The sequence below is a fragment of the Conexibacter sp. S30A1 genome (genome assembly GCF_023330665.1).
In the GTDB taxonomy this organism is placed as follows: domain Bacteria; phylum Actinomycetota; class Thermoleophilia; order Solirubrobacterales; family Solirubrobacteraceae; genus Palsa-465.
In genome coordinates this window covers 2,316,479-2,374,149 of record NZ_CP097127.1, presented here as the reverse complement: position 1 = coordinate 2,374,149, position 57,671 = coordinate 2,316,479, and the positions used below count along the sequence as shown (strand labels likewise).

Sequence of the window (57,671 nt, the reverse complement as noted above, 5' to 3'; positions counted from 1 at the left end):
TCGGAGCGCTCGTAGGCGCGGGCGTTGTCGATCGCCGTGGCGGCCACGTCGGCCAGCAGCGTGACCGCCTGCTGGTCCTCGTCGGTGAACTCCTGTGCCCCCTGCTTGTCTGCCAGGTAGAGGTTTCCCCAGACCTCCCCGCGGATCTGTATCGGCACACCCAGGAAGCTGTCCATGCGCGGGTGGCCGACGGGGAAGCCGTAGCTCTGCGGGTGTGCGGCAACGTGCGCGAGGCGCAGCGGCTCCGGGTGCTCGATCAATACTCCCAGTACGCCGCGGCCACGCGGCAGCCCACCGATGGTCTGCTGCTGCTTGGCCTCAACACCCAGGGACAGGAAGCGCGCAAGCTCGGTGCGCTGCTCGTTGAGCACGCCGAGCGCCACATACTGGGCGCCGGTCAGCTCGCGCGCCTCGGCCATGATCCGCTCGAGCACGGCGTCCGCGTCGCGCTCGCTGACCAATGTGCGGCCGATCTCAAAAAGCCGCCGCAGAATGTCGCTCTCGCTGTTCATCGGCTCTCGGATTGCGAAGCCTAATTGAAAACTTATGTGGTGGGCCGCTCCATGGGTGCCCAGCGGACCTGAATCGGTAATTCTGCGCATGCGCCGCCGCTCACAGGAGTGTGCGGGCCTGGCGCGCCATCTCCAGGTCCTCGCGGGCGGCCACCACCAACACGCGGGCATCGCCGATCAGCGCCTCGAGCCCGGCGAGCGCCCCCTCGCGGATCTCGTGCGAGCTCTCGCCGACCCCGCCGGTGAAGGCGATCACGTCCACGCCCGCGAGCGCGGCGAGCATCGAGCCGATGGCGGCGCGCAGCCGGTGCAGGTAGACGTCGATCGCGAGCTTTGCCGCCGGGTCGCCCGCGGCCCGGGAGGCCAGCACCGTGCGCATGTCCGCGCTTGCGGCCAGGCCGCGCAGCCCTGACTGGTGCTCCAGCCCGTCTGCCACCTCCGCGGTGCTCAGCCCGCCCTGCTCGAGCAGCCACAGGATCAGGCCCGGGTCGACGCTGCCTGAGCGTGTTGCCATCACGAGGCCGTCGAGCGGCGTGAAGCCCATCGTCGTGTCAACCGAGTGGCCGTCCGCGATCGCGCACAGCGACGCGCCGGCCCCGAGGTGGCAGCTGATCAGCCGCAGCCCCGGCCCCAACCGCGCGGCGACCTCTCGCGCAACGTGCGCGTGCGAAAGTCCGTGGAAGCCGTAGCGGCGAAGCCTGAAGCGCTCGCGCCACGCGGCCGGCAGCGCGAAGGTGCTGGCGGCCTGCGGCAGCGTCGAGTGAAAGGCGGTATCGAAGCAGGCCACAGCCGGCAGCCCTGGCAGCACCTTGGTTGTGGCGTCGAGTATCGCCAGCGCCAGCGGCTGGTGCAGCGGCGCGAGCGCTGCCAGCTGCTCGAGCTCGGCCCGGACCTCCGCGTCGATGAGTGCCGCCGTGCGGAAGCGCTCGCCGCCGTGGACGATGCGGTGCGCGACGCAGTCGGCGCCTGAAAGCTCGCCGGCGAGCACTTCGCCAAGCTGCGCCAGGCTGCCGCCGGCTGCCGGCGCGGGCAGCTCCCGCGCGGCCAGCGGCTGCTCAGAACCCTCTGCCAGCAGCGCGAGCTTGAGCGAGGTCGACCCCACGTTTACGGTCAGGACGCGGGCCACGTCCACTCACGCACGTCGGTCGGGTCGTCGCCGTGCTCGCGCGTGTAGGCGCGGTGTGCCAGACGCTGGTCGGCCATCTCCTGGCGCAGCAGTGCGGCCCGCTCGCCGAGCCCGGGCACGCGGTCGATCACGTCCATCACCAGGTGGAAGCGGTCCAGGTCGTTGAGCATCACCATGTCAAACGGCGTCGTGGTGGTGCCCTCCTCCTTGTATCCGCGCACATGGATCGAGCCGTGGTTGGTGCGCCGGTAGGTGAGCCGGTGGATCAGCCACGGGTAGCCGTGGTAGGCGAAGATCACCGGACGGGAGGTGGTGAACAGCGCGTCGAACTCGCTGTCTGAGAGACCGTGTGGGTGCTCCTGCTCCGGTTGCAGACGCATCAGGTCGACGACGTTGATGACCCGCACCTTCAGCTCGGGCAGGCGCTCACGCAGGATCGCCGCCGCGGCGACGGTCTCGAGCGTCGGGATGTCACCGGCGCAGGCCAGCACGACATCGGGCTCCGAGCCGGTCTCGTTGGAAGCCCACTCCCAGATCCCGAGCCCGCGGGTGCAGTGCGCCACGGCCGCGTCCATGTCGAGGTAGTCGAGCGCCGGCTGCTTGCCCGCCACGATCACGTTGACGTAGTCGCGGCTGCGCAGGCAGTGGTCGGCGACCGACAGCAGGCAGTTGGCGTCCGGCGGCAGGTAGACGCGCACGACCTCCGCCTTCTTGTTGACGACACGATCGATGAAGCCCGGATCCTGGTGCGAGAAGCCGTTGTGATCCTGGCGCCAGACGTGGCTTGAGAGGAGGTAGTTCAGTGAAGGCAGCGGCTCGCGCCAGGAGATCCCGCGGGTCACCTTCAGCCACTTGGCGTGCTGGTTGAACATCGAGTCGACGATGTGGATGAACGCCTCGTAGCAGTTGAAGAGGCCGTGGCGACCGGTCAGCAGGTAGCCCTCGAGCCAGCCTTCGCAGAGGTGCTCGGAGAGCACCTCCATCACCTGGCCGTGGGGGGCCAGGTGATCGTCGCCGGGCTGGATCGAGGCCGACCACTGGCGCTCGGTCGCCTCAAAGACCGCGTTCAGGCGGTTTGACATCGTCTCGTCCGGCCCGAAGACGCGGAAGTTCTCGGGGTTTTGGGCGATCACGTCCCGCAGCCAGGTGCCGAGCACGCGTGTGGCCTCGCTGGTGCTGCGCGCGGGGCTCTGCACTGCCACGGCGTAGTTGCGGAAGTCGGGCAGCTCGAGTGGTCTTGTCAGCGCACCACCGTTGGCGTGCGGGTTGGCGCTCATCCGGCGCTCGCCCTGCGGGGCGAGCGCCGTGATGTCATCGTGGACGCGGCCAGACTCGTCGAAGAGCTCCTCGGGCGCGTAGCTGTGCAGCCACTGCTCAAGCGCCGCCAGGTGCTCGGGGTTTGTGCGCACCTCGGCAAGCGGCACCTGGTGGGCGCGGAACGTGCCCTCCACCGGCAGGCCGTCCACGGTCTTGGGGCCGGTCCAGCCCTTTGGGGTGCGCAGCACGATCATCGGCCAGGCCGGGCGCTCCGCCAGCCCGCCGCCACGCGCCTGGGCCTGGATCGCAGCGATCCGGTCGAGCACCTGATCGAGGGTGGCGGCCATCAGCTGGTGCATCGTCGTGGGCTCGTCGCCCGAGACGAAGTGGGCGGCGTAGCCGTAGCCCTCGAGCAACGCTTTCAGCTCCCGCTCGGGAATCCTCGCCAGCACGGTCGGGTTTGCGATCTTGTACCCGTTCAGGTGCAGGATCGGCAGCACCGCCCCATCGTGTGCCGCGTTCAGGAACTTGTTGGAATGCCAGCTGGCGGCCAGGGGTCCGGTCTCGGCTTCGCCGTCACCAACCACGCACACCGCCAGCAGCGAGGGGTTGTCAAAGACCGCCCCATAGGCATGCAGCAGGCTGTAGCCGAGCTCGCCGCCCTCGTTAATCGATCCGGGTGTCTCCGGCGCAACGTGGCTCGGGATTCCCCCCGGGAAGGAGAACTGGCGAAACAGCCGCGCAAGGCCGGCCTCGTCGCGTGATATCCGAGGGTAGGTATCGCTGTAGGTGCCGTCCAGATAGGCGCTTGCGACCATTGCTGGCCCGCCGTGGCCGGGGCCGGCGATATAGATCGCGTCCAGCTCCCGAGCGTTGATCGCACGGTTCATGTGGGCGTAGATGAAGTTGAGGCCCGGGGTTGTGCCCCAGTGGCCGAGCAGCCTCGGTTTGATGTGCTCGGCGCTAAGCGGCTCGTGCAGCAGCGGGTTGTCAAGCAGATAGATCTGTCCCACGGAGAGGTAGTTGGCGGCACGCCACCAGCGGTCGAGCTGCTCAAGCTCGGCGTGGTCAAGCGGGGGGTGTGTGGTCGGGTTGGTCACCCTGCCGATTACACAGCCGCGCCCGCCCGCTCGCACCCGCTCGCTGCCGCAGGCGTGGCTGCGGATAACTACGTGTCAGCCTGGGCGGATGCCCGGCTGCTCGCACCGTGCCCGGCGCCTACGCTCGTGGTTGATGCTTGAGGACGTGCGCAAACGGGTGTTCGGGCTGGACCTGGTGCTTTTGCACGCACCCTCGGTCTGGGACTTCCGCGACGAGGTGATCCTCGAGGGTCCGCTTGCGGACGTGATCCCATCGACGATCCAGTTTGAGATGTACCCGATCGGCCTGACCAGCATCGCCTCCTACCTGGAGGCCAACAACTACAACACGCGGATCGTCAACATCGCCTACCGGATGTTGCGCAGCCGGCGCTTTGACCCGGCCCGGCACCTGGCCAAGATCGACGCGCCCGTGTTCGGCATCGATCTGCACTGGCTGCCGCACGTCCACGGCGCGCTCGGGCTGGCCGGGCTGGTCAAGCGTGTGCACCCAGAGGCCAAGGTTCTGCTGGGCGGGCTTTCGGCGAGCTACTTCCACGAGCAGCTGATCGCCTACCCGTTCATCGACTTCGTGTTGCGCGGCGACTCGACCGAGGAGCCTGCCCGCCAGCTGCTGGCGGCGCTGCGTGACGGCACGCCGCTCGAGCGGGTCGAGAACCTCACCTGGAAGCGCCCGGATGGCCAGGCTGTCGTCAATGAGCTGTCGTTCGTCCCGGCCGACCTGGACTGGATCGACGTGCCCGCCTATGACTTCATGACCCACGCCGTCTTCAAGTACCGCAGCGTCGCGGACTTCCTGCCCTACCTCGAGTGGTTGCGCTACCCGTCGACGATGCTCCTGAACTCCCGCGGCTGCCCCTACGACTGTGCGATCTGCGGCGGTTCGCGCACCGGCTACAGGGTTGTGGCCAACCGCTGCGGACCAGCTTTGCGCTCGCCGGAGAAGCTCGTTGCCGACGCGAAGCTGATCTCGTCCTTCTCCAAAGCGCCGATCTTCATGGTGCACGACCCGCGCGTCGGGGGCGTGGCGCGGGCACGGCGCTTCTTTGAGCTCTACCGCGCCGCCGAGATCCCCAACGAGCTGGTGATCGAGCTCTTCTATCCGGCGCCGGCCGAGTTTCTGGAGCTGGTGCGCGAGAGCACCCACGGCTGGAGCCTGCAGATCACGATCGAGTCCGCCGACCCCGAGATCCGCCGCGTCAACGGCAAGTTCCCGGTCGCAAACGCGGTGGTGGAGGAGACGCTTGAGCGTGCGCTGGACGCGGGCGCGGACAAGCTCGACCTGTTCTTCATGGTCGGGCTCTCCGGCCAGACGCCGGAGTCCGCGCGCGGCACGATCGACTACTGCCGCCACCTGGTGGAGCGCTTTGGGGCCGATCCGCGTCTGCAGTTCTACGTCGCACCGCTCGGTCCCTTCCTCGATCCCGGCAGCCGCGCCTTTGAGCGGCCCGAGCTTGGCTACCACCGCCGGATCACGACGCTCGAGGAGCACCGCCAGGCGCTGCTCGGCCCGACCTGGCGGGAGATGCTCTCCTACGAGACCGAGTGGATGAACCGCGACCAGATCGTCGAGACCACGTATGAGGTGGGCGGCGCGCTCAACGATCTCAAGTTCGAGGCCGGGCTGATCGACGCGAACACCCACGCCACGGTGGCGCGTCACTTCCAGATCGCGCGGGCGACGCTGCCGCGGATCGACGCGATCAAGACGCTGCCACAGGCGAAGCAGCGCGCGGCGCTGGCCGAGCTGGCGGCCGAGGTGGCGGAGGCAAACCGCGCCAGCCTGGTCGCAGACGACGAGCTCAAGTGGCGCGCCTCAACCGGCTTTCACGTCACCCGCCTGCTCGCCCGCCACGTCGCCGGCGCGCTGCCCCGTGAGCTGGCCCGCTCGGGTGAGCGTCTGCGCGGTCGTTACGACACGGCGGTGACGAGCGCTCGCTGAGCGCGTCCGCCGGCTGGGGCGGCACGGTGAGCCGCCCCAGCCGCCACAGGCCTCCGGCGGCCCCTACCGCAGGATGGCGTCGGCGTGCTGCTCGAGCGCCTGGCGCGCGGCCAGCCGTCCCGCCTCCCGGGCGCTGTCAAGCTGGTGAAACTCGAGGAAGCCGACGCCGTTGTTACGCGGGCGGATGATCAGGTCGGCTCCCTCGTGCTCCTCGGCGCCGGTCAGCTTGCTGCCGTAGAACATGACGCGCATCAGCGTCTCTGTCACGGGCGGCAGGCGCTCGCGCCTGCCCGCCAGTCTGGCCGGCCCCGCCGCGGATTCCGAGCCTCCGGCCTTGATGTCCACGGCGATGATCGGCCCCTCGGCGAGTGCTGCCATCGGTCCGACCGGCAGGTTGTCGATCAGTGATCCGTCCACCTGCAGGCCACCCTGCAACCGCCGTGGCGGCAAGAGCACGGGGATCGAGACGCTGGCCGCGACCGCCTCAAACAGCGAGCCGCTGCGGTGCAGGATCCGTTCTCCGGTGCGCAGGTTCGCGGTCAGGCAGAAGAACGAGAGCGGCAGCTCCTCGATCGCGAGCGAGCCGAACATGCGCCGGAGCATCGCCTCGCCGCGTTGACCGCGCAGCAGCGCGTGGCGTGGCAGCGTGTAGTCACCGAGCGGCCTGCGCCTGACGAGCTCCTCGAAGCAGATGGCGTCGATCTCAGCCGTGGTCCTGCCCGCCGCCAGCAGGCCGCCGACCAAGGCACCGAAGCTGACTGCACTGACCCGGTCGATCACGACGCCCGCCGCCGCCAGTTCCTCGATGACGCCGAGATGGGCAAGCGCCCGCGCGCCGCCGCCGCCGAGCACGAGCCCGACCGAACGCCCGGTGAGGCGTCGGGCGCTGCGCGCCAGGTCGTGCTCGAGCTCGGGTCCGGGACGCCAGGCGTGCGTCTCGCGTGGCTCGAGCGCTTGCGCCCAGGCGGACATGCGTCCCGATCCGGGCGTCACCTCCCAGGCGACGAGGTCACAGCCGGTGAGGTCCGGCGGGGCAGCGGCCGGCGGCGGTGTGAGCCCCGAGCCGATCGCCAGGATGCGGTCCGCCTGCTGCAGGCAGAACCGCGACCATGGCTCGTCCTCGCGGCGGTGGGCGACCGGCAGCAGGACCAGGTCGTTGGCCGCCACGGCTGCGTCCAGCACCGGCCCGTAGGCGGCGGCGGCCTCATCCGGGACGGGCGCACTGGGGGCCGCGTGCGGCTGCAGGACGACGGCGTGCGCGTGGACACCGAGCGCTGCCAGCAGGCCGTCTGAGAGCTCCGCAAGCGGGACGCGCTCGTCGAGTGCCAGCAGCGCGACCGTCGTCGGGAGTGCCCGTGGCGCGGTGTCGGCGGAGCGCCGGGCGCGCAGCGCGCCCGCGAACTGGCGCATCAGCGTGTGGGCGATCGTCGCGTCCTCTCGCAGGACCCTGTCGAAGTCGGTGTGCGCGATCGCGATCAGGTCGCAGGCGCGGGTTGCGCGCACCGACGCCGAGCGCGGCTCGGCGGTCACCAGCGCGTACTCGCCGACGACACCGCCGCGGCTGACGACTGCGATCGGTGGCTGCCTTGAGCCTGCGGCCAGCACCGCCAGGCGCCCGCCGGTCACGACATACAGCGCATCGCCCTCATCGCCCTCGCGAAAGAGCCACTCGCCGGGCTTGAGCGTGACCATCCTCGCCGCCGCCGCGAGGTGCCTGAGCGCGTCTGCCTCAAGCTGCGCGAACATCGGCACGCCGGCCAGGAAATCGGCGACGGTCTGTGGTTTGGCCGGGTTTGCCACCAGCCGGCGGGTTGGGAGCGTCGTGGCTGGTGGCGATGTCCGCGGGGAGCCGCCGCCCGCAGCTGGCGCGCCGGGGCTTGCCAGCTGCGGGCCCGTGACGCGTTCGGGTGTGACCACTCGGCCCACCGCCACCGCCAACAGGCCGGCGGCCGCGAGCGCAAAGACGCTGAAGCTCCAGGCGTGGTGAAACGCGCCCTCCAGGCCGCTCGCCGAAGGGACGCCGATGATCGCCGCCACGATTGCCACGCCGAGCGCCCCGCCCGCCTGGCGGGCGACCGTGTTCAGGCTGCTGGCCGTGGCGTAGGCCTGTTCGTCGGCCTCGGACACGGCCACGCCCGACATCATCGGGAAGAAGACCCCAGCGCCGATGCCGGCGAGCACCATGCCGGGCAGCCAGTGGCTCAGGTACTGCGCCCGCAGTCCGGTCTCGGTCACAAACCAGAACACGCCCCCGGCCCAGAACAGGCCGCCCAGCAGCAGCACCAGCCGCGTGCCCAGGCGCTCTGCCACGCGCTCCGCGGGCCGAGCGACGGCGACGGCCACGAACGGCCCGGGGGTGATCCCGAGCCCCGCGTCGAGGATCGAGTAGTGCCAGACGCCCGTCAAAAACAGCACGTTGACGAGCGTGTAGCCGTAGAAGCCGGCGGCCGCGAGCGTCGTGGCCGCGGCGGCCACCGAGACGCTGCGACGGCGCATCAGCGCGAGGTCGAACATCGGCACCGGGTGCCTGCGTGCGCGCAGCGTCGCAAACCAGCCGAGACCGAGCGCGACCAGCACCGCCGCGAGCGTGGGGACGCTGAGCCACCCCCACGAGCGGCCCTCGACGATCGCCGCCACCAGGGCCGCGACGGCGCCGGCGAACACGAGGCTGCCGAGCAGATCCGGGAGTCGTCGGCGCCCCGGCGCGCGGCTCTCAAGCACGACTGTGCGCACCAGTGCCAGGGCGATCAGCCCGACCGGCACGTTGAGCAGGAACACGATCCGCCAGTCAGACAGCGTGACCAGGGCGCCCCCCAGGGCCGGTCCGATGCCTGCGGCGAGCGCCGAGACGGCCACGAACACGGTCACCGCGGAGGTCCGGCGCGCCGTCGGGAATGCGTCGAGCACCACCGCCAGCGCGGTGGGTACGAGCATCGCTGCGCCGAGCGCCTGCAGCGTCCGGAACGCGATGAGCGTGGACAACGACGGCGCCAGCGAGCACATCGCCGAGGAGAGCACGAACACGGTGACGCCGACGGTCAGCAGGCGGCGGCGCCCAAACACGTCGGCGATGCGTCCGGCCGCCACCAGGAAGGCGGCGAAGACGATGTTGTAGGCGTCGAGCACCCAGGAGACCGCCGCCACGGAGTGGCCGGGGAAGGAGTGTTCGATGCTTGGGAACGCGATGTTGACGACGGTCGAGTCGATGAACGCCATCGCCGCGCACAGGGAGGTGACCGCTAGGACTGCGCCGGCGCCGGGCGTCCGCCGCAGGCTCACAGCTGGGGTGCCGATGAGCCCAGCCCCCTCCTCGAGATCGAGCATCGCACCAAAATACAGGCCCGGAATGGGCTCGTGGGTGTCATGTTTGCTGCCAACCGCCTCGCGCCCCCAACGCTGTCAGCCAACCGCCTCCAGCCCCCAAAGCTGCTCGCGGTTGGGAGTTTTGTGCAGTCTGTGCACTCCCATCGCCCCAGATGCACAAAGCTCGCTCTGTGGCGGAGGTTTGGGGGCTGGAGGTGGTTGGCCGGAGGCCTGAGGTGGCCAGGTTGAGCTACCGGACGATGGTGACCCAGCCGGCCAGGGCAAGCAGGGTTACGGCGAGGACCGGGGTGGTGAGGATGACGCCTTGGTGGAAGTACTGCCCCCAGCTGATCCTGATGCCTTTGCTGTCGAGCACGTGCAACCACAGCAGGGTGGCGAGTGAGCCGATGGGGGTGAACTTCGGGCCGAGGTCCGCGCCGACGACATCCGCAAAGACCAAGGCGCGATGGGCGGCACCGCTCACATGCGCCCCGTGGACCGCGAGCGCCGCGACAAGCGTGGTCGGCATGTTGTTCATCACCGCGGAAAGCCCTGCAGTGGCAAACCCGCCGACGAACGTGGCCGGGACCACCCCCGCTGTCGCGGCTGATCGCATCACGTCCGAGAGGTAGACGGTGAGGCCGGCATTGAACAGGCCGTAGACAACCAGGTACATCCCGACGGAGAACACCACGATCCTCCACGGTGCTTCACGCAGCACCGTGGTGCTCGACAGGGCGTCTGAGCGGGATGCGAGGGCCAGGAACGCCGCGGCTGCGATCGAGGCGGGGATCGAGACCGGAAAGTGCAACGGCTCGGAGAGCAGGTAGCCGCCGAGCAGCACGCCGAGCACGACCCAGCCGGCCCGGAACAGCCTCAGATCGCGGATCGCGCGCTGCGGTGCGGCCAGCTGCCCGGTCTCGTAGCGGGCGGGTATTGAGCGGCGGTAGAAGAGGAAGAGCACGGCCACGCTGGCGGCCAACGAGACAAGATCGACGGGGGTCATGGTCGTCGCGTAGGTGACGAAGCCGATGTGGAAGAAGTTGGCGCTCACGATGTTCACCAGGTTCGACACCACCAGCGGCAGGCTGGTGGTGTCCGCGATGAACCCGGCGGCCATGACGAACGGCAGCGCCTGGCGTCGGTCGAAGCCGAGCGCGCGCATCTGCTGGTAGACGATGGGGGTGAGAATCAGCGCCGCGCCGTCGTTGGCGAAGAACGCTGCCACGAGCGCCCCGAGACCGAGTAGGTAGAGCAGTGCGCGCTTCGCGTCGCCCTTCGCCCAGGCGAGCATGTGCAGCGCCGCCCACTCGAAGAAGCCGATGCGGTCGAGCACGAGCGAGATCACGATCACCGCCACGAACGTGATCGTGGCGTTCCAGACGATCCCCCACACCGTGGCCACATTCGCCAGGTCCACCACGCCGAGCGCCAGAGCGACCACCGCGCCGCCCGCAGCCGACCAGCCGATCGACAGTCCTCTCGGCTGGGCGATCACAAGGGTCAGGGTGAGCAGGAAGATCGCCACCGCGGCGACTGTGAGCGCCGCCCCATCCAGGCTCAGCACAATCGCGCCGCCACCGAGCCGTGAGGGTTCTGGATGTGCGCCTGACCGGGTCGCGCTGGATCGGTTGCCGGGGCGCTACGGCTCACGGGCACAGTATTGCATTGATAGTCATGAGTTGAATTGGTAGTCTCGGATATAGATGGCGGTCGATCTGGAGTTCTCACCCAAGACCAAGCGCGCCGCCGGCGAGCGCTGCTGCGAACCGGTCGTCTACCCCGACGTGCAGCGCGAGCAGGCGGTGCGGATGGCGGCGGTCGCGCGGGCACTGGCCGATCCCGTGCGCGTGCAGCTCGTCGACGTGCTGCGCCTGCACGCGGGCAAGGTCTGCGTGTGCGAGCTGGTGCCGCTCTTTGATCTCTCCCAGCCGACCGTCTCCCACCACCTCAAGGTCCTGCGCGAGGCGGGCATCGTCGGCTCCGAGCGCCGAGGCCTCTGGGCCTATTACTTCGTCATTCCCGGCGTGCTCGCCGAGCTTGCCGCCTGGCTGCAGTAGCGCCGCTCAGCTCGAGACCTGGCGCGCGGCCGTGCCGATGCCCTCTGAGAGCATCGGGTGCGGGAAGGCGATCTGCGCGAGCGTCGCCGCGCTTGCGCCGGTGTGCACGGCAAGCGCGAGCGGCGCGATCAGCTGGGCGGCGTCCAGGCCGAGGATCTGCGCGCCCACGAGCGTGCCGCGCCGTCCCTCAAAGACGAGCTTGAGGTAGCCATCTGTCTCGCCCATGATCTGCGCCCGCGAGTCCTCGTGGAAGTCGTAGCGTCCGACCTCGACCGCCCCGAAGCGCTCGCCGGCCTGCGCTTCGGTCAGGCCGACATGAGCCGCCTCGGGCTCGGTGAAGACGGTCATTGGAACCGACTCAAAGTCCATCGCATCGACCGCCTGACCGCCCGCGAGGATCGCGTGAGCCGCAACAAGGCTCTGGCGAACGGCCGAATGAAACAGCATGCTGCGGCCGTTGACGTCTCCGGGCGCGTAGACGTGGGGGTTGGTGGTCCGCAGCTGGTTGTCGACCACTGGCGCAATCCGGGCTTCGAGCCCGAGGTGCTCAACGCCTTCGGGCAGCACCACGTGGCGCCCCGTGGCCATGATCACCGCGTCGCCTGAGAGCTTGGCCACGGCGCCGTCGTGGTCGTAGCTGACCAGATACCCCTGGCCGTCGCGCGCGATCCCCGTGACCGACGCGCCGGTCACGATTTTGACGCGCCGCCCGAGCTGGGCGTGCAGCCCCCTGGCCAGCTCGGCGTCAAAGCCCGGCAGGAGCTCTCCGGTCGCCTCGAGCACCGTCGGCTCGGCGCCCAGGTTCTCGAGCATCGACGCGGCCTCGACGCCGATGTAGCCGCCGCCGATGATGACCGGTCGCGCCGGGAACGCGAGGTCGGCGCCGAGGCGGAACAGGTCGTGGGAGGTGAGCGCCAGCTCGGAGCCCGGTACGCGCAGCAGGCTCGGCGCCGAGCCGCTTGCGAGGATCAGGTCCCTGAAGCGGTAGCGGTGCGCCGTGCCGTCCGCTTCCACAACCTCCACCGCGTTGCCTGCGACGATCTGCGCGAGTCCGTTGTGCAGGCGCAGCTTCGCGGCGGCCAGCTCGGTTTCGTGCTGGCGGTAGCGGGTCTGCTGCACGCGGTCCTTGTGGGCGAGCACACCCGCCCAGTTCACCGCCGGGACTGCGCCGGCGAGGCCGAAGTCCGCGTGATACGTGGCGCGTGCACGCACGAGGCTCGCCTCTCGCACGGCCTTGGAGGGCACGCAGCCCTCGGCCAGACAGTCGCCGCCGAGGTTGCCGATCGGATCAACCATCACCACGCTCCGGCCAGCGCGGTTGAGCAGGAAGGCTCCCGGGTAGCCGCCGCCGCCCGCACCGATCACCACCACATCAACGTCGCTGGTGCGGGCTGAATCGTTTGCTTGAACGCTCATCGTGAAACTCCCGCCAGGCCGACGGACATCCAACTGCGGTCGCCGGCGGGCTGCCGAGCGGCGCTGCTCAGACATGGTATGCGGTAGCTACCGTCGGTCTGGATCTCGATCCCGTGGATCTCGCTCTGGAAGCCGGGGAAGCGAGCGTCGAGTGCCTCGGATGCGGCCAGGTAGCGGATCACGGCGCTGCCGGCATCGCCAAAGCGCTCGCCGGGCATCACGACCGGGATGCCCGGCGGGTAGGGCACGAGCATGGCCGCGCTGACCTGGCCCGGGAGCTCGCTGATCCGCGCCAGCGTGGCGCTGCCGGCGACCAGCTGCTCGAACGCGAGCGCAGGCGTGGTCGCGGGCTCCGGGAGCTCCGCGTACATCGCGCCCTGCAGCTCGGTGACCGCCGCCGCGCGCATCTCGGCGTGCAGCGCGTCGGCGAGCCCGCGCAGCGTCATCCTGCCGTAGCGCTGCGGGTGTGCGGCCACGAGTTGCGGCATCGCCTCGGCGAGCTGCGCGCCCGAGTCGTAGAGTCGCTTGAACTCGAGCAGCTCCGCCAAAAGCGTCCCCCACTTGCCCTTGGTGATGCCGAGCGAGAAGAGGACCAGCAGCGAGTAGGAGCCGGTCTTCTCCACGACGATCCCGCGCTCGTCCAGAAAGCGCGACAGGAGCGCGGCGGGGATGCCGTGCTCCGCCATGCGTCCGCTCTCCTGCACGCCGGGCGTGAGGATCGTGACCTTCAGCGGGTCGAGCAGCACATGGCCGTCGCCGGGGTCGGTGTAGCCGTGCCAACGCTCGCCCGGCCCAAGCGACCACAGCGCCGCCTCGCGCTGGGCGCCGAGTTCCCTCTGCACAAGCCCGGGCGGCTGCCAGGGACGCAGGCACCAGTCACCGGCCGGGCAGGCGTCGGCCAGCGCCGTCAGCTCGCGGCGGAAGGCGAGCGCCTCGCTGATCGCCTCGTCGATCATCGCCCGGCCACGCTCGCCGGACATCATCTTCGCGGCGACGTCGAGTGAGGCGATCACGCCGTACTGCGGCGAGGTTGAGGTGTGCATCATGTAGGACTCGGCCAGCGCCGTTTCGTTGACCAGCCCTTCAGGGTCGCTCAGGTGCAGCATCGAGCCCTGGGAGAAAGCGGTCAGCAGCTTGTGCGTCGACTGGGTCGCGAACGTCGCCGCCTGTCCGGGACGGCGGGTCACGCCGGTGGCGTAGCGCCCTGAGTACAGGGGGTGGAACTTGGCGTATGCGAACCAGGCCTCGTCGAACAGGACCCGCCTGGTGCTGGCCGAGAGCGCGTCGAGGACGCCCTGGGCGTCGTAGCAGAGCCCGTCGTAGGTCGAGTTGGTCACCACCGCCAGGGCGGCGTGCGTGGTGCCGCTCGGAACCAGCGGGTTTGCCGCAAAGCTGCTCTGGACCGACTCAGGTGTGAGCTCGCCGGGCGGGATCGGGCCGATGATCCCGTGGGCGTTGCGGCTCGGCTGCAGGTACACGGGGATCGCGCCGGTCATCACGATCGCGTGCATGATCGACTTGTGGCAGTTGCGGTCCACGAGCACCACGTCTCCGGGCCGCACCGAGGCGTGGAAGACGATCTTGTTCGCGGTTGAGGTGCCGTTGGTCACGAACATCGTGCGCTGCGCACCGAACGTCTGTGCGGCCTCCGCCTCGGCGGCGCCGACCAGACCCGAGTGCTCAAGCAGCGAACCCAGCGCCCCGACCGACACGGACAGGTCGCTGCGCAGTGTGTTCTCGCCAAAGAAGCGGTGAAACGCGACCCCCACCGGGCTCTTGAGAAACGCTGCCCCGCCGCTGTGTCCCGGCGTGTGCCAGGAGTAGCTCGCCTCCTCGGTGAAGTTCACGAGCGCTCCGAAGAACGGCGGCAGCAGCCGCTGCAGGTAGCGCCGGCGCGCCTGCTCGATACGTCGCGCGACGAACTCCGGCGTGTCCTCCAGCTTCCAGACGTAACCGTTGATCTGGTGCAGCAGCTCGCCCGGCAGCTGGTCGAGCGTCGAGTGATCGGCCAGCACGAACAGCGGCAGGGCGAGATTCTGCGCCCGGACATGGGCGATCAGCCGCTGGGCCTGTGACCCGCCGCCCTGGTTCGACCGCGCACCGTCGCCGGCGGTGCCTCTGTGGTGGGCGTCCCAGTCAACGAGCACGGCGCTGAGCGACTGGTTGAAGGCGATGATCTGCTCAGCGTCGACGGACTCGGTGGCGGTGATCACCTCGGTCCCGTCGCGGCGCAGCTGCTCGACCAGCGCGCGCGTCGCACGGCCGGCGGCGGTGTCGTCGTGGAGCCCGTCGTCGACGAGCAGGATCGGGAACGAGTCGAGCAGGTGCATGGCACGGCTCCTTGATGGCGTAGGAGACCCCTGCCTGCCATTATGGACGCCGGGCGGGGTGCGCGCTCAGGCGACCGCGCGCCCCTGCTCGTAGCGGCTGATCCAGCGCATGAACTCGATTGGCGGGACCGGCTTGGAGAAGTGGTGGCCCTGGGCGCGGTCACAGCCGATCTCGCGCAGGCGGGCGAGCGTGACCGGGTCCTCGACGCCCTCGGCCACGACCTTGAGCCCGAGGGCGTGACCGAGGTCAACGGTCGAGCGGACGATCACCCCGTCCGAGGCCTCGTTGAGCATCGGCGTGACGAACGAGCGGTCGATCTTGAGCTCGTGCACCGGCAGGCGCCGGAGGTTGGCGAGCGTGGAGTAGCCGGTGCCGAAGTCATCGACCGCAAAGCGCACGCCGATCTCGCTGAGGCCCTCCACGGTCACCAGCGCCCGCTGGGGGTCGGAGAGGATCATGCTCTCGGTGATCTCGAGCATCAGCGCCTCGGGCGCGAGGTGATGGCGGTCGAGCAGCTGCGCGACCTGTGAGGAGAGCATCGGGTCGTGAAGGTTGCGCACCGAAAGGTTCACCGCGACGGTCAGGTCGCGCCCGGCCGCGTGCCAGGCAGCGCACTCGGCGATCGCGAGCTTCAGCACGTGGTCTGTCATCGCGCCGATCAGGCCGGTCTGCTCGACGATCTCAAGGAACGCCGCCGGCTGCAGCAGCCCGAGCTCCGGGTGCTGCCAGCGCACCAGCGCCTCGGCGCCGTGCACCGCGCCGCTCTCCAAGTCGACGATCGGGTGGAAGTGCACGACGATCTCATTGTCCTTGTCCAGCGCGCGGCGGAAGTCACCGACCAGGTTCAGCCGTGAGGCCGAGTGGTGGTCCTGGCCGTGGGTGTAGAAGCGATGGCTGTCGCGCTCGGCCTTGGCCTCGTACATGGCGATGTCGGCCCGGCGCAGCAGCGTCTGCGCGTCGTGGCCGTCGCTCGGGTAGCGGGCTACGCCGATGCTGGCGTCGACCTGCAGCGTGATGTCGTCGAAGCTGACCGGCTCGCGCAGGCAGGCGACCACGTCCTCGGCGATCGCCGTCAGCGACGCCAGGTTCTCGGTTCGCACGGCCGGCAGCACGCCGAACTCATCCCCGCCGAAGCGCGCCACCAGGCCGTCGTCGCCGATCCGCGCCGCCAGCTTCGGCCCGAGCTCCCTGAGCAGGTCGTCGCCGTACTGGTGGCCGAGCGTGTCGTTGATGTCCTTGAAGTGGTCGAGGTCGAGCAGCAGCACGCCGAAGGAGCCCGCCGGCCCGCCGCCTGCGGCGATCAGCTCATCGACCCGCTCGTTGAAGCACTTGCGGTTGGCAAGCCCGGTCAGCTCGTCGGTCAGCGCCAGCTTCGCGAGCTCCTTGCCGCGGTGTTGGGAGAGCAGCAGCTCGCCGATCAGGTACTGGAAGATCACCAACACCAGCGCGAACATCAAGAGGCCCCAGATGTGGAGCTGGCTTGTCAGGTAGACGGCGATCATCGTCAGCACGGCGGTCGCGAGCTCGGCCGAGATGAAGGGGCGAAGCTCGCCGAGCTTGGTGAGGAAGCGCTCGCGCTTGACCCAGCCGGTGTAGGCGGCGGCCATCGCCAGGTTCAGCGCGAGGCCGACGATGAAGGTTGCGAACACGAGCAGGTAGTAGAGCGGCTGGTGGTGCCCGTAGCTCGGGCCGTGCTGGTGAACGCCGGCGAGGCCGGACACCCAGCGAAACCAGAGCCCGCTGAGCAGCGGAAACCAGCTGAAGGCCAGCAGGTTGTGGCGGAAGTTGTGGCCCCGCTCGCGCCAGCGCAGCCAGCCGAAGATGACGGTCGCCAGACCGACGGCCGCCGCCGCCGGGCCGCCGAGCAGGACGGCGGTGAGCATGATGCTCAGGAAGCTGCCGGAGATCGCTAGCGTCGCCGACGGGAGCGCCGTGGCGGTGAGCTCGCTGCCGACGGCCAGCACCACCAGGATCGCCAGGTAGGCCGGGTTCCAGTCGCCGAGACCGGGGGCGAACAGTGAGAGCGCCGCGGCGAGCGCGAGCGCGGCGGCGGTGCCGGCGATCTGGAATGCGGCTAGGGCGCGGCCGGGGGTGCGCGGCTGCGGTGCCGTGGAGTCCGGCGGTGCCTCCGCGCGGGCGTCTGGATGCGGGTTCTCGGTCATCCGGTGGGCAGGCTCGGCGTGGGATCGTTTCGTCCCGGTGCAGCCATCTCCTGCAGGCCTTCGGGCGGGTCGCTCGGCGCGCGGGCGTCGGGGTCGGCCGGCGCTGCGTCGAGGCTGATCCTCACGCGGTCGATCGGGCGCAGCGTGAACCAGGCCACCACGGCGGCTACGCCGAGCGCCGAGACGGCGTAGGCCGCGCGCGGGGAGCTGAGCGCGGTCACGGCGCCGCCGGCGATGAAGCCGAGCGCCGGCGCCGTCTGAATGGCGGACTCCACCACCGCCATCACGGCCGCCTGGCGCCGCAGCGGGATGCGCTCCTGCAGGGCGGTGCGGGCCGCCACCCAGGCGGCGCTGTTGCCGATCCCGCCGAGGAACGAGAAGGCGCAGGCGAGCGCGAGCGTCGGCGCGGCCGCCAGGCCGCCGTAGCCGAGCGCCTCGAGCAGCGCGCTGGTTCCGAGCACCGCCATCAGCGTGCGCCGCTCGGCGAGCGCGAAGCCGAGCCCGCCGGCGACCATGCCCGCACCCCAGGCGGTGAGCAGCAGGCCGTAGCCGAGGTCGCCGGCGTGCAGCGTCTGCTTGGCGAAGATCACCTCGATCGGCAGCGCCACCGAGCCCAGGCCGATCGCCAGCGCGATCGCCACGACCAGGCGGCTCACGGTGGGGCTGGTGCGCAGCGTCTGAAGGCCGGCCCGCAGCCGGCCGGCGAAGCCGGCGTCGGTGTCGCTCTCGATGCGCAGGTGCCGCGCCGTCACGATGATCAGCGCGGCGACCACGAAGGTGGCGGCGTCAAAGCGCAGCGCGGTGCCGGTGCCGTTGGTGGCCGCGAGCACGCCGGCGAGCGCCGGCCCGCCGGCGATCACGACCATCGCCCCGAGGTTGATCAGCGCGTTGCCCTCGCGCAGCAGCCCGTCACGCGTCAGGCCGGTGGCGAGCACCGTGCGCGTGAGCGCCGTGGCGGTGATCGCCAGCAGGCCATCGGCGGCGACCAGCGCCAGCACCAGTGGCAGCGAGAAGTGCTGCGCGGTGGCCGCGGCGATCATCACGTAGATGAGCGCCTCCAGCGAGAACAGCACGGCCAGCACGTAGCGGGGCGGCAGCGGCTCGACCCGCGTCGTCAGCGGCGGCGCGAGCAGGGAGGGCAGAAAGCGCAGGGTCAGGAACATGGCGGCGGTCGCAAGCGGGCTGCCCGTGCGGTCGTAGACGAGGATCGCGAGCGCCACCTCCCCGACCCAGTTGCCGAGCTCGTTGACCCAGGCCGTGAGCGCCACGTGGCGGAAGCCGGGGGAGCGCAGCGGGCGGAGATCGAGCATCGGCTAACGGGCGGTTATGCGCGGCATAACCAGGTCGGCTCTACCGGCGCGTGGGACACAGGGGCAATCTTCGTAGCGCGCTAAGCAGCACCTTCCGTCAGTAGCACCTTCAAGCGGAAAACGTTCAAGAAATTCACGGCAAACACAAGGGAGTCGCCACCATGGGTGTCCGCGTCATTGGTTAGTTTCATTTGAGCTGGGTCGAGGAATCGAGCGGGATCCGATTCCTCGACCCCGCCCGACACACTCACGGTCCTGATCGGAAGTTTCCGTAAATACCCTTAGAAACCCTTGCAAGATGCGTTGCAAGGGTTTGAGCGTTTAAGCTGGTCCGGGGGCTCACTTATGCTCCCGCCCATGTCGGCGCTGCGAGGCGATCAGGGTGGCACGCAAGAGCCGGCGGGCCAGTCTGGGCGCCTGAGCGCGGAGCCACTCGGCATCGACGAGCTGTTCGCGCTTGCCGAGCAGGCCGCCGGTCCAGCCCCGGAGCCGTCCGCGCCCGTGGCCGAGGCGCGCCCCACGCCGCCGCCCATCCCTCCGCCGCGGCCATCCAGCGGGCCTCGGCCCGCAGCCCGCCGCCACGTGCCGGTGCGCGATTTGGAGGTCGGCGAGCTGCGCGCCTTCTGTGCCGCCGCGACGCTCGGCAGCATCGCCGAGGCGGCGCGCGCGATGGGCGTCAGCCAGCCGGCGATGTCAAAGCGCATGCGCGCGCTCGAGCACGTCGCCGGCGCCAACCTGTTTGAGCGCTCGAGCCGCGGGGTCACGCTCACCCCAGCTGGAGTTCAGCTCTACAGCGCGGCCCGCCGACTGCTGCGCAGCGCCGATTCGGTCCAGGCGCTGATCAGCTCCCCGCCCAGCGCGCCGGTGCGGATCGCCGCCAGCCCGACGGTTGCGGAGCTGCGCCTGCCGCTGGTGCTGGGCCAGCTGGCCGACAGCGAGCCGGGCCTCGCGACCGAGCTGATCTCGGCCAACTCCGAGCTGGTCCGGGAGCTCGTGCGCGACGGGCGCAGCGACCTGGGGATCGCCAGCGTGGATCCCTACGCGCTCTACTCGGACGGGCTCGAGCAGTGGATCGTATGGCGCGATGAGCTCGTGGTCGCGGTCCCCTCCGGCCATCCCTGGGAGCAGTACGAGGAGATCCCCGCTCAGGAGTTCGCCCAGACCGAGATCCTGCAGCGCGACCCGTGGTCCAACTCGAGCCGCGTCGTGAACGCCACACTCGAGCGCCAGGGGCTCGAGCGCACGGCGCCCGACGCGGTCGTCGGCTCGAGCGCCACCATCCTGGCGCTAGCGCAGACCCGCGGCCGCCCGGCGCTGATCTCGATGATGGCCGCGCGCGCGAATCCCGAGCAGCAGCTGGAGGTCCGTCGCGTCGAGGGCCTGCGCTTCGGCCTCGACTACGCGCTGGTCTGGGTCGGCACGATGCTCGACCTGCGACCCGAGGTGCAGACGGTGGCAGGCCACATCCTGCACACACCTTTCGCCCGCCCGCGCTCCGGGGCGCCGGCGGGCGTCGAGTCGGAGGTTCCCACCGGACAGACGCCGCCGCTGGCCGCGGCCGTGGCGCTGGCGGGCCCGCTCGCCGGCCTGCCCGACGCGGACCTGCCGCTGACGCCCGGCGTGCCGCAGGGGGTGTGGGGCCATCCAGGTGCTGGCCCCAACCGGTAGGATCGCCACAATGGTGGCCATCACCGACCTCCATCTCGTCGCCTCCGGGAAGGTGCGGGAGATATACGACCTGGACGATGAGCTGCTGCTGGTCGCCTCCGACCGCATCTCCACCTACGACGCGGTGCACCCCAACCCGGTCCCCGACAAGGGTGCCGTGCTCACGGCGATCTCGACCTTCTGGTCCGAGCGCACCAGGGATCTCTTTCCCAACCATCTGGTCTCGGTCACCGCCGGCGTGCCGGCTGCGGTCAGGGGCCGGGCGATGGTCGTCAAGAAGCTCCGGATGCTGCCGGTCGAAGCGATCGTGCGTGGCTATCTGAGCGGCTCCGGCTGGCGGGACTACCAGCAGACCGGTGTGATCTCGGGCGTCGAGCTGCCGGCCGGACTGCGCGAGTCAGACCAGCTGCCCGAGCCGATCTTCACCCCAACCACCAAGGCCGACATCGGCCACGACGAGCCGCTCGACTTCGCGCGCCTCACGGAGCTGCTCGGTGACCGCGACCTGGCCGAGCGTCTGCGCGAGGCGGCCGTCAGTCTCTACCGTCACGCCGCCGAGCACGCCCGCGCAAGCGGCATCATCCTCGCCGACACGAAGTTCGAGTTCGGTCTGGACACAAACGGCACGCTGACGCTCGGCGACGAGGTCTGCACACCCGACTCCTCGCGCTTCTGGCCGCTTGATGGCTATGAGCCGGGCCACGGCCAGCCCAGCTTCGACAAGCAGATCGCCCGCGACTGGGCTGCCGGAACCGGCTGGGACAAGCTGCCGCCGGCGCCGGAGATCCCGCCCGAGATCGTCACCCGCACGCGCGAGCGCTACATCGAAGCCTACGAGCGCCTGAGCGGCTCGAGCTTCGCGGACTGGCTGGCGCGCACCGGCGCCCCTGAAGCCAGGGCGGTGCGCGGCTGATGAAGGCGGTGAGCGGCTGATGCGCGCCCGTGTGCTGATCCGTCCCAAGGCGGGCATCCTCGACCCGCAGGGCCAGGCGGTGGAGCGGGCGCTGCCGGCGCTCGGCTTCTCAGGCGTCTCCGGGGTCCACATTGGGCGTCTGGTGGAGCTCGACGTGGAGGACCCAAGCCAGCTGCCGGCGATGTGCGAGCGCCTGCTGGCGAACCCGCTCATCGAGGACTACGAGATCATCGAGTCGCTGTGAAGTTCGGCGTCATCCGCTTCCCCGGCACCTGCGACGACGTCGACGCGCTGCTGGCCGCCCAGCGGGTCGGTGAGGCCGAGATCCTCTGGCACCGCGACCGCGATCTGAAGGGCGTCGACGCGGTTGTCATCCCGGGCGGCTTCTCATACGGTGACTACCTGCGCACGGGCGCGATCGCACGCTTCGCCCCGGTGATGGAGTCGGTGATCGAGTTCGCGCATGCAGGTGGCCTGGTGCTCGGCATCTGCAACGGCTTTCAGATCCTCTGCGAGGCGGGGCTTTTGCCGGGCGCCCTGCTCATCAACGACAACCTCAGGTTCGTCTTCCGTCAGGTCCTGCTCGACGTGGCAGACCACGACACGCCGTTCACCCGCAACTGCCCGCCGACGCTCTCGATACCGGTCAAACACACCACCGGCCGCTACTACGCGCCCGAGCCGGTTCAGGTCGTGCTGCGTTACGCCCCCGGGCAGAACCCCAACGGCTCCCAGGACGACATCGCGGGGGTTGTCAACAACGCCGGCAACGTCTTTGGCCTGATGCCCCATCCTGAGCACGCGGTCGACGCGCTGACCGGCTCGGACGACGGCCTCACGATCTTCGAGTCGATCCGCGCCGCTGTCTCCGAGCGCGTCCCGGTGGCCTGAACAGCTCCCCTCGCGAGCGATGACCGACACCGACACCCAGCCGCGTCACCGGGAGCTAGGCCTCACCGACCACGAGTACGCGCTGATCCTCGACGGGCTCGGCCGCACACCCACCGACGTGGAGCTGGCGATGCTGTCGCTGATGTGGTCCGAGCACTGTGCCTACAAGCACTCCAAGAAGCTCCTGCGCCGCCTGCCGACCGAGGGTGCGCACGTGCTGGTCGGGCCCGGTGAGAACGCCGGCGCGGTCGACGCCGGCGACGGCCTGGCGGTCGCCTTCAAGGTCGAGTCCCACAACCATCCGAGCGCTGTTGAGCCCTTTCAGGGCGCGGCGACCGGGGTCGGCGGGATCCTCAGGGACATCTTTGCGGTCGGCGCGCGCCCGATCGCGGTGCTCGACAGCCTGCGCTTCGGCGAGCCGGCAAGCTCGCAGCGGTCCCGCTACCTGCTCGAGCACGCCGTGGCAGGCATCGGCCACTACGGCAACTCGATCGGCGTGCCGACCGTCGGCGGCGAGATCTACTTCGAGCAAAGCTACGAGCAGAACTGCCTGGTCAACGCGATGGCCGTCGGGCTGGCGCCACACGACCGGCTGACCAGCGCCGCCGCCGCCGGCCCCGGGAACCTCGTGCTCCTGTTCGGGGCGCGGACCGGCCGGGACGGGATCGGCGGCGCCTCGGTGCTGGCCAGCGCCGAGCTGAGCGGCGGCACGGGTGGCGATGGCGGCGACCACGCCAAGCGCCCAACCGTGCAGATCGGCGACCCGTTCGCCGAGAAGAAGCTGATGGAGTGCAGCCTCGAGCTGCTCGACCGCGAGCTGTTGGCCTCGCTGCAGGACCTCGGCGCAGCGGGCCTGACCTCCGCCGCCTCAGAGATGGCCAGCAAGGGCGGTGTCGGCCTGGACATCGACGTCTCACGTGTGCCGCTGCGCGAGGCCGACATGGAGCCGTTTGAGATCATGGTCTCCGAATCGCAGGAGCGCATGCTCTGCGTGGTCGAGCCGCGCCTGCTCGACCAGGTCACGGCGGTCTGTGAGCGCTGGGAGGTGCAGGCGGCCGTGATTGGCGAGGTGACCGCAAGCCGCCACTTCCGCATCCTGCGCGGCAGCGAGCTGGTCGGTGAGATCCCGGTCGAGCTGCTGGTCGACGACTGCCCGCTGTATGACCTCGCGCCCGAACGGCCCACGACCACGCTCTACGGCGGTGGCGACCAGCGGGTCGCCACCGACGCTGACCCGGCCACACAGCTAAAGGCCCTGCTCGCGAGCGCCAACATCGCCTCGCGCCTGCCGGTCTATGAGCAGTACGACCCGGTGGTGCAGTCACGCACCGTGCGCCGCCCCGGCGAGGCCGACGCCGCGGTGCTGGCGCTGCCGGTGCTGAGCGCCTCGAGCGGTGCGGGCGGCGAGCCGATCCCGGGGATCGCGGTCGCGATTGACGGTAACGGCCGCCGGGTTGCGGTCGACCCGCGCGCCGGCGCCGCCGAGGTCGTCTACGAGTGCGCCGCCAACCTCGCCTGCGTCGGCGCCGAGCCGCTCGGGCTGACCAACTGCCTGAACTTCGGCAATCCGGAGAAGCCGCACGTGGCCTGGCAGCTGGTCGAGGCCGTGGAGGGCCTCGCGCAGGCCTGTCGCGACCTCGACGTGCCGGTGGTCGGCGGCAACGTCTCGCTCTACAACGAGTCGCCCGAGGGCCCGATTCTGCCCACGCCGGTGATCGGCATGGTTGGCCGCCTGCCGGACGTGCGCCACGCCGGCCGGCTGGGCTTCGCCAACCCGGGCGACCGCATCGCGCTGGTCGGGGACTTCAACCCGCGCCGTGACGGCTCTGAGATCGCCAAGCTCCACGGCAGTGCGCCCGCTGGCGCACTGCCTGGCAAGGACGTGGTGGCGCTCCGCTCCGCCCACCAGCGGGTGCGTGAGGGCGTGCGCACGCGTGCCTTCACCAGCGCACACGACATCGCCGAGGGCGGCCTCCTGGTGGCGCTGGCCGAGTGCTGCATCGCCGGTGGGGTGGGCGCGATCGTCACGCTCCCAGACGGCCTGGACCCGTTCGGCGAGGACCTGGGCACCGCGTTCATCGTCAGTGGCCCCACCGAGGCGCTCGCGGGGCTGCGCGTGATCGGCGCCGTCGGCGGGCGCGAGCTGAACGTCGAGGGTCTGCTGAAGCTGCCAGTTTCCGAGCTTTCCGCGATCCATGGCGACGGGCTCGCGGCGCTCGTCAGCTAAGCTCGACCGTAGGTCAGCCTCCGGTGTCAACGCTTCTGGATCATCGTGACGGACCGCGCGACGAGTGTGGTGTGTTTGGCATATTCGCGGCCGGGGCGCCGGGCGTTGAGGTTGCTCGGCTGACCTACTTCGCGCTCTACGCGCTTCAGCATCGTGGCCAGGAGTCGGCTGGCATCGCGGTCGCGCCGCTGGGTGGCTCGATCTGGGGCACGCGCGAGCAGGGGCTGGTCTCGCAGGTCTTTGACGAGCACATGCTGCGCTCGCTGGTCGGGGATCTGGCGATCGGGCACGTGCGCTACTCGACGACCGGGTCCTCGGAGTGGGAGAACGCGCAGCCGATCGTGCGCGAGGATCGCCGTGCGCTCGCGCTGGCGCACAACGGCAACCTGATCAACGCCGTGGAGCTGCACAACGAGCTGCGCGAGTCCGCGGTCAGCTTCAGCTCCACCTCCGATTCGGAGATCATCGCGGCGCTGCTGGCAACACACCCCGCCGACACGCTGGAGGAGGCTGTAGCTGACGTGTTGCCGCGGTTGCGCGGTGCCTTCTCGACGGTGGTCATGAGCGCCGACCGTGTGGTCGCCTTCCGCGACCCGCACGGGCTGCGGCCGCTGGCGCTCGGCGTGATCGACGGCGTGCAAGCGGGCCCGCCGGTGTACTGCGTGGCCAGCGAGTCGTGTGCCTTTGACCTGATCGGCGCGCGCTTCCTGCGCGACGTGGAGCCCGGTGAGGTGCTCACGCTCGACGCAAGCGGTGTGCGTTCGCAGATCGTTTCAAGTGCCGAGCGGCGCGCGTTCTGCGTCTTTGAGTACATCTACTTCGCGCGTCCGGACTCGCTGATGCACGGCCAGCGGCTGCAGGTGACGCGTGCACGGATGGGCGCGATCCTGTGGCGTGAGGCGCCGGTGGATGCTGATCTCGTGATCGCGATCCCCGACTCCGGCAACGCCGCCGCGCGTGGCCTGGCACAGGCCGCGGGGCTGCCCCAGGACGACGGTTTCATCAAGAACCGCTACGTGGCGCGCACCTTCATCCAGCCCGGCCAGCAGTTGCGGCGCAACGGCCTGCGCTTGAAGTTCAACCCGCTTCCGGAGGTGGTCCAAGGCAAGCGCCTGGTGGTGGTCGACGACTCGATCGTGCGGGGCAACACGATGCCGCAGATCGTGGCGATGCTGCGTGACGCGGGCGCCGCCGAGATTCATCTGCGCATCTCCTCGCCGCCGATCAAGCATCCCTGCCACTACGGCATCGACATGTCCTCCCGCGAGGAGATGGTCGCGCACGGGCGTTCGGTCGACGAAGTCTGTCGTCTGATCGGCGCGGACTCGCTCGCGTACCTGTCCCTGGCGGGTGTCTATGAGGCCGTGCGCGGGCTGCGTGGCGAGCACTGTGACGCCTGCTTCAGCGGCGAGTACCCGCTTGCCGGCACCGAGGCCGCCGGCGGGAAATACGCGCTCGAGCACCGGCCGCTGCCGCTCGTGCAAGCCGCGGCGAGCTAGCTGCTGTAGGTTTTGGATAAGCAGATGAGCTCTGGTGATTCTTTGAGGGTGGCCGTCCTGGCATCTGGGGTTGGCACCAATCTGCAGGCGCTGATCGATCAGGTGCACGGCCGCGACGGCGTGCGCATCGTCGCCGTCGCCTCCGACAACCCGGAGGCACAGGCGCTCGAGCGCGCCGCCGCGGCCGAGATCCCAACGGCCGTCTTTGGCCGCCAGGATTTCCGGGGAGATCGGCGCGCGCGTGACCGGGCGATGGCGGGCTGGCTGCGCGAACAGGGCGCCCAGCTGGTGGTGATGGCCGGCTACATGCAGCTCGTCTGCGAGGAGTTCCTGGACCGCTTCCCGGACGCGGTGATCAACATCCACCCGTCGCTCCTGCCGGCCTTCGCGGGGCTGGATGCGGTCGGTCAGGCGCTCGCCTACGGCGTCAAGCTGTTCGGGGTGACGGTGCACTACGCCGACCCCGGCGCTGACAGCGGGCCGGTCATCATGCAGCGTGCGGTCAGCCTGCCGGATGCGCGTGAGCCGGCGGACGTGGTGCCGCACCTGCAGGCGCTGGAGCACCAGATGCTGCCTGAGGTCGTCAGGCTGTTTGCCCGTGGCGCCGTGCGGATCGCCTCCACGCACCCGCGCCGCGTGCTGGTTGGACCCCTCGCGGTCCTGCCAGAGCGGTAGAGTCGCGGCTATGACAACGGGGAGTGAGGCGCCTACCGGGCTGTCGCCCTGCGCGCCGGGGCAGGTGCAGATCGCAAGGGCGCTTCTATCGGTCTCTGACAAGACCGGGATCGTTGATTTCGCTCGTGGTCTGGCCGAGCTCGGCATCGAGCTGGTGTCCACGGGTGGCACCGCGGCGGAGCTCGCTGCGGCCGGGATCGAGGTGCGCGCCGTCAGCGACCTGACAGGGTTCCCGGAGATCATGGACGGGCGCGTCAAGACGCTGCACCCGAAGCTGTACGCGAGTCTGCTGGCGCGGCGTGACGACCCCGCGCACCTGGAGGCGGCCAGCGCGCACGCGATCGAGCCGGTTGACCTGGTGTGCGTGAACCTCTACCCGTTCGAGCGCACGGCCGCACGCCGCGGCGTCAGCGAGCGGGAGGTGATCGAGGACATCGACATCGGCGGTCCGACGATGATCCGGGCGGCAGCCAAGAACTTCGCCTTCGCGGTCCCCGTGGTGTCGCCTGTGAGCTACGACGCGGTGCTCGAGGAGCTGCGCACCAGCGACCGGCAGCTGTCGCTGCAGACCCGCGAGAGCCTGGCGGCTGAGGCGTTCGCCTACACGGCCCGCTACGACGCCGCGATCACGCGCTGGTTTCAGGAGAAGCACGAGGACTTTCCGCCGCTTTTGGTGCGCGCCTTCGAGCGTGAGATGGAGCTGCCGTACGGCGAGAACCCGCACCAGCGCGGTGCCTTCTACACCCAGGTCGGGGCGCGCACGCACCTGCTCTCGCAGGTCGCCCAGCTGGCCGGCAAAGAGCTGTCGTTCAACAACCTGCTCGACCTCGACGCACGCGCGCTGCTGGGCGAGTTCGTCGTCCCCGCCTGCGTGATCGTCAAGCACAACAACCCATGTGGCGTGGCGGTCGGCAGGACGACCCTGGAGGCCTACCAGCGGGCATTCGCCTGCGACCCGGCTTCCGCCTTCGGTGGGGTGATCGTCTTCAACCGCCGTGTCGACGAAGAGACCGCGCGCGCGATCCACGGGCAGTTTGCGGAGCTACTGCTCGGGCGGGGTTTCGACGACGAGGCGCTCGCGGTGTTCGCCGACAAGCCAAACCTGCGGATCCTCGACGACCGCGAGCGCCGCTGGGACGGCCGCTATGAGCCAGCCATCCGCCAGGTTGCGGGTGGCGTGCTCGTACAGGACCGTGATAGCTCCAACGAGGACCGCGAGGTGATGGAGGTCGCCTCAGAGCGGCAGCCAACCGAGGAGGAGTGGTCGGAGCTTGCGTTCGCCTGGCGTGTCTGCAAGCACGTGAAGTCAAACGCGATCGTGCTGACGCGTGACGGCGCGACCGTCGGGATCGGCGCCGGGCAGGTGAGCCGTGTGGACGCGGTGCGCCTGGCGGTGCAGAAGGCGCAGTCGCCGGTCGTCGGGACGGTGCTTGCCTCCGACGCGTTCTTCCCGTTCGCCGACGGTGCCGAGCTCGCGCTCGAGGCCGGCGTCACCGCGATCATCCAGCCGGGCGGCTCGATCCGTGACGGCGAGGTGATCGCCGCGGTCAACCGCGCCGGCGCGGCGATGGTCTTCGCCGGACGCCGCCACTTCCGGCACTGACCAGCATGGCGCCAGGCCCATCAGCAAGGCGGCTGGCGGGAGACCCGCCGTCACCGTGGGAGGGGCTCTACGGGTACAGCCGCGTGGTCTGCGCCGGCCCGTGGGTGATGATCGGCGGCACCACGTCCGTCGATCCGTCGGGCGCGGTGGTTGGGGCGACGCCCCGCGAGCAGGCCACCGAGATCTTTCGCAAGCTGCGGGGCGAGCTCTCGCGCGTCGGCCTGGGCGTCGCCGACGTGGTGCAGGTGCGCATGTACGTGACCGACATCTCGCGTGCTGACGAGGTGGGCCGTGTCCACGGCGAGGTCTTCGGCGGTCTGTCCGGCGGCGGTCCGGTTACCACGATGGTCGAGGTCTCCGGCCTGATCGACCCGCGCATGCTGGTTGAGATCGAGCTCGTCGCCCACCGCGACCCGGCGGCCCGGTAGCCACCGGCCGCTCGCGGTCGGGCGTCGAGTGCCATCATCAGAGGCAGGCCGGCGTAGCTCAGTTGGCAGAGCAGCGGACTTTTAATCCGAAGCGCCTGGGTTCGAGTCCCAGCGCCGGCACTGCAAAAGCCCAGCAAGCAGGCTGTTTCAGGTTTTAGCTGAAGCCGCAGTTTGCCGAATATGTCCCGAATATGTGGTTGAAAAGCACGCATGGGAGCGCTTTCAGAGCCGTCGGGACACGTGTTTCGCGTGGACCGCGCCAGGGGTCCGGTCTGGTATGCGAAGTACCGGCTGCCCGATGGTCGGCAGGTGCAGAAGAAGATCGGTCCGGTCTGGTCTGCGCGTGGACGGCCACCGGAGGGCTACTTCACCAAGCGTGCGGCTGAGGCCTGGCTTGGCGAGGTTCTCGATCAGGCGCGGCGGGGCACGTTGGCTGGCATGCGGTCAAGCCACGCGACGTTTGCCGATGCTGCCGAGGAGTGGTTGCGTTTCATCGCGCAGGATCGCGAGCGCAAGCCGTCGACGATCCGTGATTACCGCTCGGCGCTGAACGCGCACCTGCTGCCGGCGTTCGGTGAGCGCGAGCTTGAGTCCATCACGGTCGAGGAGATCGAGGCATGGCGGGGCACGCTTGACGGTCTCTCAAACCGCACGAAGAACAAGCTGCTGATTCAGTTGCACGGCATCTTCCGGCGTGCGCAGCGGGTGTATGGGCTGGACGGGAACCCGCTGGCCAGGGTCGAGAAGCACCCGCAACGCTCGAGCGGTGACATTGAGGTGCTCGCGCCCGAGGAGGTGTGGGCGTTGGTGCGCGCCGCTTCCTCGGAGCTTGATGGCGCGATCTACTTGACGGCTGCGTTCACGGGTCTGCGGATGGGTGAGCTGCTGGCTTTGCGCTGGCGCGACGTCGACTTCTCCGGTTCGGTGATCCGTGTGCGGTCCAGTTGGGCTGGCGGGCAGCTGACGACCCCGAAGTCAGGCAAGGTGCGCTCGGTGCCGATGGCGCCGGATGTGGCGTCTGCCCTGGCGAAGCTTTCCGCCCGCGAGCACTGGATCGGTGACGATGACCTGGTTTTCGCCAGCGAGACCGGCCAGTACCTGTCGGACTCGGCATTGAGGATCCGCTACAAGACCGCGCTTAGGCGTGCCAACCTTCGGACCCTGCGTTTCCATGACCTGCGTCACACGTTCGGTACGCGGATGATCGCCAAGGCTGATGTGCGCCGTGTGCAGGAGTGGATGGGCCACTCAGACATCCAGACGACGATGAAGTACCTGCACTACGCCCCGCATCCTGATGACGCGCGGCTTGTTGCCGCGGCCTTCGCGACCGAGGGGCCGGCGGGGCGCGCCGGGGGCCAGTTCGGACGCCAGCAGCGCTAGGGGAGAAACCACGGCGTCTCATCGCGTGACTGTCGGCGACAGCAGGTTGGCACGGCATGCAGCCAGCTTGGCTTGCACGAGCGGAACCGCGGGAGCAGGTGTCTGGGACCCCCCTCCCACAGCACATTGGATGGCTTCGGGCTATACCGGGCACTCGGACGAGCAAACTACAGAAGAGCGTGAAGTGGCACATCCAACCGTGCCTCGGCTCGACCTGAGCGGTCTGACGGCGAAGTAGATAAAGACAGCGACGTCGGCCTCATTACGTGGCTCTCCGAATAGTGGGTCTTCCGGCATTGATGTGGGTACGGTGATGTCAAGAAGATGCCGGTGAGCAGGGCATGCGTGACCGGGAGGTGCGTTGTAGGTCGTGCGCAAGCGGCGGATGCTCGTGGGCGGCCGGCGAAAGTCCGGCTCGTACCGCCGCCAGCGCCACCTGATCCCAAGTAGCGACGGGCTTTGCGCGAGGCTGACTCGCACGGTTGCTCCCTTTCCCTGCTGGTTTCAGCTGCTCACGCTGACCACATTCGTGCCGCGAGACCCCGAATAGTGATCTGGAGTGGACCCGGGCGACACGCGCCCGGAGGCTGTCTCGCACGCGTCTCAGCTTGGCGCCAAGCGTCGCCGACCGCACTTCTGAGGAAGGGCACCTGACACCGATCGCTCGTTGATCTCCTGGGCGTGCTACCGAGAACGGTGGGCGGTTACACCAAGGCTAACCGCCCACCGTCCATTACCGGGCTAAGGCCGGCCTAGGCCCTGCCGGTTAGATAGTTCACCACTCCGCCTTGAACTTCCGCACATTCGACTTGGTGATCATCGGCAGCGGGAGATTCACCACGTGCTGATGCTTGAGATGCTCAAGCGTGTCGTAAACCATTATCGGACCAAATGCCCCGTCCAGGTACGGGGACTGATACATCGTTCCGTAGATCGCGCCTGTCTTGATCCCTTGAAGGCCAGCCGTGCTGCCGCCCACTCCAACGATTGGCAGCTTGACACCCGCCGCCTTTGCCGCCTTTGCAGCACCGGCCGCTGTCGTGTCGTCCTCTGCGAAAATTCCGTTGACCTTGGAGCCGTAGCGGCTCAATAGGCTGGAAGTGGCCGTAATCGACTGCGACTCCTCCCAGTTGCCGACACCCGTGCCAAGTACCCTCATCTTGGGCGCGACTTTCTTCAGCGTCTCCTTGAAGCCCGCGAGTCGCTGAACCTCAGGAGTGGTTCCAGCGGCGCCTAGGATCACGATGACGTTACCCTTCTTGTGCATCGCGTTGGCGAGCATTCTCGCTGCGACTTGCCCCTCTTGGGTGTTATTCGGGCCCGTATAGCCGATGATGTCTTTCATCGCCGCCGGGCTCGGAGGTGAGTTGGAAGCCTCCACCTTGACCCCGGCCGCCTTTGCTGCAATGAGGCTAGGCACGATCCCCGACTCACTCACTGGGAAAACAATGATTCCGTCAGGGTGCCGCGAGATTGCCTCCTGCATCTGGGAGGCCTGCGTCGTAGCGCTGCCATTGGCGTTCAGGTTGAGGACGACCTTGGCGCCGAGCGCCGTCAACTCAGCTTCGGCCGCTTTAGTCCACGACGAGCAGTATGGGCAGTTGAGTCCGCCCAAAAGAGCAATCGTGTACGGGTGCTTGTGCGCGCAGGAGAGACCAGAGGGTAGTTTTCCTCCGGCAATCACAGCGGCTGGTCGCCAGAAGGTCGCGCACGCTCCACTAGCAGCTCGGGCCGACTCGGCAGTTCGTGCCGAATTCGCAGTTCGAGCCGAATGCTGATGCGCTGACGCCGCCGACGCTCCTAGCAATGCGCCAGCTCCTAGTAACCCTCCAACACAGACTACGACCGTTGCCGCCAGCGCGGCGACCCGTTGTCTGAGTGACAACCTTCGTAAAGCCATTATTCTCCTCCTCGGCGGGGTGCCTATCACCCCGTTGTGTGGTTCATCAATGCGAGTATGTATGCTTGCAGGCAAGTTCGGGCAGGTTTACACCTCCTCGTTGGTTCGAGGTTCGTCGGCCTTCCGCGATAAGAGGTCAGAAAGCTGTGCGTCGTGCGGCGGAAGGACAATCCCTTTGGTGGCGTTCAGCCACCTGAACGCCTCGTAGCACTCCGCGACGTTGACGACAGATCCCGGAGGATGCCGCTCGGCGATGTTAAGCGCCGTCCAGGCCGTATCGCTTGGGAAGATCACCTTGCCGATATCGCCATCGACGATGAAGGCGGTGCAGTCGGCGGTGTGTCCGCCGACATGCTTTGCGCTGATGCCCGCCAGCGCCGTAGGACCGTCGTCGACAAGCTCTAGTCGGCCCGGCTTCTCGCGCAGGAAGCCAATCGCTCCCGACGGGAACACCGCTTCCGGGACCATCTCCGGTAAGCGTCGTTCGAGGTCTGCGTGACGCTCGTAGCCCACTCTAGACATGAGAAAAGTGGCATTCCGGAACATCTGTGCGTTGGCGACGTGATCGATGTGCAGGTGAGTCAGGGCCACGACGTCAATGTCGCGTGGCTCCAAGCCCCGCTCGGCAAGCAGGGACCGAATTGAGACACCCGGGCCCGCTGGGTGCAGCAGCCCGCGCTCGCCCAAAGTTGAGCGAAGCACGGTATTGAAGACGTCGAGATCGTCGATCCCGCAGTCCACAAGGACGTTCTGGCCATCTTGCCGCAGCAGGAAGGCGTTAAAGTGAAATACCTGCCACTGGTCGAAGCCGGTCAGCCATCTGACCTGCGCTCCAGGGACTAGCCCAGTCGCATAGTGCAGTACGTCGACGCTCCACGTCATAGTGTCATCCGATGTAAGGCCCCGGCCATCGTGGTCATGAGCGCGATCCCTCCGGCACGCGTGTCCACGCGCGTGTGCTGCACGCTAATCGGCGAATCGCTTTCCACGAGCAGCGAATAGGGAGTTTCAGCGGCCAACCGATACCCACCTAGCTCATGGGGCCAATCCAGCCGAAAGTGTCGGCTCCGTCGCGCCCCGCAGATGAGCCCATCGACCACGTCGGGTTCCCGGTCCTCGAAGAGGAACGTGAATGTTAGCTGTGCGTCGTGAGTCGCGAGGTTGACAACGCACACGGCCTCGTGTGCGTCGATGCCCGCAGAACTGCCCGTCGGCATCCAACCGTCAGGGATGATCCATCGCATTTCTTGGTTTGGTTCTATAGCCATATTGTGTCTGGCCCCCCAGACAGCCATCTGACCATGAAAACACTAGTACTTCCGGGTGGCCCCGTCAAGTCCTGTAGGTGCACTTCACTGTTACGGACCGGTTAATCGTCGGCGCCTGACGGCTGGGGTCTCGCCCACAACACGTTGCCTAGACCAAAGACCGTAAAGTTAGTGTGCGGTCGGTGGTTTTATGGTGCTGGTATGCCACGCGCCGGCCAGCGCAACGCTCCTCCGGACTCTCGACTGACCGATCATGTCTCGATCCCTGACATCCTTGCGCAGCCGCTCCCGCCACGCTGGCTGCGCCAAAACCCACGGGTCATCAAACGCAAGATGAGCACCTTGCCAGTCAAGCGACCCGCGCACCTCAACCAGCCCAAGCCTTCCAGGCCGGTCAAAGACTCAATCCTTATGCTCAGCGCTTAGGTTTACGCTATTGGGACCAGACCCGACCGCGCAAACAAGTGCGACCACCAGCTGCACTATCTGCTTATGTATGAGGCTGACGGGCTTCCGGCGTCAGATGGGAACGGTGGCGCTCTTGGTGCGCCTCGGCCTCGGCTGGGGTACTGCTAACCCCGACGCGCCCGGCTCAGAGGTTGTCAGATCCATGCCAGCGCGGGCCATGCGCTCCAAGCCAATCCTTGCACGCCGAACCCGTTCACGTGTCAATGCCACAGTGACATTGTCCAAATGGCTTCCGGACGGATAGACCTCAGGTGCGTTGCGCAGTCCGAATTTGAGGTAGACGGGAGCTGCCACCCGAACGAGCGCAGCGAGTTCTTCGTAGCGTAGAAACCCGCCGATGCTGTCAGGAGCCTCCACGTAGATGTCGAGTGGGACGTCAACAACCGAGCGAATCGATGCGATTTGAGCGAGCGAGAGGTCAGTCTGTAGATTCAATGTGTCGGCACCCAGCCCGACTAGGACTTCGGCGCTGGCGGGGTTGGCGACCGGGAGCATCACGGACACCTTAGCCTGCATGTCACCGGGTAGCTCGCCTCGTGCCCGCATGCGACCGAACGACGCGAGAACCCCGAGGTCAGAGACCAGTACGCTGCGGATTCCATGATCGGCAGCTCGCTGGATGTCCTCGAGAACTGCGATGAGCTGCTCGGACCCGCGTGCCGCAGAACCGAAAACGGCGCCCAGGGGAGCGAGGCTGGCCGCTGAGATTCCCCACGCAGCGCATGGACGCGCAAAGAGGCTCACTTCGACACCAACGTCCGCCGCGCGTGCCGCCATCCGATCCAGCTCAGCGTCGGTCTGGAGCATCACGCCGCTACCTTGTGACAATCTGCGCACAGGGACCTGAAGACGCTGTGCCTCAGCCAATGCGGCGTCAAGACACTCGGGCCCTTCCACACTTGGGATCTCAACCCTGAAGGCGGCCCCGTCGGGGAACCTCAGCGGCGAAGTAGGCAGAGACTGGGGCCCAAACTCACCGTATGTGGCTACCGTGTCTGGCCCATTACCTAGGTCACGAGTCAAGGCATCGAGCGTCGGTCTCCGGGTCGTACTGTCGACTGTCATGGTTCCCTCCTAGCGTGGCTGAGGCGTCGGCAACGGGATGCGTAAGCTCCCATCGACCCATCGCGGGATGCCGTTGGGGTTTGTTTCCTGCAATTCGTGCGGAAGAAGCGCGTCAGGAACGCCTTGGTAGCAGACAGGGCGCAGGAAGCGCTTGATCGCTGCTGAGCCGACCGAGGTGTGGAGCGAGGCCGTGGTGGCCGGGTAGGGGCCACCGTGCTGCATTGCGTGAGTGACAGACACCCCAGTTGGCCAGCCGTTCCAGACAATTCGCCCAACGCGCCGCGCGAGCAGTTGAATCAGCTGCGCTGCGATAAGCTCATCGGTCTCGCCGTGTATCGTGGCCGTCAGTTGGCCGGGTAGAACCTGTGCTACGTGGAGGAGTTCCTCAGCGGTGTCGTACGTGACAACTAGCGCGGCGGGTCCGAAGCACTCCAGCAGCAGCCTAGCTGGATCGCGAAGGAGCTCGGTGGTGGTTGTGGTGAGAATACTGGGCGCGGACATGAGACCTTCACTCTTACCGTGGGCCAGCCAGCGTAGAGCCTTGTGGCGGCCCAGCGTCCCAAGCATCAAGCGGTAACGGGCGGCGATCTGCTCGCTCAGCATCGCCTGAGCGCTTTGGACAACGAGGGCATCAACGAGCTCGTGCTCGAGTAGGCTCTCCTGCGGTACGAACAGCACGCCAGGCTTAGTGCAGAACTGGCCAGCTCCGAGCATCATCGACGTGAGGAAGCCGTTGACGATGGCCGTCCGGCGAGCGGCGACCGCTCCGGGGGTAACGAAGACCGGGTTGACGCTACCCATCTCTGCGTAGAACGGGATTGGATCAGACCTAGCAGCCGCAATGTCAAAGAGGGCACGGCCACCGTCCAACGACCCGGTGAACGCGCCAGCGGCAATTCGCGCGTCGGCCAGCACGTCACGAGCCTCGGCCTCCGCGAAGATCTGCGCGAATGTCCCGTGCGGGGCGCCGGCATCCAGTAGGCAACGTCCGAGGATCGTGCCAACAGCGCTGGACAGTTCTGGGTGCCCCGGATGGGCCTTGACCATCACTGCGCAGCCCGCGGCGAGTGCAGAAGCGGTGTCGCCTCCAGCCGTGCTGAACGCGAACGGAAAGTTGCCGCCTGCAAAAACTAGAACCGGCCCGAGCGCAACTGTCGTCACGCGCAGGTCGGGTCGTGGCCCGGATGGCCAGTCTGGGTCAGCGTGATCGATGACCGTGTCCCCAAACGAACGCCCGCGGAGCGCCCCCGCGAAAGCTCGCAGTTGGAACGTGGTGCGAGTCAGCTCACCAGCCAGCCTATCTGTTGAAAGATGCGTCTCGCGCGCGGCGAGTGGAACGAGCTCGTCGCGGGCGCCCTCAAGACCGGCAGCGACCAGCTCGAGCGCGCTAGCACGGAAGTCAGGGCTAGTGCTTCCCCAGCTTAGAGACGCAGCCGCCGTTCGCGACAGTGTCTCTTCGAGTGCATCCCCGTTCCTGTCCGCCACTGGCTGACTCATGAGCCCCCATCCTCCGCCGATGGCATCGGCCCGTGGGATGGAACGTGACGCTTCATAAGCGCATCACGCTTGGCCGCGAGGTGCCGGCTGACGGCCGGGTCGAGTCGCCCAAGGCCGACTGCCACCACCACGACACCGACTACTGCCTGCTGCGCAGAAGCGCCGACGTTCTCTTCGTTGAGTAGGAACGTAAGCACGACCAGAGCCAGTGCCCCACACGCCGCCGACCCGATCCGGCCCTCGCCCGGCTTTGCTCCCACTCCGCCGATGACTGCTCCAGCTATGGCCGTGAGCAACGTCTGGCTACCCACAGTCGGATCGCCGGTACCCAGGGCGAGCGCTGACAGCACTCCTCCGAGGGCAGCCATCGCTCCAGCCAGGGCAAACACCGAGATCACTCTGGTTTTCACTGGCAGTCCCCAACGCTCAGCGCTCTCTCGATCACCGCCTATCGCGTATAACTGCCTTCCCCATGGCGATGACCCCACTGCAACCGCGACGACTGTCACAACCACTAAGCCGATCACGACAGTCGGTGTAAAGATCTGTGCGAAGGACGTCCCGAGCCAGGTCGTCGGCCCGAATCGCGACACGGGAACCTGGACGCCATTGGCGCCGACCAAGGCTATGCCGTAGAAGACTAGGCTTGTACCTAGCGTGACGATGAACGACGATACTCGCAAAAGTGCCACACATAGTCCGTTGACGATGCCGGCCGCGAGACCAGCACTGACCGCGAGGCCGATAGCCACCGTGGGTGCCACATCATGATTAAGAAGTACGATGACAAACACGCCGCTGAGCGCGGTAACCGCACCTACAGACAGGTCGAGTTCTCCGATTAGCAGCACCGCAGCTTCCCCGGTTGCGACGAGCACAAGAGGCACGCCATTTGCGGCTATGGCGCGGATTGTGCCTGCTTGGAACATTGACGAGGACAGCAAGCCTGCGATCAGGTACAAAGTAACGAGAATCAGATAGCCACGTGCGTTGATGGCCGCTCGCCCTGTGCGCGCCAGGCCAGCAATACGTGTGTACTCCCGCGCTCGGGCACGCTTGACTGTTGTCATAACCTCAACGCCCCAGCAGCTTCTCTGTCAAGTACACGATCGTTACCACGAGGACACCTTCAACGATCTCCTCCTGATAGGGCGAGAGCCCGGCAAGCAGCAGCACGCTTGTGAGAAACCCAAATAGAACTGCGCCGAAACCAGCACGCCACGGTGAGCCCTCACCGCCAAACAGACTTACGCCGCCGATCACGGCTCCTGCGATTGCAGGAAGCGTGTCGTTAGCGGCGATAGTGAAGTCAAGTGTCTGCACGTAGCTTGCCAGCAGGATGCCCGCGACCGCGCTGAACAGACCAGCGAGCACAAACGCTACGATGGTTCCCGCTACCGGTCGGCCGCCCGAAACGCGAAACCCAAGTTCACTGTCGCCGGCTAGACGCATCATCCGCCCCCAACGCGAGACAGCAAACCACCAGGCTGTCACGATTAGAATCAGCGCTACGGCGAGCACGACTTCGGGGATGCCAGCGAGCGAGGCGGTGCCGAAGTTGTTGAGCATGCCCGGACTGAGGGTACTGCTGGAGCCACCGCTAGCAGCAAGCGTGATAGCACCAACTACCGAGCTCATGCCCAGCGTCACGATAATGGGGTTGCCACGAAATACTCCGACGCCGATCCCGTTCGCGAGTCCGATGGTGGCACCGACAGCAAGGGCTGCGAGCACGGCCGGAATCGTGCCGTGCGGTGAAACCGATACTGCGAGCACTGCGGCCGCGCTTGCCGTCACGCCGACTGAGAGATCCACGAACTTGCCTCGTATCATCACAAATGCTTCGGCCGTGGCAAGCGCGGCTAGCGGAGCGGCCGGCAGGAGTACCGACACCATTGAATGCTCTGTCAGATATCCGGGTCTGATAGCAGCGCCCACAGCAATAAGAAGCACGAGGGCAAGTACTCGGGCGCTCTCGCGATGTCGGAGCGCAAACGCCCCGGCCGGGTTGCGCCCCGACCGTGGCAGACCGTTCTCGGTCGGCTGGGACTCCCGGTTACGCTTGGAGGCTAGCTGGACCGGACTCATGGCACTGGGGGCCCTTCCGGGGATACCAGTGCGGCTGCCGTCAGTGCATCGCGCGTGAGACGAGAGCCCGCGAACTCAGCGACAACTGTAGCGTCACGAAAGACATACACATGCTGGCAGAGATCCAGCACTTCTTCGGGGTCAGAGGAGATGAGAACGACCGCCCCGCCGGTGGCACCTTTTGCGGCAATCATTTCATGGATGTCGCGCCGTGCTCCTATGTCTACGCCGACAGTGGGCTCATCGAGGATCAGCACGTCGGGCGTGGCCGCGAAGTATCTAGCCAGCAGTACCTTCTGCTGATTCCCGCCACTAAGTTGCGAGGGCTTGGCGTCGATATTCAGAGGCCTAAGTTTCACCGAGCGGCATACCTCGATGACCGCTTGGCGCTCGCGTCGGACCGAGATGATGTCAGCGCGGTTGGTGTACGACCGCAGCGTGATGAGGCTGACGTTCTCATTTATGGAGGATCGAAAGAAGAGGCCACCTCCCTTGCGGTCCTCCGGGCAATACATTACGCCGAGCCGGGCGGCGTGGCTCGGGCTTGTGGGACGGTACGCGGAGCCATTGAGCGTAATCTCGCCTCCTGGTAATGGACCCAGGCCCACGAGGCTGCGAGCGAGCGAGCTGCGACCACTCCCGACGAGCCCATAGAACCCAATGACTTCTCCGACGGGGAGGTCCAAATCAAACGGTGCCGTCGAGGCACCGAGGTGTATGGCGCGGCCCGTCAGGCCACGCGCGCGTGGGTCGTTGCGCCGTCGAGTCGACTCTTGCCGGTGAGTCACGCGCGACACTGCCGAGCCGATCATCAACGACGCGAGACCGTTCTCATCGAGCGTGGCTGCCGGTTCCGTCGCGACCCGCGTCCCGTCCCGCAGGACGGTGATCACGTCGCTGAACTCGAGGACTTCTCTCAGGCGATGACTGACATATGCGATGGCAGCCGACTCCTGTTTGAGTTTGCCTATGACGCCCGCCAGCATCCGGACCTCCGAGTCGCTTAGCGACGCCGTTGGCTCGTCAAGGATCACTAGACGCGGGTGTTGCTCGCTCGCTCGCACAATCTCGAGCAGACGGCGTTTGCCGAGCGTGAGCTGTGCAACCAGCTCGCTAGCGTCGAGTGGGAGACCATACCGGTCCAGGGCCTCCTGGGCACTGCGCGTCATCTCCCTTCTCCTGACGATCGCGCGGCCGGGGAGCGAGCCGAGGAAGAAATTCTCAGCGATGCTCAGCGTCGGGATCAAGGTCGGGTCCTGCAGCACCGCAACGATTCCGTGCTTGCGCGCCTCGTGGACGGTCAGGCCTGCGTGCTTTCGTCCCTGGGTGACGATCGAGCCGGAGTCGGGGCGGTGCACTCCGGAGATGATTTTGAGAAGCGTTGACTTGCCGGCCCCGTTCTCACCACAGATTGCATGGACCTGCCGGGCGCAGAATGCGACAGTTACTGAGTGTAAAACTTCCGTTCCCGAAAACGACTTGCACAGCGCGTTGCCGGAGACGAGCGGCTCTAGCGCGGTGTCAGACGGAGACACGGGGCCTGTCATCGCGTCGTCCTGCCGAATCTGTCTGTTCGTCGTGCTTGGCGACGTGGCCTAGCCGGCTCGATAGGCGGTTGGCGCCAGTAATCACAACCTGACGTAAGCGCTCCTGGTCGTCCTCCCCGAACCTGGCGAGCGGCACCGAGATGCTCATCGCCGCGACATTAGAGTTGCCGCTATCCCAGATCGGTGCGGCCACGCAGCCAACCTGCGGGTTGGACTCAGCAATCTCCATGGCCCAACCACGCTCTGCGGTGGCGGTGAGCTCGGCTTCCAGGGCGAGCAGGTCTGTGATGGAGCGGTTCGTCAGGGCGATGGGATGCTCGCCAATCAGCTCGGCTCGCACGTCTCGTTCGAGCAGCGAGAGCATCATCTTTCCCAAAGCGGTGCAATGTGCCGGTACTCGCCGTCCGACAGCTGACACTAGCCTTATCATCTGGCGTGACTCAACCTTGGCCAGATAGAGCACGTCGGCACCGTCTAGCCGCCCAACTTGGACGGTTTCATTGGTCTCGATCATTATCTCGTAAGCGACATCCTGCGCCTCGTGCACCAGATCCACAGAACTCAGGAACGCGCTTCCCAACGCGAACACACGAATCCCAAGGGCCAGATGGCCACCGGGACGCTGCTCAAGCATGTCCCGTTCCGCTAGCGTGTGAACTAGCTCATAAGCTGCGCTTCGCGGAATCGTGAGCCTCTGGGCCAAGGTCGACACGGTGAGGCCTTCGCCTGAGTTTGCTACCTCCTCCAAAATCTGGAGGCCACGGTCAAGAGCGGGAACTATTCTCATATTTCTGATTGACCAGACGGCTGTCTGAGATAGCCAAACTTACTTGAGATGGGCTGGTTCGTCAAGCCCGTCCCAGCCACGACGTCGCACGACCGCGTCCAGCGCCCTGAGTGCGGCCCCTTGCCCCCACGGGGATGGACGCAGCGGCGGATTGCGATAGTTGTCGATACACCACGCTGCGTGCGTGTCGGCGCTCACGCCGACGAACACGCCGTGACGATCGATCGAGCCGACTACGGCGTCGATCGCGCGCTGCAGCGTCGCGCTGTCGACCGTTTCGGCTGGCGTACATTCGTGAAGCGCAGCAGCGACAAAAAAGGCAGCAGTTGAAGACTCCGGCTCCGCAGAGGCGTCACCAAGCACGGTCCGCCAATGCCCGTCTTCACGCTGGTGCTCGGCAAGCTGACGTATCCAGCGTTTGGTCACATCCAGAAGCGGGGCGGTTCGCGCGGAGCCCAGCTCCGCGATCAGATCCAGTGCACCCAGCAGGGCCCAGCCGATTCCTCGGGTCCACGCAATCCGGTTGGAGAGCATGCGGCCGGACTCGTAACAGTGCGCGATCCCTAGAGGCAGATCGAGTACATGGATCGTCTCCAGCGCGACTGCGAGCGCGTCGTTCTCTCGTTCGCGTGCCGGGCGCGGCGGCAGCATGGCTAAGCCAACTGGAAGGTGGTAGAGCGAGTCTACCCACACCAGGTGTCGCCACTCCGGCACATGCGGACGCAGCAACGGAATCCCCTCGGGGGTGCGCGGAAGGCGCTCCAGTGCCAAAGCCGCGCGCTCGATCGCCACCGGTTCAATACGCTCAGTCCGAGCGAGCTGGGACAGCGCCCGGAAAGGCGCCAGCGCATCATCGAACGACACGGGTGCTGAGCGCGCCCAGCGTTCGATGTCGGCTAGTGTGTCGCTCAAGTCGACCAGGCCATGGCGCTCGGCTGTAATCAACCCGTCTACCGCAATCGCGTCCCCCCAATACCACTGGCCGAACCGCCAGCGCAGCGTCCGCTGAGCCAGCGCGCGATACAGGGTCTCGAGGCTCGCGGCGGGCGCAGCCTCAGTCATAGCGCCTCCAGGACCTCCTCGGTGTGTTGCCCGACTCTTGGTGGCGGAAGTCTCGCCAGGCTGCCCATGCCGGTCCCAGATCCGGCGAAGCCGACGGCGCGGGCAGTCGAACCATCGGGCATGGGGATGGTCTGGACGAGCCCGGCCGCTGACACCTGTTCATGCTCGAGGATCTCCTCAAGTGTGAGTACCGGAGCTGCCCAGATGTCGGCGCCTGCGAGCATCTCCAGCAACCCAGTCGTCGGCTCGTTGCGCACACGCTCTGCCACCCATGCATTGACCACGTCGCGCGCTGCGAAGTACTCCTCGTCGGTCAGTCTGAGCCAGTCGCCCGGAGCGCCGAGAGCGTCCACCAACTTCTGTCGTGGCGTCATCGCAATGGCCACCCACCCATCTGCAGCTTGGTAGAGCCCGTATGGTGCCTCACTCCAGGGGGCCGCGACGCCAGTGCCACTGCGCCCAAAGCGGAGCGAGGTGTTCATCGCCACGAAGGCCTCCTGGCACTGCATAGTCAAAGCAGCAGAGAGCAGGCTGACCTCGACCCTGCGGCCCACTCCGGTCATGCGAGCGTCGAGCAAAGCGGCGCATACGTTGAATGCGAGCAGAAAGCCAGCGGACGCATCACAGACGGGCGTAGCCGTTGGCACAGGCGCCGATCCCTCCGGCCCGTTGTTGGCTGCAAGGCCACTCATAGCCTGAACTAGAAGGTCCTGCCCGGGACGCTCGACCAGCGGACCCACCGAACCAAATCCAGAGCCTTCGGCGTACACGATTGCTGCGTTTAGCTGGCGCACGTCCTGATATCCGAGTCCGAGTCGTGCCATCACGCCAGGCCGATAGTTATGCACCAGAGCGTCGCTCCGTGCTAAGAGGTCGCGCACATGCGCCAGGTCCTGGGGTCGCTTCAGGTCGGCAGCAAACGACAGCTTGTTGCGATTCATCGCCAGGAAATAGGGCGATTCCCCGGCATGGCGCGTGCCGCGGGGCAGGTAGGAACGCTCCCATTCGCCGATGGTTGGACGTTCCACCTTGATCACTAGAGCACCTAGATCGGCCATCAGTTGAGTGGCGAGTGGGCCCATCATCATCTGCGAGAAGTCGACGATCGTAACGTCTCGCAGGGGGCCCTCACCCCTGTATTGGTCGAGGAACCCGCTCATGAGCCACGGCGCTGAACGGCGAGGATGTGTTCGCAGACGAACACGATTGCGTCATCTTGGTTGGTCCCCGTGTAGTGCTTGACGACCAGACCGATGTCAGGACGGCGGTGTTCACGCTTCGCCTTGACCTCCGCAGCGGCTGCGATCGTGTCGCCAGGGCGCACGGGGTGCGGGAAGCGAACCTTCTCATACCCATAGGAGATCGCCAATAGGTTGTATTCGACCGTCAGGCCGGTCACAATCGAGAACGTCAGCATCCCATGAGCGATACGACCGCCATAACGCTCGGTGGCGAACGACTCGTCGGTGTGAGCCGGGTGAAAATCCCACGTTAGCCCGGCAAAAGCGGAGACATCCGCCTGATCAACAGTCTTGCGCGGGCCTGCAAACCGCTCACCGACGGAGTAATCCTCAAAATACCGTTCACAGCATGTCCAGCCAGGCATCGCTCTCCTTATCTGAAATCCCGGATACTTGCCCGATGGGTCGGATGTGAGCATACTGCTTCTCGGCAATGGAGGGAGAACAAATGAACATCACCGTCGTAACCGGAGCCGCATCGGGCATAGGAGCAGCAACGGTTGACAGACTTCGAACCGACGGACACGCGGTGCTGGGGATCGACGTGGCCGACAGCCCGCTGGATGCAGATGCGGACCGCGTTGCATGGATCAAGGGTGACGTCGGCTCGCCGGAAACCTGGTCACAAGCGGTACAAACCACGCGAAGCAAATTCGGCGGTACGCCTTCAGGGTTGGTGCTCAGCGCCGCCCGTCATGTAGTCGGCACCATCCTCGACACCACACCGCAACAGTGGAACGACGTGTTCGAGACCAACGTGGTGGGCGCCTACCACGGCATCCGCGCATGCCTGCCGGGCATGCGCGAGATGGGCTTCGGAGCGATCGTGACGGTCGCGAGCGTCGACGCGTTCATGGCCGAGCAGGCTTTCGCCGCGTACTGTGCATCCAAGGGCGCATTGCTGCAGCTGACGCGCGCCGTGGCCCTCGACTACGCGCGCGACGGTATCCGAGCTAACTGCGTCTGCCCAGGCGTCACCGACACTCCGTTCTTTCGCCACCATCTCCACAGCGCGGAGGATCCCGACAGCTGGTTGGCGGCGCGTGTGGCGCGCCAACCCATGGGCAGGTTGCTGGATCCAACAGATGTGTCCAACTTGATTGCGTTCCTGCTGTCCGACCAAGCCTCGGCGATGACCGGGGCTATGGCTGTCGTGGACGCAGGCCTATCTGTGGGGTTCGACTTCAGGTGATCTCGGCCTTCGAGCCCGCAACGGTGCTTGTGAGAGGTTTACCGTCTCCGTGTTCGTGCCGCCGGTCGAGAGCCGCCTCGGGCCGTGAAAAGAGAGATAACACGGCATCGGGTCGAAGTCGGCGGTGCTCACGTACCGACCGCTGACCCCGAAGGAGGGAGCACCTGTCGGACTCAGCGCTTCGAGTTCGCTACAGGGCTACGCTCAGGCGCGCCAACCTGCAAACCCTCGTCTCCACGACCTGAGGCACACCTTCGGAACCCGGATGATCGCGAAACCCGACGTTCGCCGTGCTCAGGAGCGGGTGGGCTACGCCGACATCCAGACGATGATGGAGCCCCCCACTGCGTGCCTGATGCCGTTGACACGCGGCTTGTTGCCGTGGCTCTTGCGGCCGCGATCCGGTCCGGGCGTGCCGGTGACCGGGGTGTCCGGACAGGGAGTTCGGCGAGGCTCGCGAGGCCTGGCCCAGGCGGCCACCACCTGTGAATCGGGGGCGTACCAGCCGCTCGGGGTCCGGGGTCAGGAAGCGGGTCCAGGGTTTCCGGGCCCCGGCTCGCGTAGGAGTGTGACGGTCTCGTTGCCGAACACGGCGGTGAGCTTGAGATGTCCGCCCATTGCGGCGACCTTTTTGCCGAGCGCGGCGAGCCAGAGGTGGTTGGTGTCTTCGCTGGGGCTGGCGAGGAGTTCTGTGATGTGGGTTGTGGCGGGTTGTCGTTGCTGCCACCACTCGTATAGGCGTGCTTCGGCTTCCATGAGCCGTTGGTAGGCGGCGGCGTCGCGCTCGTTGACTGGGTTCTGGTCCCGGGTCTCACTCCAGCTCGTGCCAGCTTGTTCGCCCGTGCCTTCGCCGGCTTCAGGCTGGTCGTCTTGGGTGTCGTGGTCGGCCACTAGGTCTCTCAAGAACGGTGTTGGCGCAAGCGTACGGCACCGCGCGACCAGGTGGCGAGCGTTCGCGCTGGTCGCGGGCTGGCAGGCGAGGGGCTCTGCTGGCGGGTGAGGCTGTTTGCCTGGAAGGGCAGGGTGGGTGTCGCTGCCGGCCGGTTCTCGTAACGGCCGTTTCACGCGCGCGGAGTCGGTCGCTTGGGACCTCGCTTCGCTCGGTGAGGTTTCCGCGCGCGCGGAGCGGGTCCGTGCGTCCGGTCGCGGGGCATCAGATCTCCCAGCCGAGGTCATGTTCGATCACCGGCTCGATCACCGGCTCGATCACGTGCTCCAGCTCGCGTGCAGGGCGGTCGGTCGCCTCGCGTTCGCGGGGTTGGGTGATCGGTGGTTCGGGTGCGCGGGCGAGTGGCACTGTGATCGCTGGGCGCTCGGGCTCGTCGCGTGCGAGGATCTCGCTGAGCAGGCTGAGCGGCTCCTCTCTCGTGTCGGGTTCGAGGGTTGCGTAGATGTGTGTTTGCTGCCGTGCGCGGGTGATGGCGACATAGGTGCCTTGGCGGGTGGCGTGCTCGGCGACGATCACGTGTGTGGTGTCGGTCGTGGCGCCCTGGGCGGGGAAGGGGTGCTGCACGTACCCGAGTCGCGCGTCGGCTTTCTGGAGCTGTTGTTGGGTGAGCGTGACCTGCCGTCCGTCTGCGAGCTTGAGCAGCGCCGTCTGATCGGGGGCGATGTGACGGATGGTGGCGCTGGTGCCGTTGGCAAGCTGTCCGTGGGTGGGGTGGTGGATGCTGTGGCGCAGCTGGATCTCGTCGCCTTCATGCAGCCGGTAGGGCTTGTCGGCGAGCTTGATCGCCCGGGTGCCGAGCTCCCCGGCGTGTGCCCTGATCGCCTGGGCGCGGGCGTTTAGCTGGTCGAGGTGCTCGTTTGAGGTTTGGGTGATCACCAGTGTGTGACGCCCAGCGGCCCGGTCGTTGTGTGCGGCCTCAAGCGCCTGGTCTTCGGTTGTGCGCTGCTCGCCTGCGAGATGCAGACGCCCACGGCTTTGGTAGCCGCGTAGCGCGTCGTGGTGCCTGCCGGCACGGAAGGACTGCTGGTCTGTCTGATCGGCCGGGTCGCGGGCACGCAGGTTCGTGGTCAGGCGCACGTGCGCGCCGACGGTTTGTGCTGGGTGCTCGATCATGCTCCACAGGCCACCGGCGCCGACGGGCCGGTTCTGTTGCGGGTCACCTACGAGGATCAGCTGCGCGCCGCTTTGCCTGGCCGCGTCGATCAGGTGGTGTTGCTCGGCGGTGGAGGCAAGCGCGGCCTCATCATGGATGATCGTGGTGACGGTTGAGAGCTCGAGCTGCCCGTCTTGTAAGGCGTGCGCCAGCGCGGCGGTTGAGTAGGCGCGCGCATCAACACCAACCTCAACCAGGTCGTGTGCGAGTCGTTGTGCGGCGAGCGCGGCGGTGCTTGTCACCAGCAGCTCACGGCTGGCGTGCTGGTGCGCGAGCGCGACCGCCTGAAGCACCGTGCTTTTGCCTGTCCCTGCCTGCCCTTCGATCACCACAAGCCTTGCCTGCGAGCAGGCAAGCTCAAGTGCGTGGCGCTGCTCGTTGGAGAGAGCGCCACCAGCCTTTGCGAGCCGGCTGTTGACCGTGGCGGCGGCCGCGCTAACTGATTGTGCGGGGATCGGGGTGGCGGCGCTTACGGCAAGCTGCCGGGCGTCATGGATGGTTGCATGCTCGATCTGGCGTTGTGCCCGGGTGCTGAGACGCCCGTCAGCGAGCTGGACAAGCTCACCGGTCGCGTGAAGCTGATCGAGCACGGTGAGCGCCTCCCGGATCGTGGTGCCGGCTGAGCGCTCAAGCGCGACCGCTCTGGCCTCCCGGTCGGTGAACGTCGCCTGAAACTCTGTCAGTGCCCGCCCGACCGTTGGCGCATCAACTGCCGTCATTGTTTGCGGGCGTATGGTCCTGACCGTCTCGGCGGTGAAGTTGTGCTGCTGTCCGGTCACGCGCCAGGCCCGGTCAAGGTCCTTGAGTGTTCGTGGTTGTTTGCTTGCACGGGTGCTGACGCGCAGCAACCGGTCCTCGGCCGGTTGCAGGCGCCCCCAGCGCTCCATCACCTCAAGGGTCTGTTTGGCCTGGGCTGCCTGACTGCCGCCACCGGCGACTGTCACGAGCAGTTCGGCTCGCCGGCGGGTCAGGCGCTGTTTGATCGCTTCCTGCACCTGTTGGGTTCGGCTTGACCACCGTTCGATCAGTGATCGTGGGACACCGTGGATCTCGAAGTAGCGGCCACCGCGCCCGGTGCCACGCTCGATCTGGTAGCCGAGCTTTGTGAGCTCATGGGCGAGCTCGGTGCGGTAGGCGCCACCAAGCTCACGGCGGTGAACAAACCAGGCTTTTGAGTCGATCGCGACCAGCCGCCCGTCACCGCGCACCGCGGCGTGAAGCAGCACATGGGAGTGAAGCTGCGGGTCCGGGGCATGCCCGTTCACGGCACGGGCGGTTGTGTGCCGCCAGCTGCTTGCCACCACACCGGTGGCTTTGATGTGCTCAACATGAGCGGCGTCAACGCGCTGGCGGATCATCGCAACCTGTTCGGTGGCGTAGGCGATCGCGCGGTCAATCGCCAGCTCGTGCGCCGCCTCGATGCTCGCGCGCAGCTGCGGGTCGGCTAGCGCCCAGATGGCGCTGACCGATTTGGGTGCTGAGAACGTCGCGTCGATCGCGGCGACCGCCTGACCGCTTGCTCCGACACGACGCAGCGCCACACCGGTGACCGGGTGTTTGACCGCCATCAGGGCACGCAGCTGCCCGCCAGCAACCCGCTCGGCCGGGTCACAGCCGACCGCGTTTGCGCCAGCAACCCAGCGTCCTGGTGCCTCGACCCGTTCGCCGTCTTTGAGGTAGTAGTCACCCAGCTCACCGGGCGCGGTCTTGCCCTCGAGGTAGCTCGCATACCGTGCCGCGACCCGTGCTGTGACCTTCGCGACGGTCAGCACCAGGACCTCCCAAGGGTCCCTGACGCGGCGTCATCAACCCCCAGTCCCAGACTATACGCACAGGGTGCAGACGTCCCAAGCCGTCCCAGGACGTCCCAGCAAAAACCGCTCACCGGAGCGTCCCCGCGGTCATTGTGCGCCACGGCTCGCTGGCAAACGCGGGGGTGAGGTTGATCAGCTCCCAGCTTGCGCCCTGCAGATGAAGCGCACACCCGGCGGGGACGCTTGCAACCTCGCCGGGCGACAGCACCCGGGTGCGTTGCGTGCTCACGCTGTGCCCTTGCCGTGTGCCCCACACACCCGGGGTGTGCCCGTGGTTTTCGGTGATCAGCCGACGGTCGTATTCGCCGAGCATCACCGACACCGACTCCAGGGTTTTGGTGTCGGCGATCCCGCCGAGGATCAGCTTGCTGCCAAACAGCGTCAAAAACCCGTCGGCTGCCTCACCCCACCGCCCGCGGGCCTGGGAGAGGTCCTGCAGCGCGCCGAGCAGCAGCAAACCCTGCCCGCCGCCCTCTGAGGCGATCGCTGGCAGCTCTGTGATCGGTGCGATGTTCGCAAGCTCATCCAGCGCGAACAGCACCCGGCCCGTCAGCCGGCCGCAGCGGTGCGCCTCATAGCTCGCGCGTCTGATGTCCGCAAGCAGCCCGCACACCAGTGGGGCGGCGAGGTGCTGCTGATCGGCGGGTGCGTGAATGTAGAGCGTGTCGCGGGACTGCACAAACCGCCACGGATCAAAGTCCGGGTGGTCTGTGGCCTCAAGGGCCGCGGTGGCGCTGTAGGCGTCAAGCGCATCAGCGGCGGCGGAGAAGATCGACGCGCGCTCCCGCCCGTCTGTTTGCGCGAGCCCCGCAAGCGTGCTCGACGCCAGGCTGGTAGCACCCGTGACCTGCAGGATCGAAAGCGGCTCCTCAAGCTCGTGTGCTGAGACCCACTCAACCACGGTGCGCATGCCACGCCCGCCGAGCACGGCGGCATGCAAGATCGGTGCAAGCAGCGCCTGCGCACGCTTTGACCAGTGCGTCACATCGCTGGTGCCGGCACCAACCCCGGTGCCGCTGACCAGCGCGCGTGCCATCAGCAGCGCACCATCCCAGCTGGTTGCCGCCAGAAGCGGCGACCAGCGCAGCCTGCGCACCCCGTCGAGCTGCATCGCTGTGCCGGTCGGATCAAACTGCCACACCTGCCCAAGCAGCGAGCGTGCCGGACCGCTGGCCCTGAGCACATCAGGTTTTGTTGAGGTGCTGACCGCCGGCCCGTTGTGCGCCAAAAGCGCCGGGATCATCACCGCCGAGGTTTTGCCTGAGCGCGGCGGGCCGAGCACCAGCGCCGCCCTTTCCGGGGCTGAGAACCGCCAGCTGCCGTCCTGGCCAGCACCGAGATACACACAACCGCTTGCCGTCGCGGCACGCGCCCGCTCGATCTGCCGCTCACCGCCACCGCTACCAGCCGGCCTGCCACCACGGCCGCTCGCGGGCAGGGGAGCACGCCGGTACAAAAACAGTCCCAGCCGTGCGATCGCGACCAGCAACAGCACATCAAAGGCGGTGCGTGACAACAGTGCCGCCACCAACACGGTCAGCACCAGCGCGCGTCCTGGATGCTGGCGCGGTGACTGATGCGAGGGCCCAAAGTCGCTCATCGCCGCTCACCGCGCAACAGCGTCTCGATCTCGTCACGCAAAAACCGGTAGCTGCGCCCCAGACGGCTGTGCGGCAGCTGCCCACTACGGGCCAGGTAGTAGACGGTCGAGAGCGGCATCTGCAAAAGCTCCGCCACCTCCGTCGGGGTCATCACACGCGCGCGGGTGAGCGGCACACGATCCGGGTCCGCGCTGGCCCGGGTGCCGTTGGGTGAGTGCGTTACATGCATAAACGACACCCTGAGCGATCTGCAAGGACGTCTCAAGGACATCTCGGGACGTCTTCAAAGACGTCTTGGGACAACTTCGGACGTCTTGGGACGTCTTGGGACGTCTTGGGACGGCTTTACACTCATCGCCAGTAACCACGGGCATTTCGGAGGAGACGACCGGTCGCAAACGATCTACCGGCAACCGCGATCAAAGCCACCGACATGCAGATCAAGGACCTCGCCCACGCCGTGCAGGTCAACGTCAAAACCGCGCGGCGGTGGCCCAGCACCAACCGCACCCCCTACCGCCGCCACCGCATCACGGTCGCCAAAGCGCTCGGTCTCAGCGAGCCCGAGCTCCGGCCAGATCTACAGGACCCAGAGCCCGGGCCGCTGAGCGCCGATCGCGCTGTCTTCGATGTTGAGCCGAACACGCCGCCGGCTGCGAGCCTCAGCCGTGACGGGCTGGTTGACTGGCGGGCACTGCTGATCCAACACGCCGAGCACGCGGCACAGGTCCGCATCCTGATCGCCGCCGCCTCACCCGCAGCCGTCTATAAGCCGAGCTTGAACGCACCCTCGAGCCCGGCTGGTCGGCCGACCACGAAACCGCCACCACCCACCTCCCGCCCCAGAACCGGTAATCCGCCAACACATCAAGGCAAGCAGCCGGATCCTCGATCAGATCCACGGACCGCCGGGCATTCAGGCCCGACAGCTCATCGCCCACCGCTGCAATTCGATCCTCTGCTTCGACGACCAGATGCTGGTGCTGATCCACACCTGGGCGTTGACACTCTCGACGCGCTGCACCTGCACATCCGGCAAAACGCAGAGGACCGGGGCAGCTTCCAGCGCTTCTCCGACCACTTTCAGGCGATCCGGGAGCACGCCATGGCTTCGACCAGCCGTTCGCTGCGGAAGACCTCGACGACCGGGAACGCGCACTCGACCACTCATCAGCGCTCAGCGACCCCGCCTACAAGCCCGAGCTCGACCACGCCCAGGCCGTGTACCGCGACACGCTCGCGCAAGCACGCCGCGACTACGAGCACGAACTCAACGCGCTCGACTCACGCCGGCGCCAAGGCCACGAGCGTTAGGCTCTCAAGCCGTGACCGCCACGCTCGTGCAACCGGACGATCTGCAGCCGGCTCTCGCCCCAGAGCCGGGGCAGCTTGCGCAGGTGCGAGGACGCATGTGGGTCGTCGGTGACGTCACCCGTGACTCCCAGGCACAGCTCGACGGCCGCCCCGTTCAGCACCTGGTGAGCCTGATCTCGGTTGAGGATGACGCGACCGGGGAGGAGCTTGAGGTCATCTGGGAGATCGAGCCGGGCACCAAGGTGATCGCGCGTGCCGAGCTGCCCGCCATCGCCGCCGGACATCTGGACGAGCCCGCCGAGCTCGACGCCTTTCTTGACGCTGTGCGCTGGGGTGCTGTGACGAGCGCCGATCAGCGCTCGCTCCAGGCCCCGTTTCGCAGTGGCATCACGATCGAGGACTACCAGCTCGAGCCGCTCGTGCGTGCGCTGCGCACGCCGCGCACAACCCTGCTGATCGCCGATGACGTTGGTCTGGGCAAGACGATCGAGGCGGGGCTGGTTGTTCAGGAGCTGATCCTGCGCCACCGCGCCCGCAGCGCGGTAGTTGTCTGTCCCGCCGCTCTGCAGCTGCAGTGGCGCGATGAGATGCGTGAGAAGTTCGGTCTGGAGTTCCGCATCGTCGACCGCGCGATGCTCGGGCAGCTGCGCCGTGCGCGCGGTGTTGCCGCCAATCCGTTTGCGAACTTCCCGCGCCTGATCGTCTCGATCGACTGGCTGAAGGGTGAGCTCGGCATGCGGCTGCTGCGCGAGGTGCTGCCCGCGCACCCAGAGATACCCCGACGCTACGACGTCCTGATCGTCGATGAGGTTCACAACTGCGCGCCCGCCGGCGGCGGCAACGCCCGTTATGCGCGTGACACGCTGCGCACCCAGGCGATCCGGACGCTCGCGCCCCACTGTGAGCACCGGCTGTTTCTGAGCGCCACCCCGCACAACGGCTATGACAACTCGTTTGCGGCGCTGCTTGAGCTGCTTGACCCTTACCGTTTCGCGCGCGGGATCCGCCCGCCGCGTGAGGCGATCCGTGATGTCACGGTGCGCCGGCTCAAGCAGGATTTGCGCAACGACGACGGCACCCCGCGCTTCCCGGCCCGCCGGATCGTGATGCTCGAGGTTGAGCACCCGGACAGCGAGCGTGACGTGCACGCCACGCTCGCCACCTACGCCACCGCGCGCAGCGCCCGGCTCGATGAGAGCGCGGCCGCGCGTGTCGCCGCAGATTTCGTCACGACGCTGCTCAAGAAGCGGCTGTTCTCCTCGCCGGCGGCGTTCCTGCGCACGCTCGAGGTCCACCGCGAGACGATCACTCGCGGCCTCGACCGCCAGACCACGCGGCCGAGCAGGTCGGTGCTCACCCAGCTCTTTGATGATGCCGCCAACGCCGCCGACGACGAGTCGGCCGATGATGGCGTGGGTGAGGCCACACGCGCTGCCATTGACGCCGCCGCCCAGGCTGATACCCAGCAGCCGTCACAGAATGAGCTTGAGCTGCTTGACCGGTTGCTTGCCTGGGCGCGCACGGCCGCCGACCGTGAGGACGCCCGCACCACACGCCTGCTCGACTGGGTCCAGGCCAACGTCAAACCGGACGGCCGTTTCACCGACACGCGCGTGATCGTCTTCTCCGAGTATCGCGCCACCCAGCGCTACCTGCAGGAGCGGCTCTCCGCCCGCGGCATCGGTGGTGCCCGTGTCGAGCTGCTCGACGGCACCACCACCTCCGAGGAACGCGAGCGCATCAAGAGCCAGTGGCAGGAGCCGCCGGCGGACTTCCCGGTGCGGGTGCTGCTTGCCACCGACGCCGCGTCGGAGGGCATCAGCCTCCAGCGACACTGCCATCTGCTCGCACACGCCGAGATCCCCTGGAACCCGAACCGGCTTGAACAGCGCAACGGGCGTATCGACCGCCACGGCCAGCCCGCACCGGAGGTGCTTGTGCACCACACCGTCAGCGCCGGCTGGCAGCAGGCCGCCCGCGGCTCGCTCGAGGGTGACCTCGACTTCCTCGCCCGTGTCGTCACCAAGGTCGAGCAGATCCGCACCGACCTCGGCAGCGCCGGGCCGGTGATCGCCGCCCAGATCGAGGAGGCGATGCTCGGCCGCAGAGCCAGCCTCGACGAGACCCGCTTCTCCGGTCAGGCCGCCTCCCGGGCGATCCTCAGCCAGGAGCAGCGCATGCGCGAGCGCCTCGCCGCCCTGCGCGACGAGCTTGACTCAAGCCGCACCACGCTGCACCTCGAGCCCGCGCGGATCGAGCGTGTCGTCGCGACCGCACTTGAGCTTGCCGGCCAGCCGCCGCTGCAACCCGCGCAGGAGCCCGGCACCTGGACGGTGCCCGCCTTCTCCGGAAGCTGGGCGCACGCCACGATCGGGCTCGAGCACCCCGCTCGCCCGAGCGAGCGGCGTCCGATCACCTTCGATGACCGGCTCGCCGCCGGTCGCACCGACCTCGTGCTCGCCCACCTCGGCCATCCGCTTGTGCGCATGTCGCTCTCGCTGCTGCGCGCCGAGGTCTGGGGCACCGGTAGGCATCTGCATCGCGTCACCGTCCGCTACGCCGACCACAGGCTCGGGCACCCCACCGCTGTTGCGCACGGGCGCCTTGTGATCACCGGAGCGAGCGGCCACCGTCTGCATGAGCAGCTGATCTTCGCCGCCGTCACGCTCAGCGCTGCTCGCCCCGAGCGGCTCGGCGTGCAGGCAGCCGAGGCGGCGCTCGCGCTCGCCCGCGACAGCAGCGTCCCAGCAACCCTCAGCGAGCGTCTCCTGCCACGCCTGCGCGAAGCCGCCGAGCCGCTGCGGGCGGCGCTTCAGGCCCGCGCCGGTGACCGTGCCCGGCAGCTCGTCACGACGCTTGAGGCCCGGGCGCAGGAGGAACGCGACCACGTCGCCGCAACCCTGACCGAGCTTGAGGCCACGATCCGCCGCGAGGCCTTCGGAGAGGATGGCACGCAGCTGCGGCTGATCACAGGTCTTGAGCTTGACGCCGGTGACCGCGCCCAGGTCGAGCAGGATCTGCGCTCGCTGCGCGAGCGACTCGACCGCATCCCGCAGGAGATCGCACGTGAGCAGGCGGCGATCACGCGCCGCTACCGCGACCCCACCCACCGTCTCTTCCCGGCAGCCGTCACCCTCCTCGTCCCTGAAGGAGCCCGGCTCTAGATGCCGCCCGCCCGTCGCGCACGCCCGAAGATCGCATCACACCACGCCGAGTGGCTCTCCCTGGTGCAGACCAAGGGCCCGTTTCTGACGGTGCCGGTGCTTGAGAAGCTGCTCCCCGACGGTCTTGAGGCCGTCACGCGCATCGCCGATCTGCGCCTCGCGTATGCGGAGTGGCAGCACGACCGGCGTCTGCAACAGCGCTGGATCATGTGGGTGCTGACCGAGCTGCTCGATCTGCGCGAGGCTGTCAGCGAACCGGCCGACACCGACCCCGCCTACCGTGTGCCCGTCCAGGACGTGCTGCTGCGCGCGTCATATGTGGTGCGCGACCACGCCGCGCCGGATGACCCGGTCGTGCTGCTCGTCCACAGCTATCCGCACGGCACCCCGCTCCATCGCCCGTTGCGCGCCGACGCCTGGGCCGCCAGCCCGCTTGACCGCGCCGCCGAGCTCGCGCGCGCCACCGGCCACCCGCTCGCGCTCGTCACCAACGGCATGGACTGGACGCTGGTCTGGGCACGCCCGGGGGAGAGCACCGGAATCTGCGCCTGGCGTGCTGAGCTGTGGCTCGAGGAGCCGCTCACGCTGAGGGCGTTCGTGACCCTGCTCGGCGCCCGGCGCTTCTTTGCTCTCCCCGCCGAGCAGGGTCTCACACGCCTGCTGGCCGAGAGCGCCGGGCGTCAACAGGAGGTCGCCGACCAGCTCGGCACCCAGGTCCGCCACGCCGTCGAGCTGCTGATCACCACGCTTGACCGCGCCGACCGGGACCGTCACGGCGAGCTGCTCGGCGAGCTCGAGGGCGCCGAGGTCTACCGCGGCGCCGTCACCGCGATCATGCGCCTTGTCTTCCTGTTCGTCGCCGAGGAGCGGCGGCTGCTTCCGATCGAGGACCAGCGCTACGCCCAGACGCTCGCCGCCAGCACGCTGCGCGCCCAGCTGCGCGAACGCGCCGACCGTGACGGCGAGGACCCGCTGGAGCGGTCGACCGCCGCCTGGCATCGTGTCCTCGCGCTCTTTCGCGCCGTGCATGGCGGCATCGAGCACGACGCGCTACGGCTTCCCGCCTATGGCGGCGGGCTCTTTGACCCCGACCGTTACCCGTTTCTGGAGGGACGCCCGCCCGGCAGCAGCTGGCATGAGCACCGCGCCAGCCCGCTGCCGGTCGACGACCGCACGATGCTCCACCTGCTCGACGCGCTGCAGACCCTGCTGCAGGGCGACTCAAGCGTGCTGCTCTCCTATGAGGCCCTTGACGTCGAGCAGATCGGCCACGTGTACGAGGGCCTGCTTGACCACACCGCGCTGCGCATCACCGACACCGCCCTGGCCTGCTCAGGCAGGCTCGAGCCCGAGCTGCTGCTCGGTGACATCGAGCGCTGGGCAGCGTCGGGCGAAGCGACGCTGATCGAGCGCCTGGCAAAGGAGACGGGCCGCTCCGCTGCGGCGATCGCCAAGACGCTTGACGCCGAGCCCAGCGATGAGCGCCGCGCCCGCCTGCGCGCCGTCTGCTCAGGCGATGACCAGCTGCTCGCTCGCATCGCTCCCTTCCACGGCCTGCTGCGCGAGGATCTGCGCGGCGACCCGCTCGTCTTCCTCGCCGGCTCGCTGTTTGTCACCCAGGCGCTTGACCGCCGCTCCTCCGGCACCTACTACACCCCGCGCGAGCTGGCCGAGGAGGTCGTCCACCACGCGCTTGACCCGATCGTCTATGACCCCGGCCCCGCCCAGGAACGCGACGAGCGCAAATGGAAGCTCCGGCCCGCCGCCGAGCTGCTCGAGCTGCGGGTCGCCGACATCGCGATGGGCTCAGGCGCCTTCCTGGTCGCCGCCTGCCGCTACCTCGCCAAGCGTCTGCAGGAGGCCTGGGACACCGAGACCTCAGCCACTGATGCCGCCGCCGCTACCGGCCCGCTGGCCGGCGGCGGCGGGCTGCCGGCCGACCCACTCGAACGCGAGGCACTCGCCCACCGCCTGATCGCCGAGCGCTGCCTCTATGGCGTTGACAAGAACCCGATGGCTGTCGAGATGGCCAAGCTCTCGCTGTGGCTGATCACGCTCGCCAAGGACCGTCCGTTCTCCTTCGTCGACCACGCGCTTCGCCTCGGTGACTCGCTGCTCGGGGTCACGGACCTGCGGCAGCTGCGCGTCGCGCATATCGACCCCTCCCACCACCGGCAGGCGAGCCTCGATCTGCACGCCGATGTGATCGACGCTGCGCTTGAGCGCGCGCTCATGCTGCGCCGTGAGCTCGAGGACTTCATCGTGCGTGAGATCGCCGACGCCGAGCGCAAGGCGCTGCTCTTGGCCCAGGCGCAGGCGGCGCTCGCCGACGCCAGGCTGATCGGCGACCTGATCGTCGCCGCCGCTCTGGCTGGTGTCGAGGACGCCGACCCACTGAAGGGGCCGGATGTCGCCCGTCGCATCCGCACCCTGCTTGACCACGGCCTGACTGATGTCGAGCGCGCGGTCGCGCGTACAGAGCTGCGCGCACTCGCCGACGACTGGCTGGTCGAGCGCCGCCGCGCCGTCGGGGACGTGCCCGAGGTGGTCTGGGATGACCGCAGGCCGTTTCACTGGGCGCTCGAGTTCCCGGAGGTGTCCGAGCGCGGTGGTTTTGACGCGATCGTCGGCAACCCGCCGTTCCAGGGTGGGAAGAAGATCACGGGGGCGCTGGGTACCTCCTATCGGAGCTATCTGGTGCGGCAGCTTGCTGGCGGCGTGCGTGGCAACGCGGATCTCGTCGCCTACTTCTACCTGCGCGCCGCCAAGCTGCTGCGCCCGAGCGGCGGTTTTGGCCTGATCGCCACCAACACCCTCGCCCAGGGGGATACGCGCGAGGTCGGGCTCGACCAGCTGCACGGGGCCGGCTGGACGTTTCACCGTGCGATCTCCAGTGAGCCGTGGCCGGGCGGCGCCAGCCTGGAGATGGCGACGGTCTGGGCACGGCGGGACGGCTGGAGCGCCAGCCGCGTGTTGGATGGCGTTGCCGTCGGGTCGATCTCGCCCGCGCTTACTCCGGGCAGCCGCGTGGGTGGCAACGCGCAACGGCTCCAAGCCAATCGGGAGCGATCATTCATCGGCTCCTACGTCCTCGGCATGGGCTTTGTGCTCTCCCGGGCAGAGGCCGACGCGATGAAGGCTGCCGACCCTCGCAACGAAGAGGTCGTCAGGCCCTACCTCGTCGGTGAGGACCTCAACTCCCGTCCCGACGGCTCACCGACACGCTGTGTGGTCGACTTCCGCGACTGGCCGATCGAGCGGGCGCGAGAGTACACAGCGCCGTTCGCAAGAGTGGAGGACTTGGTGCGTCCGGAGCGAGCTGACCTCAATGAGCGGGGCTACCGCGAACGGTGGTGGCAGTTTGGACGCCAAGGGAAAGACCTGTACCGCGCGATCGCCCCGCTCGACCGCTGCATCGCAATCACGCTCGTCAGCAAGGTGGTGCAGCCGATGTTCGTTCCGACCGGCATCGTGTACGCCCACGCCCTCGGCGTCTTCGCCTACGACGATGACGCCCATTTCGGCCTTCTGTCGAGCGGCTTTCACTGGTGGTGGGCAGTGACGCGTGCGTCGACATTGGAGACGCGGGTTCGTTACACCCCGACCGACTGCTTTGAGACCTTCCCGCAGCCCGAGCTGACCGACGCCATCGGCATCCTCGGCGGCGAGCTCAACGCGCACCGCTCAGCCCTGATGCTTGACCGCCAGGAGGGGCTGACCAGGACCTACAACCGCGTGCACGATCCTGATGAGCA

The 57,671-nt window shown here is 67.7% G+C and carries 41 protein-coding genes and 1 tRNA gene (2 of these 42 running past the window's edge); 16 read left to right on the top strand and 26 right to left on the bottom strand.

The genetic code is table 11. The annotated features are described in order from the left end of the window. From M3M54_RS11470 to M3M54_RS11460, 3 genes are all read right to left on the bottom strand, one after another. Nucleotides 1-512: the 5' end (the start) of a GAF domain-containing protein gene (locus M3M54_RS11470; protein WP_249019182.1), read on the bottom strand. The gene continues 1,198 nt to the left of window position 1, outside the view; 512 of the gene's 1,710 nt are visible here — the first part of the coding sequence; it begins with the start codon at nt 510-512; its stop codon lies off the left edge, out of view. A gap of 100 nt (nt 513-612) precedes the next feature. Further along, complete coding sequence (locus tag M3M54_RS11465; protein WP_249019181.1) at nt 613-1,638, bottom strand: acetate/propionate family kinase; 1,026 nt, start codon at nt 1,636-1,638, stop codon at nt 613-615. Continuing rightward, nucleotides 1,623-3,995 (bottom strand): phosphoketolase, encoded by a 2,373-nt coding sequence (locus M3M54_RS11460; protein WP_249019180.1) that lies wholly within the window; start codon nt 3,993-3,995, stop codon nt 1,623-1,625. Before M3M54_RS11460 ends, M3M54_RS11465 begins: the two co-directional genes overlap by 16 nt. 133 nt (nt 3,996-4,128) lie before the next feature. On the opposite strand from M3M54_RS11460, the gene M3M54_RS11455 reads away from it, so the two are divergent. Continuing rightward, on the top strand, nt 4,129-5,937 hold the full coding sequence (locus M3M54_RS11455; RefSeq protein WP_249019179.1) for a TIGR04190 family B12-binding domain/radical SAM domain protein: 1,809 nt from the start codon (nt 4,129-4,131) through the stop codon (nt 5,935-5,937). Nucleotides 5,938-6,000: 63 nt separating this feature from the next. On the opposite strand, the gene M3M54_RS11450 is transcribed toward M3M54_RS11455, so the two are convergent. Then, nucleotides 6,001-9,261, bottom strand: a complete 3,261-nt coding sequence (locus tag M3M54_RS11450; protein WP_249019178.1) for an MFS transporter — start codon at nt 9,259-9,261, stop codon at nt 6,001-6,003. Between the two features lie 229 nt (nt 9,262-9,490). Next, nucleotides 9,491-10,807 carry an arsenic transporter gene (locus tag M3M54_RS11445; RefSeq protein WP_305883078.1) on the bottom strand — a complete coding sequence of 439 codons (1,317 nt, stop codon included), beginning with the start codon at nt 10,805-10,807 and terminating at the stop codon, nt 9,491-9,493. 139 nt (nt 10,808-10,946) lie between these two features. Here M3M54_RS11445 and M3M54_RS11440 point away from each other — a divergent pair, with 139 nt between their 5' ends. After that, on the top strand, nt 10,947-11,300 hold the full coding sequence (locus M3M54_RS11440; protein ID WP_249019177.1) for a helix-turn-helix transcriptional regulator: 354 nt from the start codon (nt 10,947-10,949) through the stop codon (nt 11,298-11,300). A gap of 6 nt (nt 11,301-11,306) precedes the next feature. On the opposite strand, the gene M3M54_RS11435 is transcribed toward M3M54_RS11440, so the two are convergent. The 4 genes from M3M54_RS11435 to M3M54_RS11420 form a co-directional block, all read right to left on the bottom strand. Further along, the gene (locus M3M54_RS11435) at nt 11,307-12,716 is read right to left on the bottom strand and encodes a dihydrolipoyl dehydrogenase (protein WP_249019176.1); all 1,410 of its coding nucleotides are present in this window, start codon (nt 12,714-12,716) and stop codon (nt 11,307-11,309) included. After that, on the bottom strand, nt 12,713-15,046 hold the full coding sequence (locus M3M54_RS11430) for an Orn/Lys/Arg decarboxylase N-terminal domain-containing protein (protein ID WP_249019175.1): 2,334 nt from the start codon (nt 15,044-15,046) through the stop codon (nt 12,713-12,715). The genes M3M54_RS11435 and M3M54_RS11430 overlap by 4 nt, the downstream gene beginning before the upstream one ends. A gap of 66 nt (nt 15,047-15,112) precedes the next feature. Then, entirely contained in the window at nt 15,113-17,209 is a 2,097-nt protein-coding gene (locus M3M54_RS11425) for a bifunctional diguanylate cyclase/phosphodiesterase (RefSeq protein ID WP_249019174.1), read from the bottom strand. Next, complete coding sequence (locus M3M54_RS11420) at nt 17,206-18,519, bottom strand: MFS transporter (RefSeq protein WP_249019173.1); 1,314 nt, start codon at nt 18,517-18,519, stop codon at nt 17,206-17,208. The genes M3M54_RS11425 and M3M54_RS11420 overlap by 4 nt, the downstream gene beginning before the upstream one ends. A gap of 357 nt (nt 18,520-18,876) precedes the next feature. On the opposite strand from M3M54_RS11420, the gene M3M54_RS11415 reads away from it, so the two are divergent. The 11 genes from M3M54_RS11415 to M3M54_RS11365 all read left to right on the top strand — a co-directional run bounded on the left by M3M54_RS11415 (nt 18,877) and on the right by M3M54_RS11365 (nt 29,806). Then, the gene (locus M3M54_RS11415; RefSeq protein ID WP_249019172.1) at nt 18,877-20,187 is read left to right on the top strand and encodes a LysR family transcriptional regulator; all 1,311 of its coding nucleotides are present in this window, start codon (nt 18,877-18,879) and stop codon (nt 20,185-20,187) included. Nucleotides 20,188-20,197: 10 nt separating this feature from the next. Then, nucleotides 20,198-21,100, top strand: coding sequence for a phosphoribosylaminoimidazolesuccinocarboxamide synthase (locus M3M54_RS11410; RefSeq protein WP_249019171.1), 903 nt, complete (start codon nt 20,198-20,200; stop codon nt 21,098-21,100). A 19-nt stretch (nt 21,101-21,119) separates the two neighbouring features. Then, nucleotides 21,120-21,344 carry a phosphoribosylformylglycinamidine synthase subunit PurS gene (gene purS, locus M3M54_RS11405; protein ID WP_249019170.1) on the top strand — a complete coding sequence of 75 codons (225 nt, stop codon included), beginning with the start codon at nt 21,120-21,122 and terminating at the stop codon, nt 21,342-21,344. Beyond that, entirely contained in the window at nt 21,341-21,991 is a 651-nt protein-coding gene (gene purQ, locus M3M54_RS11400; RefSeq protein ID WP_249019169.1) for a phosphoribosylformylglycinamidine synthase subunit PurQ, read from the top strand. Before purS ends, purQ begins: the two co-directional genes overlap by 4 nt. Before the next feature lie 19 nt (nt 21,992-22,010). Then, complete coding sequence (gene purL, locus M3M54_RS11395; protein ID WP_249019168.1) at nt 22,011-24,218, top strand: phosphoribosylformylglycinamidine synthase subunit PurL; 2,208 nt, start codon at nt 22,011-22,013, stop codon at nt 24,216-24,218. Between the two features lie 23 nt (nt 24,219-24,241). After that, a complete protein-coding gene (purF, locus tag M3M54_RS11390) occupies nt 24,242-25,717 on the top strand; it encodes an amidophosphoribosyltransferase (RefSeq protein WP_249019167.1) in 1,476 nt (491 codons plus the stop codon). Between the two features lie 48 nt (nt 25,718-25,765). Then, the gene (gene purN / locus M3M54_RS11385) at nt 25,766-26,392 is read left to right on the top strand and encodes a phosphoribosylglycinamide formyltransferase (RefSeq protein WP_249019166.1); all 627 of its coding nucleotides are present in this window, start codon (nt 25,766-25,768) and stop codon (nt 26,390-26,392) included. 10 nt (nt 26,393-26,402) lie between these two features. Then, complete coding sequence (gene purH / locus M3M54_RS11380; protein WP_249019165.1) at nt 26,403-27,995, top strand: bifunctional phosphoribosylaminoimidazolecarboxamide formyltransferase/IMP cyclohydrolase; 1,593 nt, start codon at nt 26,403-26,405, stop codon at nt 27,993-27,995. Between the two features lie 5 nt (nt 27,996-28,000). After that, complete coding sequence (locus M3M54_RS11375; protein WP_249019164.1) at nt 28,001-28,423, top strand: RidA family protein; 423 nt, start codon at nt 28,001-28,003, stop codon at nt 28,421-28,423. 47 nt (nt 28,424-28,470) lie between these two features. Beyond that, nucleotides 28,471-28,543: transfer RNA gene (locus tag M3M54_RS11370), tRNA-Lys, on the top strand. A gap of 129 nt (nt 28,544-28,672) precedes the next feature. Next, nucleotides 28,673-29,806 (top strand): site-specific integrase, encoded by a 1,134-nt coding sequence (locus M3M54_RS11365; protein WP_249019163.1) that lies wholly within the window; start codon nt 28,673-28,675, stop codon nt 29,804-29,806. A 775-nt stretch (nt 29,807-30,581) separates the two neighbouring features. On the opposite strand, the gene M3M54_RS11360 is transcribed toward M3M54_RS11365, so the two are convergent. The 12 genes from M3M54_RS11360 to M3M54_RS11310 all read right to left on the bottom strand — a co-directional run bounded on the left by M3M54_RS11360 (nt 30,582) and on the right by M3M54_RS11310 (nt 43,094). Next, on the bottom strand, nt 30,582-31,706 hold the full coding sequence (locus tag M3M54_RS11360; RefSeq protein ID WP_249019162.1) for a sugar ABC transporter substrate-binding protein: 1,125 nt from the start codon (nt 31,704-31,706) through the stop codon (nt 30,582-30,584). Nucleotides 31,707-31,793: 87 nt separating this feature from the next. Next, nucleotides 31,794-32,588, bottom strand: a complete 795-nt coding sequence (locus tag M3M54_RS11355) for an MBL fold metallo-hydrolase (RefSeq protein ID WP_249019161.1) — start codon at nt 32,586-32,588, stop codon at nt 31,794-31,796. Further along, nucleotides 32,585-32,950 carry a sensory rhodopsin transducer gene (locus M3M54_RS16990; RefSeq protein WP_371878665.1) on the bottom strand — a complete coding sequence of 122 codons (366 nt, stop codon included), beginning with the start codon at nt 32,948-32,950 and terminating at the stop codon, nt 32,585-32,587. Before M3M54_RS16990 ends, M3M54_RS11355 begins: the two co-directional genes overlap by 4 nt. A gap of 543 nt (nt 32,951-33,493) precedes the next feature. After that, nucleotides 33,494-34,249, bottom strand: coding sequence for a U32 family peptidase (locus M3M54_RS11350; RefSeq protein ID WP_249019160.1), 756 nt, complete (start codon nt 34,247-34,249; stop codon nt 33,494-33,496). A 267-nt stretch (nt 34,250-34,516) separates the two neighbouring features. Beyond that, nucleotides 34,517-36,004, bottom strand: a complete 1,488-nt coding sequence (locus M3M54_RS11345) for an aldehyde dehydrogenase (NADP(+)) (protein ID WP_249019159.1) — start codon at nt 36,002-36,004, stop codon at nt 34,517-34,519. Next, nucleotides 36,001-37,074 carry an ABC transporter permease gene (locus M3M54_RS11340; RefSeq protein WP_249019158.1) on the bottom strand — a complete coding sequence of 358 codons (1,074 nt, stop codon included), beginning with the start codon at nt 37,072-37,074 and terminating at the stop codon, nt 36,001-36,003. The genes M3M54_RS11345 and M3M54_RS11340 overlap by 4 nt, the downstream gene beginning before the upstream one ends. Before the next feature lie 4 nt (nt 37,075-37,078). Beyond that, the gene (locus M3M54_RS11335) at nt 37,079-37,897 is read right to left on the bottom strand and encodes an ABC transporter permease (RefSeq protein ID WP_249019157.1); all 819 of its coding nucleotides are present in this window, start codon (nt 37,895-37,897) and stop codon (nt 37,079-37,081) included. 191 nt (nt 37,898-38,088) lie between these two features. Continuing rightward, the gene (locus M3M54_RS11330; RefSeq protein ID WP_249019156.1) at nt 38,089-39,639 is read right to left on the bottom strand and encodes a sugar ABC transporter ATP-binding protein; all 1,551 of its coding nucleotides are present in this window, start codon (nt 39,637-39,639) and stop codon (nt 38,089-38,091) included. Then, nucleotides 39,614-40,426: an IclR family transcriptional regulator gene (locus tag M3M54_RS11325; RefSeq protein ID WP_256465772.1), complete on the bottom strand. Its 813-nt coding sequence runs from the start codon at nt 40,424-40,426 to the stop codon at nt 39,614-39,616. The genes M3M54_RS11330 and M3M54_RS11325 overlap by 26 nt, the downstream gene beginning before the upstream one ends. Nucleotides 40,427-40,465: 39 nt before the next feature. Continuing rightward, nucleotides 40,466-41,488 (bottom strand): glycoside hydrolase family 88 protein, encoded by a 1,023-nt coding sequence (locus tag M3M54_RS11320; protein ID WP_249019154.1) that lies wholly within the window; start codon nt 41,486-41,488, stop codon nt 40,466-40,468. After that, nucleotides 41,485-42,648 (bottom strand): CaiB/BaiF CoA-transferase family protein, encoded by a 1,164-nt coding sequence (locus tag M3M54_RS11315; protein ID WP_249019153.1) that lies wholly within the window; start codon nt 42,646-42,648, stop codon nt 41,485-41,487. The genes M3M54_RS11320 and M3M54_RS11315 overlap by 4 nt, the downstream gene beginning before the upstream one ends. Next, the gene (locus tag M3M54_RS11310; protein WP_249019152.1) at nt 42,645-43,094 is read right to left on the bottom strand and encodes a MaoC/PaaZ C-terminal domain-containing protein; all 450 of its coding nucleotides are present in this window, start codon (nt 43,092-43,094) and stop codon (nt 42,645-42,647) included. Before M3M54_RS11310 ends, M3M54_RS11315 begins: the two co-directional genes overlap by 4 nt. A gap of 83 nt (nt 43,095-43,177) precedes the next feature. Here M3M54_RS11310 and M3M54_RS11305 point away from each other — a divergent pair, with 83 nt between their 5' ends. Then, the gene (locus M3M54_RS11305) at nt 43,178-43,921 is read left to right on the top strand and encodes an SDR family NAD(P)-dependent oxidoreductase (protein ID WP_249019151.1); all 744 of its coding nucleotides are present in this window, start codon (nt 43,178-43,180) and stop codon (nt 43,919-43,921) included. A 522-nt stretch (nt 43,922-44,443) separates the two neighbouring features. Here the strand turns inward: M3M54_RS11305 and M3M54_RS11300 are convergent. From M3M54_RS11300 to M3M54_RS11280, 5 genes are all read right to left on the bottom strand, one after another. Beyond that, a complete protein-coding gene (locus M3M54_RS11300; RefSeq protein WP_249019150.1) occupies nt 44,444-44,812 on the bottom strand; it encodes a hypothetical protein in 369 nt (122 codons plus the stop codon). Between the two features lie 262 nt (nt 44,813-45,074). Beyond that, nucleotides 45,075-47,795, bottom strand: a complete 2,721-nt coding sequence (mobF, locus tag M3M54_RS11295) for a MobF family relaxase (protein WP_249019149.1) — start codon at nt 47,793-47,795, stop codon at nt 45,075-45,077. 109 nt (nt 47,796-47,904) lie between these two features. Next, nucleotides 47,905-49,437, bottom strand: coding sequence for a type IV secretory system conjugative DNA transfer family protein (locus tag M3M54_RS11290; protein ID WP_249019148.1), 1,533 nt, complete (start codon nt 49,435-49,437; stop codon nt 47,905-47,907). Then, a complete protein-coding gene (locus M3M54_RS11285; RefSeq protein ID WP_249019147.1) occupies nt 49,434-49,667 on the bottom strand; it encodes a helix-turn-helix domain-containing protein in 234 nt (77 codons plus the stop codon). The genes M3M54_RS11290 and M3M54_RS11285 overlap by 4 nt, the downstream gene beginning before the upstream one ends. 687 nt (nt 49,668-50,354) lie before the next feature. After that, nucleotides 50,355-50,540, bottom strand: a complete 186-nt coding sequence (locus M3M54_RS11280; protein WP_249019146.1) for a hypothetical protein — start codon at nt 50,538-50,540, stop codon at nt 50,355-50,357. A 223-nt stretch (nt 50,541-50,763) separates the two neighbouring features. Here M3M54_RS11280 and drmD point away from each other — a divergent pair, with 223 nt between their 5' ends. Continuing rightward, a complete protein-coding gene (drmD, locus tag M3M54_RS11275; RefSeq protein WP_249019145.1) occupies nt 50,764-53,916 on the top strand; it encodes a DISARM system SNF2-like helicase DrmD in 3,153 nt (1,050 codons plus the stop codon). After that, nucleotides 53,917-57,671 carry the 5' portion of an Eco57I restriction-modification methylase domain-containing protein gene (locus M3M54_RS11270; protein ID WP_249019144.1) on the top strand. Its footprint extends 289 nt past the window's final position, so the window shows 3,755 of its 4,044 coding nt (coding positions 1-3,755); it begins with the start codon at nt 53,917-53,919; its stop codon lies off the right edge, out of view. It begins immediately after the preceding gene.

Coding starts and splice junctions, on each gene's coding strand:
- M3M54_RS11455 (WP_249019179.1), top strand. CDS start 4,129: ATGCTTGAGGACGTGCGCAAACGGGTGTTCGGGCTGGACCTGGTGCTT.
- M3M54_RS11450 (WP_249019178.1), bottom strand. CDS start 9,261: ATGCTCGATCTCGAGGAGGGGGCTGGGCTCATCGGCACCCCAGCTGTG.
- M3M54_RS11440 (WP_249019177.1), top strand. CDS start 10,947: ATGGCGGTCGATCTGGAGTTCTCACCCAAGACCAAGCGCGCCGCCGGC.
- M3M54_RS11435 (WP_249019176.1), bottom strand. CDS start 12,716: ATGAGCGTTCAAGCAAACGATTCAGCCCGCACCAGCGACGTTGATGTG.
- M3M54_RS11430 (WP_249019175.1), bottom strand. CDS start 15,046: ATGCACCTGCTCGACTCGTTCCCGATCCTGCTCGTCGACGACGGGCTC.
- M3M54_RS11425 (WP_249019174.1), bottom strand. CDS start 17,209: ATGACCGAGAACCCGCATCCAGACGCCCGCGCGGAGGCACCGCCGGAC.
- M3M54_RS11420 (WP_249019173.1), bottom strand. CDS start 18,519: ATGCTCGATCTCCGCCCGCTGCGCTCCCCCGGCTTCCGCCACGTGGCG.
- M3M54_RS11415 (WP_249019172.1), top strand. CDS start 18,877: ATGTCGGCGCTGCGAGGCGATCAGGGTGGCACGCAAGAGCCGGCGGGC.
- M3M54_RS11410 (WP_249019171.1), top strand. CDS start 20,198: ATGGTGGCCATCACCGACCTCCATCTCGTCGCCTCCGGGAAGGTGCGG.
- purS (WP_249019170.1), top strand. CDS start 21,120: ATGCGCGCCCGTGTGCTGATCCGTCCCAAGGCGGGCATCCTCGACCCG.
- purL (WP_249019168.1), top strand. CDS start 22,011: ATGACCGACACCGACACCCAGCCGCGTCACCGGGAGCTAGGCCTCACC.
- purH (WP_249019165.1), top strand. CDS start 26,403: ATGACAACGGGGAGTGAGGCGCCTACCGGGCTGTCGCCCTGCGCGCCG.
- M3M54_RS11375 (WP_249019164.1), top strand. CDS start 28,001: ATGGCGCCAGGCCCATCAGCAAGGCGGCTGGCGGGAGACCCGCCGTCA.
- M3M54_RS11360 (WP_249019162.1), bottom strand. CDS start 31,706: ATGGCTTTACGAAGGTTGTCACTCAGACAACGGGTCGCCGCGCTGGCG.
- M3M54_RS11355 (WP_249019161.1), bottom strand. CDS start 32,588: ATGACGTGGAGCGTCGACGTACTGCACTATGCGACTGGGCTAGTCCCT.
- M3M54_RS16990 (WP_371878665.1), bottom strand. CDS start 32,950: ATGCGATGGATCATCCCTGACGGTTGGATGCCGACGGGCAGTTCTGCG.
- M3M54_RS11350 (WP_249019160.1), bottom strand. CDS start 34,249: ATGCTCCAGACCGACGCTGAGCTGGATCGGATGGCGGCACGCGCGGCG.
- M3M54_RS11345 (WP_249019159.1), bottom strand. CDS start 36,004: ATGAGTCAGCCAGTGGCGGACAGGAACGGGGATGCACTCGAAGAGACA.
- M3M54_RS11340 (WP_249019158.1), bottom strand. CDS start 37,074: ATGACAACAGTCAAGCGTGCCCGAGCGCGGGAGTACACACGTATTGCT.
- M3M54_RS11330 (WP_249019156.1), bottom strand. CDS start 39,639: ATGACAGGCCCCGTGTCTCCGTCTGACACCGCGCTAGAGCCGCTCGTC.
- M3M54_RS11325 (WP_256465772.1), bottom strand. CDS start 40,426: ATGAGAATAGTTCCCGCTCTTGACCGTGGCCTCCAGATTTTGGAGGAG.
- M3M54_RS11320 (WP_249019154.1), bottom strand. CDS start 41,488: ATGACTGAGGCTGCGCCCGCCGCGAGCCTCGAGACCCTGTATCGCGCG.
- M3M54_RS11315 (WP_249019153.1), bottom strand. CDS start 42,648: ATGAGCGGGTTCCTCGACCAATACAGGGGTGAGGGCCCCCTGCGAGAC.
- M3M54_RS11310 (WP_249019152.1), bottom strand. CDS start 43,094: ATGCCTGGCTGGACATGCTGTGAACGGTATTTTGAGGATTACTCCGTC.
- M3M54_RS11305 (WP_249019151.1), top strand. CDS start 43,178: ATGAACATCACCGTCGTAACCGGAGCCGCATCGGGCATAGGAGCAGCA.
- M3M54_RS11290 (WP_249019148.1), bottom strand. CDS start 49,437: ATGAGCGACTTTGGGCCCTCGCATCAGTCACCGCGCCAGCATCCAGGA.
- M3M54_RS11285 (WP_249019147.1), bottom strand. CDS start 49,667: ATGCATGTAACGCACTCACCCAACGGCACCCGGGCCAGCGCGGACCCG.